The 57,671-nt window shown below is 67.0% G+C and carries 46 protein-coding genes (2 of these 46 only partly in view); 21 read left to right on the top strand and 25 right to left on the bottom strand.

Annotated elements, in window-relative coordinates:
• Nucleotides 1–196 carry the final stretch of a hypothetical protein gene (locus ATO4_RS28090; RefSeq protein ID WP_210191074.1) on the top strand. It extends 1,862 nt beyond the left edge of the window, so the window shows 196 of its 2,058 coding nt (coding positions 1,863–2,058); its start codon lies beyond the left edge, outside the window; its stop codon occupies nt 194–196.
• Nucleotides 197–275: 79 nt separating this feature from the next.
• Here the strand turns inward: ATO4_RS28090 and ATO4_RS13730 are convergent, their stop codons facing one another.
• Nucleotides 276–1,169 (bottom strand): hypothetical protein, encoded by an 894-nt coding sequence (locus ATO4_RS13730; RefSeq protein WP_083592087.1) that lies wholly within the window; start codon nt 1,167–1,169, stop codon nt 276–278.
• Between the two features lie 205 nt (nt 1,170–1,374).
• Complete coding sequence (locus ATO4_RS13725; RefSeq protein WP_139802433.1) at nt 1,375–2,163, bottom strand: hypothetical protein; 789 nt, start codon at nt 2,161–2,163, stop codon at nt 1,375–1,377.
• A 299-nt stretch (nt 2,164–2,462) separates the two neighbouring features.
• Here ATO4_RS13725 and rpsU point away from each other — a divergent pair, with 299 nt between their 5' ends.
• Nucleotides 2,463–2,690 (top strand): 30S ribosomal protein S21, encoded by a 228-nt coding sequence (gene rpsU / locus ATO4_RS13720; protein ID WP_083592085.1) that lies wholly within the window; start codon nt 2,463–2,465, stop codon nt 2,688–2,690.
• 182 nt (nt 2,691–2,872) lie between these two features.
• On the opposite strand, the gene ATO4_RS27125 is transcribed toward rpsU, so the two are convergent.
• The gene (locus tag ATO4_RS27125; RefSeq protein WP_245308744.1) at nt 2,873–3,349 is read right to left on the bottom strand and encodes a hypothetical protein; all 477 of its coding nucleotides are present in this window, start codon (nt 3,347–3,349) and stop codon (nt 2,873–2,875) included.
• On the opposite strand from ATO4_RS27125, the gene ATO4_RS13715 reads away from it, so the two are divergent.
• Complete coding sequence (locus ATO4_RS13715; protein ID WP_245308743.1) at nt 3,234–4,085, top strand: tetratricopeptide repeat protein; 852 nt, start codon at nt 3,234–3,236, stop codon at nt 4,083–4,085. The genes ATO4_RS27125 and ATO4_RS13715 overlap by 116 nt on opposite strands.
• Nucleotides 4,086–4,294: 209 nt before the next feature.
• On the opposite strand, the gene ATO4_RS13710 is transcribed toward ATO4_RS13715, so the two are convergent.
• The 4 genes from ATO4_RS13710 to ATO4_RS13695 form a co-directional block, all read right to left on the bottom strand.
• Nucleotides 4,295–4,966 (bottom strand): GNAT family protein, encoded by a 672-nt coding sequence (locus ATO4_RS13710; protein ID WP_139802442.1) that lies wholly within the window; start codon nt 4,964–4,966, stop codon nt 4,295–4,297.
• Between the two features lie 268 nt (nt 4,967–5,234).
• Nucleotides 5,235–6,842: a phosphoglycerate dehydrogenase gene (gene serA, locus ATO4_RS13705; protein WP_083592083.1), complete on the bottom strand. Its 1,608-nt coding sequence runs from the start codon at nt 6,840–6,842 to the stop codon at nt 5,235–5,237.
• 339 nt (nt 6,843–7,181) lie between these two features.
• Entirely contained in the window at nt 7,182–8,357 is a 1,176-nt protein-coding gene (locus tag ATO4_RS13700) for a phosphoserine transaminase (RefSeq protein WP_083592082.1), read from the bottom strand.
• 133 nt (nt 8,358–8,490) lie between these two features.
• Nucleotides 8,491–9,285: an FkbM family methyltransferase gene (locus ATO4_RS13695; protein ID WP_176222982.1), complete on the bottom strand. Its 795-nt coding sequence runs from the start codon at nt 9,283–9,285 to the stop codon at nt 8,491–8,493.
• Nucleotides 9,286–9,918: 633 nt separating this feature from the next.
• Here ATO4_RS13695 and ATO4_RS13690 point away from each other — a divergent pair.
• The 5 genes from ATO4_RS13690 (at nt 9,919) to ATO4_RS13670 (ending at nt 15,677) form a co-directional block, all read left to right on the top strand.
• Nucleotides 9,919–10,290 carry a septal ring lytic transglycosylase RlpA family protein gene (locus ATO4_RS13690; RefSeq protein ID WP_139802441.1) on the top strand — a complete coding sequence of 124 codons (372 nt, stop codon included), beginning with the start codon at nt 9,919–9,921 and terminating at the stop codon, nt 10,288–10,290.
• A gap of 401 nt (nt 10,291–10,691) precedes the next feature.
• Entirely contained in the window at nt 10,692–12,632 is a 1,941-nt protein-coding gene (locus ATO4_RS13685; RefSeq protein WP_083592079.1) for an alpha/beta hydrolase domain-containing protein, read from the top strand.
• Between the two features lie 173 nt (nt 12,633–12,805).
• Nucleotides 12,806–13,087, top strand: a complete 282-nt coding sequence (locus ATO4_RS13680; RefSeq protein WP_210191073.1) for a hypothetical protein — start codon at nt 12,806–12,808, stop codon at nt 13,085–13,087.
• 275 nt (nt 13,088–13,362) lie between these two features.
• A complete protein-coding gene (locus tag ATO4_RS13675; protein WP_083592077.1) occupies nt 13,363–15,189 on the top strand; it encodes an NAD(P)/FAD-dependent oxidoreductase in 1,827 nt (608 codons plus the stop codon).
• A 323-nt stretch (nt 15,190–15,512) separates the two neighbouring features.
• A complete protein-coding gene (locus ATO4_RS13670; RefSeq protein ID WP_083592076.1) occupies nt 15,513–15,677 on the top strand; it encodes a DUF1328 domain-containing protein in 165 nt (54 codons plus the stop codon).
• Nucleotides 15,678–15,808: 131 nt separating this feature from the next.
• Here ATO4_RS13670 and zapE read toward each other — a convergent pair whose 3' ends face one another.
• From zapE to ATO4_RS13645, 5 genes are all read right to left on the bottom strand, one after another.
• A complete protein-coding gene (zapE, locus tag ATO4_RS13665) occupies nt 15,809–16,987 on the bottom strand; it encodes a cell division protein ZapE (protein WP_083592075.1) in 1,179 nt (392 codons plus the stop codon).
• Between the two features lie 319 nt (nt 16,988–17,306).
• Nucleotides 17,307–17,882, bottom strand: a complete 576-nt coding sequence (locus tag ATO4_RS13660) for a protease inhibitor Inh/omp19 family protein (protein ID WP_083592074.1) — start codon at nt 17,880–17,882, stop codon at nt 17,307–17,309.
• Nucleotides 17,883–18,104: 222 nt separating this feature from the next.
• Nucleotides 18,105–18,752 (bottom strand): carbonic anhydrase, encoded by a 648-nt coding sequence (locus ATO4_RS13655; RefSeq protein ID WP_083592073.1) that lies wholly within the window; start codon nt 18,750–18,752, stop codon nt 18,105–18,107.
• A 145-nt stretch (nt 18,753–18,897) separates the two neighbouring features.
• Entirely contained in the window at nt 18,898–19,788 is an 891-nt protein-coding gene (pdxY, locus tag ATO4_RS13650) for a pyridoxal kinase PdxY (RefSeq protein ID WP_083592072.1), read from the bottom strand.
• A 10-nt stretch (nt 19,789–19,798) separates the two neighbouring features.
• Entirely contained in the window at nt 19,799–20,053 is a 255-nt protein-coding gene (locus ATO4_RS13645) for a hypothetical protein (protein ID WP_083592071.1), read from the bottom strand.
• Between the two features lie 989 nt (nt 20,054–21,042).
• Here ATO4_RS13645 and ATO4_RS13640 point away from each other — a divergent pair.
• The 3 genes from ATO4_RS13640 (at nt 21,043) to ATO4_RS13630 (ending at nt 29,868) form a co-directional block, all read left to right on the top strand.
• Nucleotides 21,043–24,210, top strand: a complete 3,168-nt coding sequence (locus ATO4_RS13640; protein WP_083592070.1) for a type ISP restriction/modification enzyme — start codon at nt 21,043–21,045, stop codon at nt 24,208–24,210.
• Nucleotides 24,211–24,365: 155 nt separating this feature from the next.
• A complete protein-coding gene (locus tag ATO4_RS13635; protein WP_083592069.1) occupies nt 24,366–24,590 on the top strand; it encodes a hypothetical protein in 225 nt (74 codons plus the stop codon).
• Nucleotides 24,591–24,930: 340 nt separating this feature from the next.
• A complete protein-coding gene (locus ATO4_RS13630; protein ID WP_083592068.1) occupies nt 24,931–29,868 on the top strand; it encodes an NAD-glutamate dehydrogenase in 4,938 nt (1,645 codons plus the stop codon).
• A gap of 146 nt (nt 29,869–30,014) precedes the next feature.
• Here the strand turns inward: ATO4_RS13630 and ATO4_RS28695 are convergent, their stop codons facing one another.
• Nucleotides 30,015–30,146: a hypothetical protein gene (locus ATO4_RS28695; RefSeq protein WP_280940495.1), complete on the bottom strand. Its 132-nt coding sequence runs from the start codon at nt 30,144–30,146 to the stop codon at nt 30,015–30,017.
• A 449-nt stretch (nt 30,147–30,595) separates the two neighbouring features.
• Here ATO4_RS28695 and ATO4_RS28085 point away from each other — a divergent pair, with 449 nt between their 5' ends.
• From ATO4_RS28085 to ATO4_RS13610, 4 genes are all read left to right on the top strand, one after another.
• Nucleotides 30,596–31,573 (top strand): hypothetical protein, encoded by a 978-nt coding sequence (locus ATO4_RS28085; protein WP_210191072.1) that lies wholly within the window; start codon nt 30,596–30,598, stop codon nt 31,571–31,573.
• A gap of 62 nt (nt 31,574–31,635) precedes the next feature.
• A complete protein-coding gene (locus tag ATO4_RS13620; protein ID WP_245308741.1) occupies nt 31,636–31,857 on the top strand; it encodes a hypothetical protein in 222 nt (73 codons plus the stop codon).
• Nucleotides 31,858–31,907: 50 nt separating this feature from the next.
• Complete coding sequence (locus ATO4_RS13615; RefSeq protein WP_139802430.1) at nt 31,908–32,681, top strand: hypothetical protein; 774 nt, start codon at nt 31,908–31,910, stop codon at nt 32,679–32,681.
• 291 nt (nt 32,682–32,972) lie between these two features.
• The gene (locus ATO4_RS13610) at nt 32,973–34,400 is read left to right on the top strand and encodes an MFS transporter (RefSeq protein ID WP_348626466.1); all 1,428 of its coding nucleotides are present in this window, start codon (nt 32,973–32,975) and stop codon (nt 34,398–34,400) included.
• A 449-nt stretch (nt 34,401–34,849) separates the two neighbouring features.
• Here the strand turns inward: ATO4_RS13610 and ATO4_RS13605 are convergent, their stop codons facing one another.
• From ATO4_RS13605 to ATO4_RS13585, 5 genes are all read right to left on the bottom strand, one after another.
• The gene (locus tag ATO4_RS13605; RefSeq protein ID WP_083592066.1) at nt 34,850–35,731 is read right to left on the bottom strand and encodes a patatin-like phospholipase family protein; all 882 of its coding nucleotides are present in this window, start codon (nt 35,729–35,731) and stop codon (nt 34,850–34,852) included.
• Between the two features lie 10 nt (nt 35,732–35,741).
• Nucleotides 35,742–37,073 carry a pitrilysin family protein gene (locus tag ATO4_RS13600; RefSeq protein WP_083592104.1) on the bottom strand — a complete coding sequence of 444 codons (1,332 nt, stop codon included), beginning with the start codon at nt 37,071–37,073 and terminating at the stop codon, nt 35,742–35,744.
• 19 nt (nt 37,074–37,092) lie between these two features.
• Nucleotides 37,093–38,625: a pitrilysin family protein gene (locus ATO4_RS13595; RefSeq protein ID WP_083592065.1), complete on the bottom strand. Its 1,533-nt coding sequence runs from the start codon at nt 38,623–38,625 to the stop codon at nt 37,093–37,095.
• 147 nt (nt 38,626–38,772) lie between these two features.
• On the bottom strand, nt 38,773–39,333 hold the full coding sequence (rsmD, locus tag ATO4_RS13590; RefSeq protein ID WP_083592064.1) for a 16S rRNA (guanine(966)-N(2))-methyltransferase RsmD: 561 nt from the start codon (nt 39,331–39,333) through the stop codon (nt 38,773–38,775).
• A gap of 3 nt (nt 39,334–39,336) precedes the next feature.
• Complete coding sequence (locus tag ATO4_RS13585; protein WP_083592103.1) at nt 39,337–41,640, bottom strand: pseudouridine synthase; 2,304 nt, start codon at nt 41,638–41,640, stop codon at nt 39,337–39,339.
• Between the two features lie 227 nt (nt 41,641–41,867).
• Between ATO4_RS13585 and ATO4_RS13580 the strand changes: the two genes are divergently transcribed.
• Complete coding sequence (locus tag ATO4_RS13580) at nt 41,868–42,314, top strand: nucleoside deaminase (protein WP_245308740.1); 447 nt, start codon at nt 41,868–41,870, stop codon at nt 42,312–42,314.
• A 58-nt stretch (nt 42,315–42,372) separates the two neighbouring features.
• Here ATO4_RS13580 and ATO4_RS13575 read toward each other — a convergent pair whose 3' ends face one another.
• Nucleotides 42,373–43,056, bottom strand: a complete 684-nt coding sequence (locus ATO4_RS13575; RefSeq protein ID WP_083592063.1) for a hypothetical protein — start codon at nt 43,054–43,056, stop codon at nt 42,373–42,375.
• 375 nt (nt 43,057–43,431) lie between these two features.
• Nucleotides 43,432–46,482, bottom strand: coding sequence for an isoleucine--tRNA ligase (gene ileS / locus ATO4_RS13570; protein WP_083592101.1), 3,051 nt, complete (start codon nt 46,480–46,482; stop codon nt 43,432–43,434).
• Nucleotides 46,483–46,827: 345 nt separating this feature from the next.
• Between ileS and ATO4_RS13565 the strand changes: the two genes are divergently transcribed.
• Entirely contained in the window at nt 46,828–47,115 is a 288-nt protein-coding gene (locus ATO4_RS13565) for a hypothetical protein (protein WP_083592062.1), read from the top strand.
• Here ATO4_RS13565 and ATO4_RS13560 read toward each other — a convergent pair.
• Complete coding sequence (locus ATO4_RS13560; RefSeq protein ID WP_083592061.1) at nt 47,069–48,055, bottom strand: bifunctional riboflavin kinase/FAD synthetase; 987 nt, start codon at nt 48,053–48,055, stop codon at nt 47,069–47,071. The genes ATO4_RS13565 and ATO4_RS13560 overlap by 47 nt on opposite strands.
• Nucleotides 48,052–48,909 (bottom strand): TIGR01459 family HAD-type hydrolase, encoded by an 858-nt coding sequence (locus ATO4_RS13555; RefSeq protein ID WP_083592060.1) that lies wholly within the window; start codon nt 48,907–48,909, stop codon nt 48,052–48,054. Before ATO4_RS13555 ends, ATO4_RS13560 begins: the two co-directional genes overlap by 4 nt.
• 369 nt (nt 48,910–49,278) lie before the next feature.
• On the opposite strand from ATO4_RS13555, the gene groES reads away from it, so the two are divergent.
• From groES to ATO4_RS13540, 3 genes are all read left to right on the top strand, one after another.
• On the top strand, nt 49,279–49,578 hold the full coding sequence (groES, locus tag ATO4_RS13550) for a co-chaperone GroES (protein ID WP_083592059.1): 300 nt from the start codon (nt 49,279–49,281) through the stop codon (nt 49,576–49,578).
• 92 nt (nt 49,579–49,670) lie between these two features.
• Nucleotides 49,671–51,323 (top strand): chaperonin GroEL, encoded by a 1,653-nt coding sequence (groL, locus tag ATO4_RS13545; protein ID WP_083592058.1) that lies wholly within the window; start codon nt 49,671–49,673, stop codon nt 51,321–51,323.
• 379 nt (nt 51,324–51,702) lie between these two features.
• Nucleotides 51,703–52,743 carry an acyltransferase gene (locus ATO4_RS13540; RefSeq protein ID WP_083592057.1) on the top strand — a complete coding sequence of 347 codons (1,041 nt, stop codon included), beginning with the start codon at nt 51,703–51,705 and terminating at the stop codon, nt 52,741–52,743.
• 55 nt (nt 52,744–52,798) lie between these two features.
• On the opposite strand, the gene ATO4_RS13535 is transcribed toward ATO4_RS13540, so the two are convergent.
• Nucleotides 52,799–53,311, bottom strand: coding sequence for an RNA pyrophosphohydrolase (locus ATO4_RS13535; RefSeq protein WP_139802429.1), 513 nt, complete (start codon nt 53,309–53,311; stop codon nt 52,799–52,801).
• A gap of 395 nt (nt 53,312–53,706) precedes the next feature.
• Between ATO4_RS13535 and cysG the strand changes: the two genes are divergently transcribed.
• Nucleotides 53,707–55,206, top strand: coding sequence for a siroheme synthase CysG (gene cysG / locus ATO4_RS13530; protein ID WP_083592055.1), 1,500 nt, complete (start codon nt 53,707–53,709; stop codon nt 55,204–55,206).
• Nucleotides 55,207–56,241: 1,035 nt separating this feature from the next.
• Here cysG and ATO4_RS13525 read toward each other — a convergent pair.
• Complete coding sequence (locus ATO4_RS13525; protein ID WP_083592100.1) at nt 56,242–57,066, bottom strand: phosphatidylcholine/phosphatidylserine synthase; 825 nt, start codon at nt 57,064–57,066, stop codon at nt 56,242–56,244.
• A 5-nt stretch (nt 57,067–57,071) separates the two neighbouring features.
• A protein-coding gene (locus tag ATO4_RS13520; protein WP_280940496.1) for a phosphatidylserine decarboxylase crosses the window boundary here: on the bottom strand, nt 57,072–57,671 show its 3' portion. Its footprint extends 204 nt past the window's final position; only the last 600 of its 804 coding nucleotides appear in the window; the start codon falls outside the window, past its right edge; it ends in the stop codon at nt 57,072–57,074.

The raw sequence follows: 57,671 nt of genomic DNA, 5'->3' as shown, positions 1-57,671 counted from the left end.
CCTCACCCTGACCGGCCCGCCGGTGGAGACGGCGCAGCTCCTCATCGCGCTGGCGCTGCCCGATGCGCTGATCCACGCCGACGATGGCGAAGGCGCACCGGCGGGCGCCTTCTTCGCCGCCCTCACCGAGGCCCTGATGGCGAGAGGACTGACGGGCGCATTCGCCGTCGCCCATGTCGTCGTCGGCGCGCGGTGATCCTCGGGCGGTGACCGATGGGGCAGCGAGCGGCGGGGCAGCGAGCGGCGGGCGGGAGCGAGGAAGCTTCGATCCCGCGTCAGTGCCGGGAGGGGCGTTCGCTCGCCACCCGCCCGGGCCGGCCGAGCATGCCGCCGAGCCCGCCGACCACCATGCCGAGCAGCATGGCGACGAAGGCCGCCAGGGCCGCCCGCGCCAGCGACGAGGCGGCCGCGCGACGCCCGGCTTCGGCCTCGGCCCGCGCTTCGCCGGCCCGTTGCTCGAGCGCCTGGAAGCGGCGTTCCGCCTCGGCCCGACCGACGCCGGCCGTGCGGACGATCGCGTCGATGGCGGCGCTTCGTTCGCCCTCGCCGGCATCCTCGGCCAATGCCGCGCTCAACTCGCCGAAGCTCGCCTGACCGGCCGCTGCGGAGGCCACGCCCACCGGCGGCGCCGCGGCGTCGGGGTCCGCGGCTGCCTCGCCGTCCGTGTCGGCGGGTCGATCGCTGGGCGGTGCGAACAAGGTCCCGGCGTTCTCCCTCAGGAGGGCCGTCGCCGTGGAGGAACCCGGCGCCAGCGCTTCCGCCGCGCTCGTCAGATCGTCGATCGACTGGCCGAGGACGCCGAAGGCGCCGCCGACGAGGCCGGCCGCGCCACTGGAGAGAAGATAGAGGGCGAAGAGGCCGGTCACCGCCCAGGTCACCACCCCATGCAGCATGCCGTCGATCCGCGACGGGATGCCGGCGAAGCGGGCGGCCGCATAGGCGCCGACGAAGACGCCGACGAGGACGACGACGATGGCCCAGAGGCCGGCGAGCGAGAACAGCCCGCCGGAGCTCCCGCCGGCCGAGGTCAGGCCGATGGCGAGGCCCAGAAGGCCGAGCATGAACTGGATCATCAACGCCAGGATCGCCCCGGCGAGGATGCCGCCCCAGGAGATCCTCCGCAGCGCCACCGCCGGCCCGGCGGGCCGTTCCGTCCGCAGGTCCGTCATGCGTGTGTCCCCGTAACGCTTCTCGCGTGAGATGCCCGACAGATCAGCGATATCCGCCTCCCCTCGTTGGATTGCGCCTGGACGATGCCCGCACGCCAGGCCGGATGATGGCACGCAGACAGATGCCGCCGCAGCGCGGGCGACCGCAATCTGTCGTCGGCACCGGCACGCGTCCTGCGTTCTGTGGATGCTCTTCTCCTTAGCGTCATGCCACGCCGATCTCCAGCGCCGAATCGTCGACCCGGCCGAGCATGCCGCCGAAGACCGCGGCGGCCATGGCGGCCAGCAGCGCCGCGAAGGCGGCAAGGCAGGCACCCGCCACTTCGCCCGAAATCCGGGCCGTCGCCCGGCGTTCGCCGCGAACCGCCCGATCGTTGGCGATCTGCCACTGCGTCAGGAGCCGCTCGGCCACGGACCGAATGACGCCGGAGGCCGCGACGATCGCCTCGACGGCCCGGGCCTCGGCCTCGCCATCCGCCATCTCCGAAACCCCCGCAAGGACCGTCGCGGCGGCCGCCGCCGCGGTGGCATCCGCCTCGCCCTCCGGCGCATTTGCGGCCGCTCCGCCCGCCAGAAACCCGCGGATCTCGGCGCGAAGCGCGGCAAGCGGCTCACCCGACCCTTGTTCCATGCCGTCGGTCGTCCGCGATCCGAGGGCCGTGACGGCGCTTCCCACCGGGCCGACCCCATGCGCCACGAGAGCCGGAGGGTCCTGCGTCATCACCACGACCGCGACGACGAGTGCGGTGGAAAAGGTCAGGAGCCCGCAGAACGAGGCTTCCCGGAGTCGCCGCGCGCCGGCGAGGCGGGCCGCGGTGAAACCGCCGGCCGCCAGCGCCAGCACGGCACCGACGACGGAGGCGATCCCGGCGGGCGAGAACAGCTGCGCCGAGCCGACGTCGAAGCGGGCATCGAAGGCGCCGGCGAGGATGCCGAACCCGGCCAGCCAGGCCATGAACCCGGCGACCAGCGCGACCAGCACGCCTGCCGCCACCGCCTCCCATGCCACGTCTGGCCGGGGATGCGCGACTGCCTCCCGGCTGACTCTTCGCCTCAATGCCAAAGCAACCCCGCGATGCGTCACAACTCTTGCCGTTGCCTAGCCGACCCCCGGCGCCGGCGCCAGTGGGGGACGCGTTGCCGGCATAACGTCTTGCAGGCTGACCGTTACTTTCCATCTCGACAAGAACGACCTCATCTGATAACGGAACCCATCTTGCGTGGGCGGGGGCTCCGCGAGACTTACACTGCTTTTGGAACCCCTTCTACCAAGCGCAATCAACGGAAAACCCGGTGCAGGTACTCGTCCGCGACAACAACGTCGACCAGGCGCTTCGCGCGCTGAAGAAGAAGATGCAGCGCGAAGGCATCTTCCGCGAAATGAAGATGCGCAACTTCTACGAAAAGCCTTCGGAGAAGCGCGCCCGCGAGAAGGCCGAGGCGGTGCGCCGGGCTCGCAAGCTCGCCCGCAAGCGTGCCCAGCGCGAGGGCCTGGCCAGCGGCGGCAGAGCCCCGGCCTAAATCCTCTCCGCGGCCGTCTCGCCTTGCTTCGGACGAGACCGTTCCTCGGCCGAGGCAAGACAGGACGGCCGCGAGCCGGACGAGCAGCATCCCGGCGGTCGAGCCGCGAGCGGAGCGCCGGGAGCGCATCGTTGCGGCTCTTTGCACGGCGCGTCTCTCCTCGGCGCGTCTCTCCCCATCCGTCATTCCTCGGCCCGCACCATCGCCGCCGCCTCCCGTTGTCCGGGCAGCCAATCGACACGCCCGCGCGTCGACAGGCCTCGCCGGCGGCTGCCGCGTCCGTCCCGCATGGATTTCGCGTCAAGCTTCGGCGTTGCTGCGACGATCTCGCGGCGGCGGCCGCAAAGTTTGCGCGCGCCTCCCCTTGCCGGCGGCAGTGCTGGTTGCCCGGAAGATCCGGTCGCAGCTGTCGTTTCCACTTGTCTCGGCTGCAGCGATTTCAAAATTCGGCCGCTTGTGCGAGATAGGGACAAGATCTCCTTCGCAACAGCCGGACACATCATCACCGACATGCCGATCACCGATCGTTCCTCGACTGCCGCCCTGCGGCCGCTCGCCTCGCAAGCTCCCGCAAGGAAAGGCGCCGGCGCGATCGCCGCGCTGCTCTGCGGAATGGTGGTGATCGCCGGTTGCCAGACCGGGCAGGACATCGCCGCCATCCAGGCCATCTCCCTCGATAAGAATCAGGGCCTGGAACAGAATATCGGCTCGCTGACGGCGACGGTGAACGCCAATCCGTCCGACCCCGAAGGCTACAACGTCCGCGGCACCGCCTATGGGCGGTCCGGCGAGTACCAGAACGCCCTGGCGGATTTCAACCGGGCGATCCAGCTCGATCCCAACTTCTACCAGGCCTATGCCAACCGGGCGCTGATCTATCGCCAGATCAACGACCCCGGCAAGGCCGCCGCCGACTACAACAGGGCGATCCAGATCAACCCCAGCTACGCCTCGGCCTATATCGGCCTCGGCAACGTCTACCGCGTCGCCGGACGCAACCGCGAGGCGCTGGGCTACTTCCAGAAGGCGATCGACCTCGGCACGTCGGATCCGCGCGCCTATCACAATCGCGGCCTGCTCTATCAGATCGACGGCCAGCACAAGCTGGCGATCGAGGATTTCTCCCGCGCGATCTCCCTGCAGCCGAACGCCGCCGAGCCCTATTCGGCGAGGGGCGTCTCCTATCTCGCCACCGGCGACGACGACAACGCCTTCGAGGACATCAACACGGCGCTGCGGCTGGACGACACCAAGGCCGAATACTGGACCAACCAGGCGCTGGCCTACGAGCGCAAGGGCGATCGCAGCAAGGCCTTCCGCTCCTATGCCCGGGCCGCGCAGCTGAACCCGGACTACCGCCCCGCCAAGGACGGCATGGCAAGGACGCGGGTCTAGCGAAAGCAGACGGGCCGGCGCGCGCCCCCTTTATCCTCATGGTGAGCCTGTCGAACCACGAGGGCGAAGGGGCTGCAGCTTACGCCAGCGGACGCGGCAGCTTCTTCGCCCGGCAGGGTTAGTGCCAAGCGCCCCTCGCCCTTCGACAGGCTCAGGATGAGGGGCTACTGCTTCGCTTCCGAAGGTCGAAACCCCGCCCCGGTCTATTCTCACGCAAACCGCAGCTTCATCCGCTGCCGTCCGTCCCCGTCGAAGTTGGCCGGGTCGAGCCAGGCCTCGTATCCCGCCTTCAGCCGCGGCCAGTCGCTGTCGATCATCGCGAACCAGGCCGTGTCGCGGTTTTCGCCCTTCACCACCATGTGCTGGCGGAAGACGCCCTCGAAGACGAAGCCGAAGCGCTCGGCCGCGCGCCTCGATGGCGCGTTGAGGTCGTTGCACTTCCACTCGAAGCGGCGGTAGCCGAGCGTGTCGAAGACGTAGGCGGCGGTGAGAAACAGGGCTTCCGTGGCGAGGCGCGTGCCGGCGACGCCCTCGCCCCACAGGATGTTGCCGATTTCGATCACGCCGTGCTCGGGCACGATCCGCATCAGGGACTGCCGGCCGCCGGCGCGCCCGCTCGCCGTGTCGACGACGGCGAAGAACAGCGGGTCCTGCGACATGGCGGCGCCCTCGGCCCAGTCCCGCATGGCCCCGAGATCGCCCGGCGCATGATCGAACAGCCAGCGATGGCGCCGCGGCGCGTCCGGGGCGATGGCGGCGAAGAGATCGGCGGAATGCCTTGCGGGATCGAGCGGCTCGAGGCGGGTGTAGCGCCCCGCGAGGACGAGACGCTCGGGCGCTCCGGCGGGAACGCGGATCGCCGGCTCTTCGCAGTCGTGCATGTGGGGGGACTGGCTCATGCGGGACATCCTGCTCGTCGGGCCGGAACGCCGCGACATGGCCGGGGCGCTCTCGTCCTCGGTAGCAGGCCTCCTGCGGGCCGCCCATACGCAAAAATGTGCCGGCGACACGAAGGCCACCGGCACATCCGGTCCTTGGGAGGACATCGCGCACCGGGCGGCACAGAAGATGCCGCCCGGCTCATGTCGCGGGTTCGAGTGCCGGACGCTGCCATGCGCTTTTGCGCCGGCAGCGTCCGCCCTCTTCCGATCAGGCCGTGGCTTCGGCCACGTCGAAGGTCAGGGGCTTGGCGCTGGCGATCGCCTGGTGGGCGCGCACGGCGTCGAGCACGTCTTCCGGCACGGGCGAATCGACATAGAGCAGCGCGATCGCATCGCCGCCCGGCCGGTTGCGGCCGAGCTGGAAGTTGGCGATGTTGACGCCGGCATTGCCGAAGGTCGTGCCGAGCAGGCCGATGATGCCCGGCGCGTCGTTGTTGGTCGTATAGACCATGTAGCGGCCGATCTCGGCGTCGAGATTGATCCCTTTGATCTGGATGAAGCGGGGCTTGCCGTCGGAAAAGACGGTGCCGGCGACGTCCCGGGTCTGCTTCTCGGTGGTGATCGAGAGCTTGATGTAGGTCTCGAAGACGCCCGACTGGTCGCGGCGCGACTCGGTCACCTGGATCCCGCGCTCCTTCGCCATGATCGGCGCCGAGACCATGTTGACGTCCGGCGTCTGGCTCTTCATCACGCCGGCGAGCGCCGCCGAGGTGAGTGCCTTGGTGTTCATGGTCGCGACCGTGCCGTCATAGACGATCTCGACGCTCTTGATCGGCTCCTCCGTCACCTGCCCGACAAAGGCGCCGAGGCATTCGGCGAGCTTGACGAAGGGCGTCAGGATCGGCGCTTCCTCGGCGGTGATGGACGGCATGTTGATGGCGTTCGAGACGGCGCCGCGCAGGAGATAATCGGACATCTGCTCGGCGACCTGCAGGGCGACGTTCTCCTGGGCTTCCGAGGTGGAAGCGCCAAGATGCGGCGTGCAGACGACGCCCGGAAGGCCGAAGAGCACGCTCTCGGTCGCCGGCTCGGTCTCGAAGACGTCGACGCCGGCGCCCGCCACCTTGCCGGACTTCAGCGCCGCCGCGAGATCGGCCTCGACGACGAGGCCGCCCCGGGCGCAGTTGATGATGCGCACGCCGTCCTTCATCTTGGCGATGGCGGCCGCGTTGATGATGCCCTTGGTCTTGTCGGTCATCGGCGTGTGGAGGGTGATGAAGTCGGCCCGCTTCAACAGCTCGTCGAGCTCGACCTTCTCGATGCCGAGCTGCGCGGCCCGCTCGGCCGAGAGGAACGGATCGAAGGCGACGACGCGCATCTTCAGCCCGACGCCCCGCGATGCGACGATCGAGCCGATGTTGCCGCAGCCGATGACGCCGAGGGTCTTGCCGGTGATCTCGACGCCCATGAAGCGGTTCTTCTCCCACTTGCCGGCCTGGGTCGAGGCGTCGGCGGCGGGAAGCTCACGAGCGAGCGCGAACATCAGCGCGACGGCGTGCTCAGCCGTGGTGATGGAGTTGCCGAAGGGCGTGTTCATCACGATGATGCCCTTGCGGCTGGCAGCCGGGATGTCGACATTGTCGACGCCGATGCCGGCCCGGCCGATGACTTTCAGATGGGTCGCCGCCTCGATGATCTTCTCGGTGACCTTGGTCGCCGAGCGGATGGCGAGGCCGTCGTAATTGCCGATGATCTCGAGGAGCTTGTCCTTGTCCTTGCCGAGCTGCGGCTGGAAGTCGACCTCGATGCCGCGGTCCTTGAAGATCTGGACGGCGGTTTCGGACAGGGCGTCGGAGACGAGAACGCGAGGTGCCATGGTGTGTGGTCCTTCGAAGAATGGGTGAACGCGGCCGCGGCCGCGACGATCTGTGCAGCATTCCCGCCTCGTCATCCCGGGCTTGACCCGGGATCCGTTCCAAACCGATCGACGATCTGGATCATCGTCGTCACCGGTTTGGCGGCGGGAAAGACTTGGCATGGATCCCGGGTCGAGCCCGGGATGACGAAGCGTTGGAGCTGAATGCGGGAACTGCCGCCACAAAGCCCCTCATCCTGAGCTTGTCGAAGGACGAGGGGCGGTGCCGATTTTGCGTCAGTGCGTCATCCCTCGCCCTTCGCCAGGCTCAGGATGAGGGATGAAGCCGAAGTCGCTGCTTCAGGCCGCCTTGTTCAGCTCGGCCTTCTGCTGATCGTGGGCCCAGGCGAGCCAGGGCATCAGCGCCTCGAGGTCGGAAGCCTCGACGGTGGCGCCGCACCAGATGCGAAGCCCGGCAGGCGCGTCGCGATAGGCGCCGATGTCGAGGGCGACGCCCTCTTTTTCCAGAAGCGTCGCGACGCCCTTGGCGAAGGCGTTCTGCGCGTCTTCGGACTCAGCGACGAGGTCGGGATCGGTGAAGGTCAGGCAGACCGAGGTGTTGGAGCGGATCTCCGGGCGCCTGGCGAGGAAGCCGATCCAGTCGTTGGCGGCAACGAAGTCCTCGATGACCTTGAGATTGGCGTCGGCGCGGGCCTTGAGCGCTTCGAGGCCGCCGATCTCCTTGCCCCAGGCGAGCGCATCGAGATAGTCCTCGACGCAGAGCATCGAGGGCGTGTTGATGGTCTCGCCCTTGAAGATGCCCTCGATCAGCTTGCCGCCGGAGGTCAGGCGGAAGATCTTCGGCAGCGGCCAGGCCGGCTTGTAGGTGAGCAGCCGCTCGACGGCTCTGGGGCTGAGGATCAGCATGCCATGGGCCGCCTCGCCGCCCATCACCTTCTGCCAGGAGAAGGTGACGACGTCGAGCTTGTCCCACGGCAGATCCTGGGCGAAGGCCGCCGAGGTCGCGTCGCAGATCGTCAGGCCCTGGCGGTTCGCCGGGATCGCGTCGCCGTTCGGCAGCTTCACGCCCGAGGTCGTGCCGTTCCAGGTGAAGACGACGTCGCGGTCGAAATCGACCTTCGTCAGGTCGACGATCTCGCCATAAGGCGCGTCGAAGGTGCGGACGTCGTCGAGCTTCAGCTGCTTGACCGCATCGGTGACCCAGCCGGCGCCGAAGCTTTCCCAGGCCAGCACGTCGGTGCCACGGGCGCCCAGCAGCGACCACATGGCCATCTCGACGGCGCCGGTGTCGGACGCCGGCACGATGCCGATGCGATAGTCGGCGGGGACGCCGAGGATCTCGCGGGTGTCGTCGATTGCCTGCTGGAGCTTGGTCTTGCCGACCTTGGCGCGATGCGAGCGTCCGAGCGCGGCATCGTTCAGCGCCTCCAGCGACCAACCGGGTCGCTTGGCACAAGGTCCAGACGAAAAGCGGGGATTGGCCGGACGCATGTCCGGCTTGGAGATGTTCGCCATCTGATAGCTACCCTCACAGATAGTTGCCTCTCGTTGGGGAGAGGTGTCCCACCTGCCGAAATACAGAAATCCCCGATCGCTGGCAAGGGCGGCCGGGGCTTTTTCAGCGCGGAGCCGAACCGATGGCGGGCGGTCAGTTCACCCGGCCGACGACCCGCGGCCCGACATAGGCGGGGCTCGGTTCCTTCCGCGTCGCCAGCAGCATGAACATCTCGGGTTGGTCTTCGGTGACCTCGAGCGCCGGCGAGTAGTGGGAGATCAGGTTCAGCCCATAGTAGTTCTTGCTGATCATCTGCTTGTAGATTTTGAAGCCGTGGCCGGACAACAGCTCGTAGAACTGCTTCAACGTCTGCCCCTGGACGGTCTGATAGATGCCGAACTCGAACAGGATGTTGTCGACCTTGCCGGCGCCCAGAGCTTTCCCGAGCCCCTGCAGGACGCTCCATTCATAACCTTCGACGTCGATCTTGATGAGGTCGACGCGGTTCCATCCCCATTTGTCGATCATGTCGTCGAGGCTAACCTGCGGGACTTTGCGGCTGCGATCGTTGTTGACCACGGTCGCGCGATATTTCATGCGCTTCATGACGACGGAAGCCGTGGTCGTCATCTCGGCGTGAAAGTTGATCTCGGCCTCGCCCTGCTCTGCGCCGACGCAGACCGCATGCAGATTGGCCTTGCCGGCATAGTGCGGCCGCGACGAGAACCTCGCGACGTTTGCCGGCATCGGCTCGAACGCCTCATAGCGGGCGATCCATTCCCCGAAGACGTTAAAGAACGCAGCAGCCCAAAGCCCCGTATTCGCGCCGACGTCGATGACGTTCAGCGGCGGCGTGCTCGCGTCCTTGCCGATCAGGAAGGGCGTCAGCGGGTAGACCTCATGCAGCGTGAGCTTCGGGATGTGGTAGTTGCGGTCCGCGTCGATCACGGCGACGTCCTTCTCTTGCTTCTTTTGGTGGCAGGCACCCGGAGAGCGATCACGGCTCATCGCTCAGGTAAAGGGATACTCCCCCAGGTGCAGGTGCAATCCACCGCCCGGTACAAGGCGCCCCGCGGGCAGAGGCGTGCGGTGCATAGGGTTTCCGGCGTCGGGGACGATTGGTGGATGACGGAGGAGCCGAGGCTGTTCCCTCGATGCCACTTCGGACCACCCGGCACGCATCGGAACTCCCGGGCGCTACCGTTGCAGCGCGGCGTCCCGCCGTTCGACCCGGCGCCGCCGCCCGCCAGGGACCGGGCGTCCCAGGACCGCCCCCCGAAGACCGGGCATCAGTCACTGCCGCCACCGCTGCCCGATCCGCATCGGCAGGTCGGGCGGTGGCTGTTCAGGCCGCGCCACACTTCGCCGATTTGCGACACAGTTGTCGTATTCCGGCCTTACGGCGATCGAAATTTCTCGTGGTTTTTCAAAAACTCGCGCAAAACTGGAAAAGGTTCCCGTTGCCCAGAAAAAATCTTGCTCTCGCCGATTTCTGATCACGCTTTGGTCAAAGGAGTTGCCGAAAGAGCCATCAGCCGAAACGAAACGCAGCAAAGGACACCCATGAACGTTGCACGATCGATGGCTCTGGCAATCGCCCTCCTGACGGCCCCGGCACTGACGCAGGTGCCGTTCGTCTCCGCCGAGGCCGTTGCCGGCGCCAGCAAGGCACGGGCCGGCAATGCATCCTACTACGGCACGAGGTTCCACGGCCGCCGCACCGCCAATGGCGAGCGGTTCAACATGAATGCCATGACCGCCGCCCACAAGTCGCTGCCCTTCGGCACGAAGGTCCGCGTCACCAACCGGCGCAACGGCAAGTCCGTCGTCGTGCGCATCAACGACCGCGGCCCCTATGCCCACGGCCGGGTGATCGACCTGTCGAAGGCCGCGGCCTCGCGGATCGGGATGATCCATTCGGGCACCGCGCCGGTGCAGATCGACATCCTCTAAGGGGTTCGGTCCACGGGATCGAAAACGGGGGCAGGACGACGGGGGTCGTCTTCAGTCACACGAGAGGGGGATGGGTGAGCCAGGCGCTTTCCCACCCGAATTTTTCAGACATTTTCCGCATTCCAGCCGCTTCGACGCTCCGCCGCGCGAAGCGCCGCCCGAGCCCGGCTCGGTGCGACGGCTCGTCGCCCACACTCCGACACGCTTCCCACCGAATTTCCGCCGGCCCTTGCACGGCCCGAAACGCCCTTCAACGCCTTGAGCTGCCACCCGGAAAAGGCTGCCGGCCTTATGATTGTTCGCATACCGCCGGGCATGTATTGTATACGATATACTTGACATCGTGATGTCACCGGCATCCACTTGCCCCCGGACGCATCAGGAGCGGACCGGGAGGAACCATGAAAACCAATCACTGGCTGCTGGGAGCAGCCGCCGTCGGCCTCGTCGCGGCGAGCGCCCAGACGAGCGACGCACGTGTCGTCTCCTTCGACATCGCAAGCCAAGGCCCCGCCTATGAGGGCAAAACGTTCGGCGAGGCCGGAACCTATCGGCGCATCGACGCCGTCGCCCGTCTCGCCATCGACCCGAAGTCCGAGCGGGGCCGGCGCATCGCCCTCCTCGACAAGGCGCCGGTCAACGAGCAAGGCGAGGTCGAGTTCTCGACGAAGGTGACGATCCTCGCGCCCACGGACGCCGCCAAGGGCTCGGGCACGCTGTTCTACGAGGTACCGAACCGCGGCCGGAACCTCGCCTTCCCGCTGCTCAACCTGACAAGTGCCCCGGCCAGCGTGTTCTCCGTCGACGACCCCGGCGACGGCTTTCTGATGTCGCGCGGCACCACGATCGTCTGGAGCGGCTGGCAGGCCGGCATCGGCGCCGACCTCATGGAGATGGACGTTCCGGTCGCGGCGGGCGTGACGGGCCAGTCGCGCGAGGAGTTCATCTTCGACAAGGCAGGCAAGACGCAAAGCGTCGCCCTCACCTACCCCGCCGCCGAGACGGATCCCGCAAAGGCCATTCTCACGGTTCGCGCCAAGCCCGGGGACGAGCGTCAGACGCCCGAGGGCCTGTCCTTCCGCTATGTCGACGACCGGACGATCGAGATCACCCGGCCGGACGGCATGGATGACGGCGCGATCTACGAATTCGTCTATCCGGCGAAGGATGCCGTGCCGGCGGGCCTTGCCTTCGTTGCCACCGCCGACGTCGTCTCGTTCCTGCGCGGCAATCAGCCGGGCGAGGTGGAAAGCCCGGTGAGCGGCATCGAGCACACCATCGGCATGGGCATCTCCCAGTCCGGGCGGTTCCTGCGGGACTTCATCTATCAGGGCTTCAACGCCGACGAGGGCGGCAAACGCGTCTTCGACGGCGCGATGCCGCACATCGCCGGATCCCGCAAGACCTTCACCAACTATCCCTTCGCCCAGCCGGGGCGCTATTCGCGCCAGCATGAGGACCACGACTATCCGGGCGACCAGTTCCCCTTCTCCTATGCCGAGACGAGCGATCCGGTGTCGGGCGAGAGCGGCAGCATCCTGGCCCTGTGCGGTGAAACCGGCACCTGTCCGAAGGTGATCCACACCGACACCTCGACCGAGTTCTGGCAGGGCCGGGCGAGCCTGGTGTCCACCGCCCCGTCGGGCGAGCCGCTGACCATGCCGGACGACGTCCGGCTGTTCTTCCTCGCCGGCGCGCCGCACTACAATGGCTGGGGCGGCGATCCGAAGCAGACCGACGTCTGCGTCTATCCGTCGAACCCGGTCAGCGCCGGGCCGACCATGCGGGCGCTCGTCGCCGCCATGGACGGGTGGATCGCCGACGGCGACACGCCGCCGGAGAGCGCCTTCCCGGGCCTTCAGGCGGACCAGCTCGTCGATCCCGCGGCGCTCGACCTGCCGACGATCGAGGGCAGCGAACCGGCGCCGATGCCGAACCCGCTGGCGGTGATGGACCACTCGGCAACGCCGCCGAAGGCCGGCAAGGCCTATGACGTGATGGTGCCGAAGACCGATGCCGACGGCCTGCCGCAGGGCGGCGTCCAGGAGCCCGTCATCGCGGCGCCGGCTGGCACCTACTGGGGCTGGAACCTGCGCGCGAAGGGCTATGCCGAAGGCGATCTCTGCAGCCTGACCGGCAGCTTCGTCGCCTTCCCGAAGAAAGCCGGCGGCAATTCCGACAGCCGTGAGCCGCTCGCCGCCCGCTACGCCGACGCGGCGGCCTATCGAGCCGCGGCGAAACAGGCGGCGGACGATCTGGTCGCCAAGCGCCTGATGCTCGAAGGCGACGTCGAGCGCGTGGTCGAGGACGCCGTCAGGCGCTACGACGCCGCCGCGCAATGAGGTTCCGGCCGGCCCGTCTCGTACGGGCCGGCCGACCCCACACCGCCGGCATCTGCCATCCCATCAAGATCTCGCCGCATTTTTCCCGGGTCAGGCGGAACCCGATCCGGCACACGCGCCTTTATGCTCCAAGTCGAACGCATGAGATCTGAGGATCTTCGAGGAGCAGCATGATGATTGCCAGGACCGTTAAGATTGTCTCTTTCGCATTGATACTTGGTGCTGCGCCCTCGACGACCATGGCTCAAGAGAACAATTCGCAGGAAAGCTTCGAGGTCTCCAGCCTTCGACTGTCGAGCCTCCCAATCCCGACATCGCGGGCAACGGCGCTCGATACCCTCGACGATGCCTCGCAGGATGCCTCGCAGGATGCCGCCCCTGCAGCGGAAATCCGCCGGACCGCCAGCGGAATCCGGATCGTCGGCCCGGTGTATTTTCCTGACGAGCGCGGCTAGGAAACGACTGCCGCGGCACTTTGCCGGCAAGACGTCGCGGCCAGCCTGCCGCATGCCGTTTCGTCAGCCGCGCCTCATCTCTCTCAGTTGAAACCGACCCGCTTGCGCCTTCAGGCGCCTCGGCGCAAACTCGTCCCACGAAGACTTTCGGCCGGGAGGCGCCGGACCTTTGAAAACCGCCAGCGATAGGCGGAGGTCCGGCGATGGGCAGAGGGGTTCCGGCCGATGATCGGCGCGTCCACCCGCGCGCCAGCATCAGTCCTGTGGGAGGAAACATGAGCGAGACACTGGAACGACCGTCGACGGCGGCGGCAAATCCCGCGCGCGCCAAGGCCGAGGCCTGGCTGACCGATTTCGAAGCTGCGCTGAAAGCCGGCGACGCCTCGCGCGCCGCCTCGATGTTCGCCGCGACGAGCTTCTGGCGCGATCTCGTCGCCTTCACTTGGAACATCCGGACCGTCGAAAACCCCGACGGCGTCGCGGACATGCTCTCCGCCGTCCTGTCCGGCGTCGAGCCGCACAACTTTGCGCTCGCCGAGGAACCGGGCGAGGATGGCGGCATCGTCACCGCCTTCTTCACCTTCGAGACGAAGGTCGCGCGCGGCGAAGGCGTCTTGCGCCTGAAGGACGGCAAGGCCTGGACCTTCCTCACGGCGATGACCGAGCTGAAGGGCTTCGAGGAGCCGATGAGCGAGCGCCGGCCGATGGGCGCCGAGCACGGCTCGGACGCCAATCGCAAGAGCTGGCTGGAAAAGCGCGAGGACGAGGCGCGCGATCTCGGCTACGGCACCCAGCCCTTCACCGTGATCATCGGCGGCGGCCAGGGCGGCATCGCGCTCGGCGCCCGGCTGCGCCAGCTGGGGGTGCCGACGATCATCGTCGAGAAGAACGACAGGCCCGGCGATTCCTGGCGCAAGCGCTACAAGTCGCTCTGCCTGCACGATCCGGTCTGGTACGACCACCTCCCCTACCTCCAGTTCCCGAAGAACTGGCCGGTCTTCGCGCCGAAGGACAAGATCGGCGACTGGCTGGAAATGTATGCCCGGATCATGGAGCTGAACTACTGGTCGAAGACGACGGCCAGGAGCGCTCGTTACGACGAAGCCAAGGGCGAATGGGAAGTCGTCGTCGACCGTGACGGCGAGGAAGTGACGCTCCGGCCGAAGGAACTCGTCTTCGCCACCGGCATGTCCGGCAAGGCGAACATGCCGAAGTTCCCGGGCATGGACCGGTTCAAGGGCGAACAGCAGCACTCGTCCCAGCATCCGGGCCCGGACGCGTACCGGGGCAAGAAGGTGGTGGTCGTCGGCTCGAACAATTCGGCCCATGACATCTGCGCCGCGCTCTACGAAGGCGGCGCCGACGTCACCATGGTGCAGCGCTCGACCACGCACATCGTCAGGTCCGATCCGCTCATGGAATACGGCCTCGGCGATCTCTATTCGGAGCGGGCGCTGAAGTCCGGAATCGACACTCACAAGGCGGACATGATCTTCGCCTCGATCCCCTACCGGATCCTGCACGAGTTCCAGATCCCGATCTACGACAAGATCCGCGAGGTCGACAAGGACTTCTACGCCGCCCTCGAGAAGGCCGGATTCCAGCTCGATTTCGGTGCCGACGACTCCGGCCTGTTCATGAAATATCTGCGGCGCGGCTCCGGCTACTACATCGACGTCGGCGCCTCGCAGCTGATCATCGACGGCAAGATCAAGCTGAAGGCCGGCCAGCTCGAGGAGATCACCGAGACCGGCATCCGGCTTGCCGACGGCACCGAGCTGCCGGCGGACCTCATCGTCTATGCGACAGGCTATGGCTCGATGAATGGCTGGGTCGCCGATCTCGTCGGCCAGGATGCCGCCGACAGGGTCGGCAAGGTGTGGGGCCTCGGCTCGGATACGCCGAAGGATCCGGGACCCTGGGAGGGCGAGCAGCGCAACATGTGGAAGCCGACGCAGGTCGAGCATCTGTGGTTCCACGGCGGCAACCTGCACCAGTCCCGGCACTATTCCCTGTATCTCGCCCTGCAGCTGAAGGCGCGCCAGGAAGGCATCCCGACGCCGGTCTGGGGCCTGCAGGAGACCCACCACCTCGGGCGCTGAGGCCATGCCGGCCACCGTCTCTCGGCGGTGAAACGACGGAAGACATCATCAGGGGGGCGGACCGACGGTCCGTCCCCCGTTTCGTTCGAGCCGTAATCGGGCGGCGCTGCGAAGGCTGTAGAATCACAGCTTCGTTGCACTGAGAGCGCGGTGGGCTGCGGGTTCCTCCCGCGCTCGGGGCAGGCAGAGACACGCCGGTCGTGCCCCTTGCGCACCAGAAGAGCGGGCGGCCACACCAAAAGAATCGCAGCATCTTCTGCAACTTTCCCGTAGCCACGCCGTTTTACTGGCAACTAAAATCTTTGTGAAAAGGAGTGCCAGCCATGATCGGTTGGGCAATTACGTTTCTCGTCATCGCGCTGATCGCAGCGGTTCTCGGCTTTGGCGGCATCGCCGGTACCGCCGTCGGCATCGCCAAGATCATCTTCTTCGTGGCGATCGTGCTGTTCGTGCTGTCACTGATCTTCGGTCGCCGCCGCGCACTCTGACTTCACGCGCCTGCCATGCCCGCGAAAGCCGCCTCGTCTTCGGACGGGGCGGCTTTTTTCATGGGGCCGTCTGATCATGTTTCGTCGCGCGCCAATGGCTTGAACAGGCAACCCGCGCAGGTTCCAGGGCGCTACCCGTCTCCCGCCTGCGCCTCGCCGGCCTTTTCCAGATAGGCCTTGGACCGCATTTCGAAGAGGCGGGACGTCGTCCGGTCGAATTCGAAGGCTTCGGTCCCGCTGCGGCCCTGGTAGAGTTCGCCCACCGGCGCTGCGGCGGAGACCACGAGCCGGCGGCCGCTGTCATAGAGCGCGTCGACGAGGGTGATGAAGCGCTTGGCCTCGTTGCGCTCGGCCTCGGCCATCACCGGCACGTCCTCGACGAGGATCGTGTGGAAGCGCCGGGCCAGCGCCAGATAGTCCTGCGCGCCGAGCGGCCGCTTCAACAGGTCGTCGAAGGAGAACCGCGCCGCGCCGTTGCCCGCCCGCGGCACCGGGATCGTGCGCCCCTTCACCGAGAGCGACGCCGTCGTCTCTTTCGAACCGTCGAGAAGCCGGCGCCAGGCGGCGTCGATCCGCTGGCCTGCAGCCGGGTCGGTGGTCTCGACATAGATGTCCTCCTCGCTGAGGAAGGCCAGCCGGTAGTCCTCCTCGCCGGCAAGCTCGAAAATCTCGGCATGCTCCTTCAGCACCTTGACGAAGGGCATGAAGAGCGGTCGGTTCAGCCCGTTCGGATAGAGGTCGTCCGGAGCGACGTTGGACGTCGCGACGAGGATGAGGCCGTTGGCAAACAGCGCCTTGAACAGCCGCGACAGGATCATCGCGTCGGCAATGTCGGTGACGGCGAACTCGTCGAAGCACAGGAGCTTCGATTTCGCGGCGATCGCCGCCGCGACCGGTGGGATCGGATCGTCGCCCTTGGCCTCACCATTCTTGTGGGCCCGTCGATGCTCGCCGATCCGCTCGTGCACCTCGCCCATGAAGGCATGGAAATGCACCCGCCGCTTCGCCGCGATCGAACTCTGCCGGAAGAACATGTCCATCAGCATGGTCTTGCCGCGGCCGACATCGCCATAGACATAGAGGCCCTTGACGGGCGCCTCGTCGCGCTTCTTGCCGAACAGCCAGCCGAGCGCGCTCTTCTTGGATGCGCCGATCTCGGCCGACAGGCGTCGGTCCAGCGCGTCGAGCTGGTCGGCCAGCCGCCGCTGCAGCGGGTCGGCCTCGATCTCGCCGGACGAGATCAGCCGCTCGAGGGCGGAGCGGACGGGGCCCGACCGCGGCTTGGGCTCGACGGTAGCGCTGGAGGCCATCGGGACGCTCGTTCCTTTCTCGGTTCCGGCGAGCGGCAAGAGCAGGGGATGCCCGTCTCGCCAGCCGCGCCATCTCTGCCGCTGCAAAACTCCGGCCGCTGCCCAATTTCAGCTGCTGCCCAGTTTCGGCTGCTGCAATGCAGCATCTATCGCCCTGCCGGAGCCTCGACAACCGGCATGGCTGCGAAGGACGGTTTCCCGATCACCTTGCACCGGCGTGACGCCGTCGGCAAAAAGCCGCCGGCGGTGCCGGCGGCTTTCGGGTCATGCGGGGATACGGGGCCGTGCGGCCCGGACGCCTTCAAGGCGTCTCCACGCCTCAGCGATAGAGGGTGATGCTCTGGCCACCGGTGGTCTGGCCCTGGTAGCGGGCATTGCCGGAGGAATTGAGGTTGGCAACGTTCGAGCCGGCGGAATCCTTCAGGATCACCTGGCTGCCGGAGACGTCCCAGGCCGAGACATCCGCAACCTTGCCGGGGCAGCCGCGCGAGGCGGCGCGGTAGCCGCCGGACCACTTGGTCAGGGACAGGATGATCTGGCAGTTGCCGCCGTCCGTGGTGACCTTGTAGGCGCCGAGGACGGAATTGCGCGACAGCGCCGGCTGGTTGACGCTGGCGACCTGGGTGTTGCCGGAGCCGTTGCCGGACGGCAGGTCGCCCTGGCTGTTGCCGTCGGTCAACTCGGCATCGCTGTTCAGAGCGGCATTGTTCATGCTGTCGCCGGGCGGCGGCGGCGGGGGCGGCGGCGGCAGCTGGTTGGCGGCGACCTGGCCGGTCGGCACCGGAGCCAGCGGCGGCGGGCCGCTGTTGTCGGCATAAGGCGACACCGAGCGCGAGCAGCCGGCGACCAGGAGGAGCGCCGCAGCCGCCACGCCGATCCGGAATTGTTGTTTCATCCAATAGTCCCCCAAGCGATCGTCCCCGGCACCGCCGGGTCCGATAATCCTCTTCTGTTCCCCATAAAGCGGAGGCAGGACCGGCAACGCAAGGCGTCAATGTCTCAAAACGCGACAGAACCGGCCCCACCCAAAGAAAATCCCGGGGGATCGTCGCCATTGGGTCACCATCGGCGTCGGGGCGGCCGGTGTCCCGACCTGCCCCGAGCCGGGCCGCGCAGCCTATTCGTCGATGGTCTTGGCGAAGTCGCCGGTGTCGGGGTCCATGGCCCAGAGCTCGCCGGAGGAGATGTCCACCCAGGCGCCGTGCAGCGACAGCCGGCCCTCGGCTTCGAGGGCCGCGATGGAGGGGAAGCTGCGCAGATTGGCGAGGGAATAGCGGATGGCGATGCGCTCCAGCGCCGACTGCCGCTCGCGCCCGGTCATCAGCTCGTTGGCGCCGACGGCCCTGGCGGCGGGATCGAGGAGGCTCATCCACTTGCCGATGAAGTCGCCGGGCGACAGCGGCTGGGCGGACGGCGACAGCGCCGCGTGGATGCCGCCGCAATTGCCGTGACCGAGGATGACGATGTGCTTGACCTCGAGCACATGGACGGCGAATTCCAGCGCCGCCGAGGTCGAGTGGTACTCGCCGTCCGGCTCGTAGGGCGGAACGAGATTGGCGACGTTGCGCACGACGAAGATGTCGCCGGGGCCGCAGTCGAAGAGGGTTTCGGGCGCCGTGCGCGAATCGCAGCAGGCGATGACCATCGTCTTGGGATGCTGGCCCTGCTCGGCCAGCTCGCGGAAGCGCTGCTTCTCGCCGGGCAGGCGCTTGTCGATGAAGGCCTTGTAGCCTTCCATCAGATGCTCGGGAAGAAGTTGCGTCATAAGAACCCTCCAACGGCCTGCTGCGCTGCACGCTGGATCTGCCTGCTGACACAGTCGCGGCGAAATGAAAAGACCGGCCGCAGCTTTTCCCGCCCCAGCAGCGGCGCCGCCGGACGCCGATCATGCCCGAAAAAGGGCACCCAAGTCACGCCGGCTGCTTGGGCACCGAGCGGCCGAGCCGGCGCATCTGCACCATGGCCATCGGATGCTTGAGGCTGTCGAGGTCGGTCTCGATGGTCAGTTCGTCGGCGCCGCGCTTGGTGGTGCGGGCCAGAAGCTCGAACACCGTCGCCGTCGTCGACTGCAGGGCCTTTTCCAGCGTCGCGCCGGACAGGATGCGGGCGAGGAACACCGCCGCGGTGAGGTCCCCCAGCCCCTTCGGCGCGTTCTCGATCAGCCGGTGCTCGGCGAGCATGGTCTCGCGGTCGTCGACGAGAAGATTGCCGGTGCCGCCGCGCAGCATCGGAAAGGCCGAGGTGACGACCACCGTGCGGGGCCCCAGCGCGCTCGCCGCCTCGATCAGCTCGCGGTTGTCGGTGAGGTCGAGACCGGTGAGGAATTCCAGCTCGAAGCGGTTGGGCGTCGCGATGTCGGCGAGCGGCAACAGGCGCTCGGCGATGGCGTCGAGAAGTTTTCGCGGCTGGTAGAGCCGGCCGCCGTCGCCGGTCGCCGGATCGCAGAGGACGACGGCCTTGGGGTTTTTCGCCCGCACCGCCTCGATGAGCCGCGCCACCGGCTCGATCTGCGCGGTCTCGCCGAAATAGCCGATCAGCACCGCCCCCACCTCGCCGAGCCAGCGCGAGCCGGCGAGCTCGTCGACCATGGCGGCGAATTCTTCCGCCGGCGGCACGATCCGGGTGCCCGGGCCGTGGCCGGGATGCCAGGGCAGCGTCACCGTCGGCACCGACCAGACCGGAAAGCCCAGGGATTCCAGCGCGAAGGCGGCGGCGCGATTGCCGACGCTGCCGCGCACCACATGGCTGGCGATGGAGATCACCGCCGGCCGGTCGCCGACCGCATTTGCCTCTTTCGTCATCGCCTCGGCCTCAGAGGAGTTGATGGGCGAGAAGCAGCGCCAGGACGAGGAAGCCGCCGATGCCGGCGATGCGCCCGATCCGGCTGCCGATCACCTCGATCCGGTCGCCCTGGTCGACGTCCCGCGCCATGAAGTGATCGCCGGTCCGCGTCACGATCGCCTCGGTGTGGCCGCCGATCTGCGGGTCGGTCTCCTGGCGCACCCTTCGAAGGATGGCCTTCGCCTCCCGCTGGCGCTCGTCGTCGTCGCGTTGCGTGCCGCTCATGGCATGTCTTGTGTCCGAAATTTCGGCGATGGGCAACAGCCAATGGTCGGCCGACGCCCGACCGATCCTCCCCCCGAGCGCGCCGCATCGCCGGCCGGGCGGCCGGAGCGGGGAATAGCGGCACCAGCCGGACATGCCGAAGCGCCCGGCGGCGCCGCGCGCCCCGGGGGATCCACCCGGCGCGGCGGCCCCGAAGGGCCGAAGCGCCGTCTTCATGGCCGCCCGCCCGCGAAAACGGAAGGGACAGCGGAACGCCGGAGGCCAGCCCTCCGATTGTTTCAGTCTAACGGCTCGCCTCCGGCGTTCCGCGCGGTGTCTTTTCGGGCCCTTATGGCTTGCCACATCCTGCCCGGCACAAGCAGCTTTCGCCGCAAGGCCGCACCGAATGCGCTCACCGGCTGCCGGCGCTTCACGGGAGCCCCCTTTTCAGGGCCTCCCGTTGTAGCGGCCCGATCCGCACCCGCGCCGTAGTACGCGAGGGGCCGGCGGAGCCTTTGACCCGTCCGAGCCGCGAACCCCTCCGGAAGGGGCCACGCCGCGGACACCGCCCGTCTTCCCGAACGATCCCGGCGATCATTCGTGTCCCTCGGGGAGACGGCGAGAGGATTGTGGGGGTGGTGGTTGGGGGTGGGGATATCTTTTTTTGACGGGGGGCCGATGCGGGAGGGTGCGGGGCCTTGTCTCTGCGCGGTCGCCTCGCGTGGCGAGGCAAAGGCCGAGGCGGCGCGCCCGGTCAGTTATGCCACAGTGCGAATGCGGCAGATCGCTCGGTGTCGCCACTGATGCGACGTAGGGCTCTACGGCAGCATCGTACCTAGGCGGGTTGTTCGGATTAGTGTGTCTGCTGCTTGAAAGCAGGAATTTTTTCGCACATGGTGCGTAAAGAGCCACTAAGGAATGATAAACGCTGATATAATTGCTTGCCCTAACATCCGATCCGGATCGCCACCGCCCGTCACAAATAATCGATTTATAAGCAGGATAATATTGTGAATATATCAGAGTTTATTTATGAAATAGACAGTATTTATCACACGGGCGCAGCGACAGAACACTCCTACAGGGCATCACTGCAAAAACTATTGTCTTCGATTGAGGACAACGTGATCGCCCTAAACGAACCAAAGCGCGTCAAGTGCGGTGCACCTGACTTCCTTGTATCCAAGGGTGATATCGTCATCGGTCACGTCGAGGCAAAAGATGTTCCGATTAATATTCGTAGTATGAAAGATGCCAATAAGGCGCAACAGGAGCGCTATCGCAAAGCCCTGCCGAACCTGATCTACACCAACGGTCTCGACTGGGACTTCTATCGCGACGGTAAACTGACTGCATCAGCATCCATCGCCGACTTTTCGCTCGGTATTCAGCCTAAACCAGACGAGTTCACCGCCCTCGCAAACCTGCTCAAAAATTTCACAGAGCAACGCCCACAAACGATCACGAGCCCGCGCGAGCTGGCCGAACGCATGGCCGGTAAGGCCAATCTTATCAAAGACGTTCTAAGCCGTACATTGAGCGAGGATGAAGGGAACTGTTCCGAGCTTTTTGTACAGTACGCGGCATTTAAAGAAAATCTGATCCACGATATTACAATTGACGAATTCGCTGACATCTATGCTGAGACAATTGCCTACGGCATGTTCGCCGCTCGCCTTCATGACACCACTTTGGACACGTTTAGTCGGCAGGAAGCTCTGGAGCTTCTGCCTAAGTCTAACCCGTTTCTGCGTTCGTTATTCACATACATCGCCGGTTACGACCTCGATGAACGGATCTCTTGGATCATTGACGATCTGGCGCGAGTGTTTCGCGCCTGCGACGTTTCCAAGCTTATGGAGGGCTTCGGCAAGCTGACCGGCCGCAACGATCCCTTTCTGCATTTCTATGAGACGTTCCTAGCCGCTTACAATCCGAAGAAGCGAAAGGCACGAGGAGTGTGGTACACGCCCGAACCGGTAGTGAACTTCATAGTCCGTGCGGTTGATGAAGTGCTGCAAACCGAGTTTGGACTCGCCGACGGCCTGGCCGACACGTCAAAGGTGACAATCGATTGGGACACCGGGCAGAAGGCTATCACCAAAAAGGGTCGCATCAGGAAGGACGGCAAAAACACGATCGAAAAACGCGAGGTACATCGGGTCCAAATTCTCGATCCTGCCACCGGCACCGGCACGTTTCTCGCGGAAGTTATCAAGCAAATTGCGCCAAAGGTGCAAGGTGTCGCGCCGGGTATGTGGTCTCAGTACATCGAACAGGACCTTATCCCCCGACTGCATGGGTTCGAGCTACTGATGGCGTCCTACGCCATGTGCCACATGAAGCTCGACATGATCCTAACCGAGCTCGGCTACAAACCAACGTCAAAGCCACCACGCTTATCGGTCTATCTAACCAATAGCCTCGAAGAAGGTGAACCGGCCAACCAGACGCTGCCCTTCACGCAATGGCTTTCGCGCGAAGCCAAGGGCGCGAACATGATTAAACGGGACATGCCCATCATGTGTGTGATCGGGAACCCTCCTTACTTGGGGGAAGGCGGCGTGTCCGAAGGTTGGATAGGCAACCTGATGGATGACTACAAGAAAGAACCGGGCGGCAAGGTCAAACTTAAAGAACGTAATTCCAAGTGGCTCAATGATCTCTATGTGAAGTTCATCCGGTTCTCGTCGCATCTGATTGAAAAGAATGGCGAGGGCATTCTCGGCTTCATCACCAATCACGGCTATCTCGACAATCCGACGTTTCGAGGGATGCGATGGCATCTTCGGAAAACGTTCGACCGCGTCTGGGTTCTCGACTTGCACGGGAACGTAAAAAAGAGGGAGGTTACGCCGGAAGGCCATCCAGACAAGAACGTCTTTGATATTCAACAGGGCGTCTCAATCATCATCGGAATAAAGAAAAAAGATGGTGGCGACGGTTTGGCAGAAGTGATGCACGGCGATTTATGGGGCACACGAAATGCCAAGTACGAATCCCTAAGCACAATAAAGAGTCTAAATTCCGCTACAGCAACTCTACTGTCTCCTCACACGCATTATCAAATGTTTTATCCAGTCGATGCGGCGTTATTAGACGCGTACGACGCAGGTTTCTCCGTTCGTTCTTTTTTCACAGTCGGCGTACTCGGGTTTCAAACTCACCGCGACAAATTCGCTGTCGCAGACACGCGGAGTAGTATTGAAGCTCGCATCACAGACATGAGAAATCAGGAGTTATCTGATGTTGATTTTCACAAAAAATATTCCACGCGCGACAATCGAGACTGGAAACTTCACAAACAACGTCGGATATTGAGGCAAAAAGAAAATGATTCTTCTTCGATTACTAAGTGTCTTTATCGTCCATTTGATATAAAATGGTGCGATCTTTCTTATACAACAATGGATTACCCACGAAACGAGATAATCAAACATGTATTAAATCAGGATAACATTTGCTTGCTATCGTCACGTCAGCTCGCAACGGAAGGCTACTTCCACGTTCTCGCCACGAACCTGCCAGCTGAAAGTTGCGCCATCTCACTTAAAACGAAAGAGCAGAATCAAGTTCTACCTCTATACCTTTTCCCTGACGATCAAGACCTCGACCAAACCCGCCGTATTAATTTCGACGCTAAACTCTACAGTACTCTTCGGAAAAAAGCCGAGCACCCGAAATATGGTACCCCCGACGAGGTGCAAGTTTTCGACTATATCTATGGTGTCCTGCATTGCCCTGATTATCGCAGGGCCTATGCCGAATTTCTGAAAATCGATTTCCCCCGTATCCCTTGGCCGTCCTCACCCCAGGAGTTCTGGGACGTCGCACAGAAGGGCAAGGAGCTTCGCAAGCTGCATCTAATGGAGCCCGCCGCGATCGGTGAGACACACTACCCGTTTACGGGTGATAGCCACAACGTGGTCGAGACGCCCATCTACAATGATGGAGCGATCTGGATCAACAAGTCTCAGCATTTCCGTGACGTGCCTCATGTCTCGTGGGACTTCTATATCGGTGGCTATCAGCCTGCACAGAAGTGGCTGATGGATCGCAAAGGCCGTGTACTCTCGTTCGATGACGTGAAGCACTATCAGCGCATTCTCAAAATCCTCGCAGAGACCGACCGGATCATGCGTACGATCGAGATGAAGCTGCCAAGCGGAGTGTCTTAAAAGCGACGGGTTGGCACCCCCCAATCTGAGACAGAATTGCTAGTTCCTTCCCATCTGGCCCCAGCTGGTATGGCCACCTGCAAGCCGAAAATTTCTTCTCCCTTGTTGTGCGAAGGCCAACAATCCATTTCTAAATAGCAAAGGGAGATTGTGAAATGGACAGCGGCTTTGACGACAAGCTACGAAGGATCGAAAGCTCGTGGAAACCGGCGCTAGCGAAGGTTTTTCAGACTTACATCGACCTCGACCGCGAGCCGTCGGATGAAGAGCTTGAAGCGTTTGGATCGATTTTGGGATCGAGCCATAACGAGGTGCGGCGCGCAATCGGCAGGCAGGCCAAGGCGCAGGGAAAGAGCCTGCTGCAAAATTACGTGCCTTAGCGATCAGAACGCGAGAATCTGAAACAGATGCGGGAATTGTGTTTCAAAATTCAACGTCCGCTCTGCACGATCAGCGTCTGAGAAGGGGCGGGAACCGAAGGGCAGGTTCCAGCGTGCTAGCCTTCAAAATTGGCCGGTCTGCTTCCGGCCTCAATCGCCGCCGCTCAAATTCACCTCGACCACTACGGTCTGCACAAGCCCCGTCAAACCTGAAGCACACCGCGCATCTGCCGCCTTCGCCCCCTCCCCCATCCATCCGCCATGCGAACTTTGCTCGCAGTTCCGGGGCGCTCCCCTATGATGCATCGGACGAGACCGGGGCGCATGAGGAGGGACTGACGTGACCAAGAGCGAGACCAAAAGCAAGGACGCCGTCCTCGGGGCCGTGGCCGAGCGGCTGGGGCCGGACAGCGACGGGGCGAAGCTGGCGCCGCTGCTGTTTGCCCGCCCGCCGGTGGAGGATCTGGAGGCCTTCGACGCGGCGGCGCTGGCGGCCGCCGCGAAGGCCGGGGCCGAGGCGCTGGCCGCCCACCGGCCGGGGCGGCCTTTGGTCTGGATCGACCGGCCGGACGAGTTCCGCCATGCCGGCGAGCCGCAGGAGCTGGTCACCGTCGTCTGCGACGACATGGCCTTCCTGTTCGATTCGCTCACCGCCGAGATCGCCGAGCGGGCGAACGAGATCCATTACATCTCCCATCCGATCCTCGACGTGACCCGCAGCGCCGACGGGGCGCTGGCGGACTTCGCCGCCTCGCGGGTGGACGAGGAGACGCGGGCGGGCACGACGCGCACCAGCCTCATCCAGTTCGCCGTCGATCCGATGGCGGGGGGCGATCCGGGCTCGGGGCTGGCCGAGGCGCTGGAGAAGATCCTCGCCCAGGTCACCGACGCCAACCGCGACTTTGCCGCCATGCGCGAGCGCGTCAGCCGCGCCATCGCGGCGCTGGAGACGCGGGCCGGCGCCCTGCCCGAGGACGAGCAGGCGAGCGCCATGGAGGCGGCGCGGCTTCTGGAATGGCTGCGCGACGACAACTTCATCTTCCTCGGCAGCTGCGACTACGACTATCGCGGCGCGCGCGACGGCGAGATCCTGGAGCGGCGCCAGAGCGACGCGCTCGGCATCCTTTCCGATCCCGAGGTGCGCATCCTCGGCCGGGCCGGCCGGCCGATGGTGACGACGCCGGAGATCCGCGCCTTCCTCGAGGCCGCCAGCCCGCTGATCGTCACCAAGGCCAACGCCAAGTCGCTGGTCCACCGACGGGCCTACATGGATTACGTCGGCGTCAAGCAATATGACGGCGAGGGCCGGCTGACGGGCGAGTTGCGCATCGTCGGCCTGTTCACCTCCTCGGCCTATACCCGCTCGATTCTGACCATCCCGCATGTGCGGCTGAAGGCCGAGACGGTGATCGCGCGCTCGGGCTTCCGGCCGGGCTCCCATTCGGCCAAGGCGCTGCTCAACGCGCTGGAATCCTATCCGCGCGACGAGGTGTTCCAGATCGACGCGCAGCTTCTGGAACGCTACGCGGCGACGGTGGTGGAGCTCGGCGAGCGGCCGCGGGTGCGGGTGCTGCCGCGGGTCGACCGCTTCGACCGCTTCGCCTCGATCATCGTCTATGTGCCGCGCGACCGCTACGATTCGCGGCTGCGCGAGCGGATCGGCCATCTCCTCGCCGAGGCCTATGACGGCCACGTCTCGGCCTATTATCCGGCCTTTCCGGAGGGGCTGCTCGCCCGCGTCCACATCATCGTCGGGCGGGCCGGCGATCCGACGCCGGAGGTCGACGTCGCCCGGCTGGAGGCGCGCATCGCCGAGATGGCGCGCAACTGGGAGGACGAGTTCGTCGCGGCGCTGTCGCGGGCGCAGGCGCCGAGCCACCACCAGCGCTTCGCCAGCGGCCTGGCCGGCAGCTACCGCGACAGCGTCGCGCCGGCCGAAGCGGTGCGCGACGTCGCCGTCATCGAGAAGCTCGACGACGAGGAGCCGCTGTTCGTCGACTTCTACCGCCGCGACGGCGACGGGGCCGACACGGTGCGGCTGAAGATCTACCATCTCGGCCGGGCGGTGGCGCTGTCGACGCGGGTGCCGATCCTGGAAAACATGGGCTTCTCGGTGGTCTCCGAGCGCACCTTCCGGCTCGCCCGGCCGGATGGCGACGCGGTGCATCTGCACGACATGGACCTGGTGCGCGCCGCCGGCGGCCAGCAGATCCGGCTCGACGACGGCGGCAAGGCGCTGGAGGACACCTTCGGCGCGGTCTGGCGCGGGCGCATCGAGAACGACGGCTTCAACGCCCTCGTGCTCGAGGCCGGCCTCGACTTCCGCAAGGCGAACGTCCTGCGCGCCTATGCCCGCTACCTGCGCCAGGGGGGCCTTGCCTATTCGCCGGACTATCTGGCGGCGGCGCTGGTGCGCCATCCGGGCATTGCGGGAGCCCTGTGGCGGCTGTTCGAGACGTCGCTCGATCCGGACCGGGCGAAGACAGGGGATGCCAGCGAAAACGGCGAGGCGGAGGCTGCCGCCGGCGACGAGCCGGAGAGCCGGCAGGCGCGGCGGGCCGCGGCGCGGGGCGCCGGCGCCATCCACGGCGAGATCGTCGAGGCGCTGGACGCGGTGGATTCGGCCGACGACGACCGCATCGTCCGGCGCTTCCTCAATGCGGTGCTGGCGACGCTGCGCACCAACTACTTCGCCGTCGACGGGATTTCGGCGGAGGCCGATTCCGAGCCCGGCCGGGTGCAGCCGGCGCTGGCCTTCAAGTTCGATTCCGCCGCGGTGGAGGGCCTGCCGGCGCCGGTGCCGTTCCGCGAGATCTTCGTCTTCGACGCCCGCGTGGAGGGCGTGCATCTCAGGTTCGGCTCGGTCGCCCGGGGCGGCCTCAGATGGTCGGACCGGGCCCAGGACTACCGGACGGAAGTGCTCGGCCTCGTCAAGGCGCAGCAGGTGAAGAACGCCGTCATCGTGCCGGTGGGCGCCAAGGGCGGCTTCTACCCCAAACGCCTGCCGGACGCCTCGCAGCGCGACCAGTGGTTCGCCGCGGGCCGCTCGGCCTATGTCGTCTTCGTCGCCTCGCTCCTGTCGGTGACGGACAATCTGTCCGGCGACACGGTCGTCACGCCGGAGAGGGTGCGCCGCCACGACGGCAACGATCCGTATTTCGTCGTCGCCGCCGACAAGGGCACCGCGACCTTCTCCGACACCGCCAACGCCATCGCCCAGTCGGAGGCGTTCTGGCTCGACGACGCCTTCGCCTCGGGGGGCTCGGCCGGCTACGACCACAAGGCCATGGGCATCACCGCGCGCGGCGCCTGGGAGGCGGTGAAGCGGCATTTCCGCGAGGTCGAGCGGGACGGAGCCGAGGCGGGGGGCGCCGCCTGGGACATCCAGGCCGAGCCCTTCACGGCGGTCGGCTGCGGCGACATGTCGGGCGACGTCTTCGGCAACGGCATGCTGCTGTCGCGCCAGACCCGGCTCCTCGCCGCCTTCGACCACCGCGACATCTTCATCGACCCGAACCCCGATCCGGCCGTCTCCTTCGAGGAGCGCCAGCGGCTCTTCGCCCTCCCCCGCTCGTCCTGGCGGGACTATGACGGGGCGAAGATCTCCCATGGCGGCGGCGTCTTCTCGCGCCGGGACAAGCTGATCCACCTGTCGGGCGAGGCGGCGGCCGCCATCGGCTTCGATCGCCGCGAGGCAACCCCCGCCGAGATCATCACCGCGATCCTGAAGGCCCCCGTCGACCTCCTCTGGTTCGGCGGCATCGGCACCTATGTGCGCGCCTCCAGCGAAAGCAACCTCGACGTCGGCGACCGGGCGAACGACGCGGTGCGCATCACCGGCCTCGACATCCGGGCGAAGGTCGTCGGCGAGGGCGCCAATCTCGGCGTCACCCAGAAGGGCCGCATCGAGTTCGCCCGGCGCGGCGGCCGGATCAACTCCGACGCCATCGACAATTCGGCCGGCGTCAACACCTCCGACGTCGAGGTGAACATCAAGATCGCGCTGAAGGGGGCGATGAGCGACGGGCGGCTGTCGCGCGAGGACCGCAACCGGCTGCTCGCCTCGATGACCGGCGAGGTGGCCGAGCTTGTGCTCGCCAACAATTACGAGCAGTCGCTGGCGATCTCGCTGGAACAATGCGACGGCGTCTCGGCGCTGGCCCTGCAGTCGCGCTTCATGAGCGTCCTCGAGGCGGCGGGCCATCTGAACCGGACGGTGGAGACGCTGCCCTCCGAAGGCGCCATCGCGGACCTGCGCAGCACCGGCCAGGGGCTGACGCGGCCGGAGATCGGCGTCCTCCTCGCCTATGCCAAGATCACCCTCTTCGACGCCATCGTCGCCAGCGACCTGCCGGACGATCCGTATCTCGAAGACCGCCTGCACGACTATTTCCCGGTGCCGATGCGCCGCGACTTCTCGCGGGACATCAAGGGCCACCGGCTCGCCCGCGAGATCATCGCGACGGTGCTCGCCAACGAGATCGTCAACCGCACCGGGCCGACCTTCGTCACCACCATGGAGGAGGCGACCGGCGCCGCGCCGGCGGCGGTCGTCCGGGCCTTCGTCGCGGCCAAGGACGGCTTCGACATCCGCGCCCTCTACGAGCGGATCGACGCCCTCGACGCGAAGCTTTCGGGAAGCCTGCAGAACGGCCTCTACCGGCAGGTGGGCTGGTTCCTGCGGCGGCTGACCAACTGGTATGTGATGAACGAAGGCTTCGGCTCGGGGCTGACCAGCGTCGCCATCGAGAGCCGCGACGCCCTCGGCCAGCTGCGGGGACGGCTCGCCGAGATCGCTTCCGAGGCCGCCCGCAACGAGGCCGAGCAGCGCATCGCCGACTGGACCCGCCGGGGCGTGCCGGAGGACCTCGCCGAGGAGGTGGCTCTGCTGCCGCTGATCGCCCTCATCCCGGACATCGCCTCGGTCTCGCGGGAGACCGGCCGGCCGCTGGAAGAGACGGTGGAGAGCTATTTCGAGATCACCCGGCTGTTCGAGATCGGCCGGCTCGAGGCGGCGCTGTTCCGGCTGGATACCAGCGACTATTTCGAGACGCTGGCCCTGCAGCGGGCGGAAAGCCAGATCGCGCGGGCGCGGCGCCAGCTGACGGCGGCGACGCTGAAGAGCGGCGAGGACGCGGAAGCCTGGGCAAAGCAGCGCCAGGGCACCGTCGAGCGGATCCGCGGCCAATTGGTGGCGCTCGCCGGAAGCGGCGAGACCTCGGTCGCCCGGCTCACCGTCGCGGCGGGGCTCTTGTCGGACCTCGCCTTGCAGGTCTGACGTGCGGGATCAGAAAAGCCGGCGCCGTGTGAGGGCGCCGGCCATGGCACTCGTGCGATGTCCGGTCCGTCCCCTCGCCGTTCCGGAGGGAACATCTGCCTGCCGCAGATCGAGCCGGTCCAGGATCCGGCTCGATCGAACCGGTCTCACTTCTTCTTGTCGCTCGACTGGGGCGCGGCGAACTTGCCGGGCACCGTCATCGGGACCGCATCCTTGGCCTTCTTGTCGGCCTTCGGCTTGCGGGTTTCCTTGTTGCTGCGCATCTGACCCTTGGCCATGGCTTTCATCCTTCACGGGTTGCGATGGCGAGCGTTACCACGCGGCGAAACGGAAGACGCGAGAAATTCTCGTGAGCGGCGGCGAAGGGGCGGTGTCGGGAACGACGGCCGACATGCCGGATCGGGAAGCGCGGGGTGAGTCAATCGCAGCTTTCGATCCTTCAACGACGTCCAGCAGGTCCGCGACTATTTGAGATCTGGACCTTCGTGGCTGACCTTCATCTTTTTCGTCAGGTAGCGCGAACTGCCGGGAGGGCGGGACACGGGTGGTCCACGCGCGCATCGCTCAGTTGGCGGTCCACTCGTCGGGTACCATTGGGCCATTCCTCATCGCGACTTGGCAGGGGAGCGCGCGCGAAGCACCGTCCTTGATAATGCGGAATGCAATCATTTTGCATTCATCACTTGCCAGGCGCTGAAAAGTCCTCCATATGCGATGTGCACTCACATTGCATGAGGACAACATGGCAACAATCAGAGAGATCCGCAGTGAAGAAGCTGCGAATGCATACAACAGCAATCCTCCTCACGATCTGCACGAGCTCATCGAGCGCACGGGCGAATGGCTTGAGGCGCTGACGGGGGAGCCGCATGCGGCAAACGCGGCAATGGTGCACCTTCTCGATGCCCTCCACGACGGACCAGACGGGGCACCTGCCAGCGATCGCGACTGGCGCGCCGAGTGGGCCGACGACATCGAGAACAGCGCAGATCTCATGCGACGAGGTCAGGACATGACCGAGCTTATGGCCTTCTCGGGCTTCGGCATCCAGCCGGATCTCGCCGGCACGCCGGCCGACAGGCGGCAGGCTATCGAGGAGAAGGTCGCGGCCTTTCGCGCCTTCGTCGACAGCATTCCGCCGGGCTGGGGCGAGCTGAAGGAGGTGCGCCAGGTGGCTCTAGCGGCCGAGGCCCGCATCCTTCTTGATACGGGCGAGTCTGTGTCGATCGAGCAGCTCGCCGCCCTTTCGGGGCTCGGCTTCCGCAGCCTGCAGAACCTCCTTGCCAAGAAGGGCGGCACCCTGCGCGCCGATGCCGACGGACGGGTCGCGGCGGACGCAGCACTCGAGTGGCTGCGCGCGCGCCCCGACTTCAAGGAATCGGTCTGGATGGATCCCGACCGCGAGGTCAACGAAGCGGAGGACAGTCCCCGCGATGGTGAGGTTCTCGGCGAGTTCCTGTTCGTCCCGGTCGCGGCAGACGGAACTGCCTTCGTGCCGGATTACCGACGCGGCGGGAGATACACGGTCGGCCTGAAGGGCGAAGAGTGCCAGTTCGAGGACTACCGCGAGGCCTTGGAATACATCGCTTCGATGACCCGCCCCGCTTGGCGGCGTCCGAACGACAAGGGCAACTGGGGCATCGTGCGCGCCGATCGTTGGGAGCGGCGCTCCGTCGCCTCGCTCGGCCTTGAGGCCCGGTCGTGACTGACATCGCCGGCTTGACCGTGCATGCACGCAGACGCCTCCAGCAACGCGCGATTCCGCCCATGATGCTCGACTATCTCGACCGCTTCGGGACTGCCGAGCGATGCGGGGGATCCGAGCGGATCTTCTTCGACAAGGCCAGTCGTCGTCGGCTGGCGAAGCACATGGGCGGCGATGCCGCCCTGAGGTCTGTCGAGCGCTGGCTCGGCATCTACGCGGTCGTCGGAGACAACGGCAACATCGTCACCGTCGGCCACCGCACAAGGCGCCATCGGCTTTCCTGAGCCGCAACGCCCTCACTCAATAGTTTGATCACCCAATGGAGCAGCCAACCATGGCCTTCGAACGCTACCGCTCGGCCCTTCTTTCCGCCCAAGACATCCACGACCCGGCCCTTCTCATCGGTGAAGAAGGCTCGCTCGCCGTGCGCTACGCCCCCTTCGAATACGTAAACCCCGCCGCCAAAGTCATTATCCTCGGCATCACGCCCGGAGAAGTCCAGGCCAACGAGGCCCTGCGCACCGCACGGGCCGCCCTCCAGCGCGGCTTGCACGATGCCGAGGCAATGCGCCTCGCAAAGGCGGCGGCGAGCTTCGCCGGACCGATGCGTGCGAACCTGATTGCCATGCTTGACTACATCAGCGTCGCTGGGGCGCTTGGCATCCCGACGACAGCGTCGCTCTGGAGCAAGGACCTCCGCTTGGTCCAGTTCGCGTCGGCGCTCCGGTACCCGGTGTTCAGAGCCGGCAAGAATTACACGGGAAGCAATCCGGGCATGACGTCCTCGCGTCTCCTCAGAGAGCAACTTCTCGCGCACACAGGGGCTGAGCTGGCGTCGCTGCCCGACGCGCTGGTCGTGCCACTCGGCCCTGCCGTCGTTGAGGCGTGCCGCTGGCTGGCGGCGGAAGGATGCGTCTCTCGGGACCGCCTGATCGAAGGCATGCCTCATCCGTCGGGCGCGAACGGCGAGCGGATTTCCTACTTCCTCGGCCGGAAGGAACGCGCAGCCCTGTCGTTGAAGACAGATCCGGCGAAGCTCGACGCCGGGCGGCAGAACGCCATGGATACGGTGCGGGGTTGGACTGAAGGCAACCGTGTGTTCACCTGAAGTTGAGTAGGTGTACACGACCCGATCAAAGGCGCCAGTTCGTCTTGGCGCCGTCCTGCCAATTTCCTTTGGCGGCATGGCAGCATTGCCGCGTGCGTTGGCATGTCATCTGAGCATACGACAACCTTCAGATCGGACTGCCGACGTCCGCCACATCAATGACGATCCGCCAGATGCAGGCGGATATGTCTCTCAGCCCCACTCGCATGACCGGTCCCTTACAGCTTGCCCCCGCTCCGAAATCGTTGCACCTAGCTCGCATCGCTGCGGCGCGGGACGGGGGCTCTCCAGGTGACATCGGATGATCTGACGCGCGACCCGCGCCCTGCCCTCAGGCGGCCGGGCGTCTGGGGCTGGATGGCCTTCGACTTTGCCGCCCAGCCGTTCTTCACCGTCGTCATCACCTTCGTCTTCGGGCCGTATTTCGTCTCGCAGCTGGCGAGCGATCCGGCGACGGGGCAGGAATGGTGGGCCTGGTCGGCGGCGATCGCCGGCTTCCTCGTCGCCCTCGGCTCGCCGTTTCTCGGCTCCGTCGCCGACCGGGCGGGGCCGCGCAAGCCGTGGATCGGGGTGTTCGCCGTCCTGAAGATATCGGCGCTCTGCCTGTTGTGGTTCGCGAGCCCGGGCTCGTCGCTGTTCGTCGCCTCGCTGCTCGTCGTCCTCGCCTCGATCGGGGCGGAATTCTCGATCGTCTTCAATGATGCGATGATCCCGCGGCTGTTGAGGAACGAGGAGATCGGGCGGGTGTCCAACGTCGCCTGGGGGCTCGGCTATGCCGGAGGCATCGTCTTCCTCATCGTCGCGCTGGCCTTCCTCGCCGGCTCGAAGGAGACCGGGCTGACGCTGCTCGGCCTTGCGCCGGCCTTCGGGCTCGATCCGGCGGCGGGGGAAGGGGCGCGGGCGACGGCGCCGCTGGCGGCGCTGTGGTATCTGGTCTTCATCCTGCCGATGTTTGTCCTGACGCCGGACCGGCCTCGGGGCGAAAAGGTCTCGGCGGCGGTGCGACAGGGGCTCGGCGATCTCCTCGACACCTTCCGGGAGATCCGCGACCGGAAGCCGCTGTTCCAGTTCTTGATCGCCCGGATGATCTATCAGGACGGGGTCAATGCGCTGATCGTTCTCGGCGGCGCGTTTGCGGCCGGCATGTTTGGCTGGACGCTGACCGAGAGCGGCCTCTTCGGCATCATCCTCAACGTCGTCGCCATCCCCAGCTGCTTTGCCGCCGGGCTGATCGACCAGCGCTTCGGATCGAAGGCGGTGGTGGTGATCGCGATCCTCTGCCTGACGCTGGCGACCCTCGGCATCATCTCGACGAGCCCGGAGGCGACGCTGTTCGGCCTCCTGAGCTTTGCGCCCACCGCGCCCGGCGGCGGCGTCTTCGCCAGCGGCGCGGAGAAGAGCTACATCGTCTTCGGCCTGCTCATCGGCCTCGCCTTCGGGCCGATCCAGGCCTCGTCGCGCTCCTGGATGGCGAAATCGGTCAGCCCTGAGGAGGCCGGCCGCTATTTCGGCTTCTACGCCTTCATCGGCCGGGCGACGTCCTTCCTCGCCCCGGCTGCGGTGGCCCTGACCACTGGATTGGCAGCTGCAAGCGCGTTCGACCCGATCACCGCCTCGCGGATCGGCATGGCGAGCCTGATCGCGTTCTTCGCGGTGGGGCTGGTGCTGGTCCTGCGGACGCAGGGGCCGCCGGAGACGAGCGTGGCACGGGCCGGGTGAGCGGGGTGAGGCGCGGGCTCGGCTCTCCAGGGGGCGGATCTCGGTCTGATACCGTCGGCCCCGGTCTCGTTCGGCGCCAAGGGCCTACCGTTCAAGCGCCGCGAGGGCTCGATACGACGACAATCACTGACGCTCGGCCGACGCGTCGTCATCCCGGGTCAAGCCCGGGATCCATTCCAAATCGGCGAAGATGTTAGGATTGGCAGAAACTCGCGCGGGAATCATCGACGATTTGGAATGGATCCCGGCTCGGGGGCCGGGATGACGAAGCCGCGATGATGGTGCCCGCCTGGCGGGGAGGACAGTCTTCGGCGGTTTGGAATGGGTCCCGGGTCAAGCCCGGGATGACGAGGCGGACGTGATGGTGGTCATGTCCTGGACGGTGGTGGCCTGGACGATGGTGTGCCGGAGGATGCTCCCCTCGGCGGCGGGCGTCGCTGCCGGACCGGTCACCCGAGCGCCGCCTCGACCCCCTCGGTCCGCCATTCGGGATGTCCCCGCCCCTTCAGCCGGCCCTCCAGGTGGTGCTCGATCGCCCGCTTGGCCTCGTCGCGGATCGACTCGGTCGCGGTCAGGATCTCGCGGGAGCGCATGAAGTCGAGGACGCCGTAGGGCGAGACCGCCGGGCGGAAGAGGAGATCGGGCGGCGAGATCATCAGCTTGGTGTCGATGATCGACTGCATGGTCAGCTGGGAGGCGCCGATCATCGCCTGGATCGGGGTCGGCATGCGGCTGCCGTCGCCATCGGGGCCGCCATTGACGTCGACGGCGACGATGACGTCGGCGATGCCCTTCAGGCGGTCGAAGGGGAGCGGGTTGTAGATGCCGCCGTCGACCAGCACCCGGCCGTCGCGGCGCACCGGGCGGAACACCGCGGGGATCGCGGCGGAGGCGGCGATGGCGCTGCGCAGGTCGCCGGTGTCGAGCTCGCATTCGGCGCGGGCGAAATAGTCCGTCGCCATGACGCCGAGGGGGATGTGCAGCTCCTCGAAGGTGATCGGCACGTCCGGCGGCATGAAGGCCATGATCACCCGGCGGGCGTTGAGCTGGCCGATGCGGAAGCCGCCGTCGCTGAGGAACTCCTGCAGCGACACCGGCCGGGTCTGCCAGAGCCGGCCGATGACGATGCGCGGGGAGACGAAGCAGTCGAGGAGATAGGCGCGGATGTCGCGCGCCGGCATGCCGGCCGCGTAGCCGGCGCCGATGACGGCGCCGATCGACGAGCCGGTGATGCGCACCGGCTTCAGGCCGAGGTCGTCGAGCGCCTCGAGGACGTGGATGTGCGCGAGCCCGCGGGCGCCGCCGCCCCCGAGGGCCAGACCGAGACGCATGCCGCCGGCCTCAGGCGCCGGCGGGGCCGACCGTCACCACGGTCGGCGCGGTGTCGAGCAGCCGCTTCGCGGCGGCCTTGACGTCGTCGAGGCTCACCGCGTCGATCAGCGCCTGGCGCTCGTCGATATAGCCGATGCCGAGGTCGTCGAGCTGGATGCCGACGAGGGTCTGGGCGACGGCGAGGGAGGAGTCGAGATTGCGCACCGCGTAGGAGCCCTTCACATAGGCCTTGGCCTTGTCGAGTTCCTCCTGGGTCGGCCCGGCGGTCGCCATGCGCTCGATCTCCTTGCGGATGATGTCGACGGTCTGCGGGGCGGCGTCGGCCCTCGTCGCCGTGCCGATGCCGAGAACCGCGCCGTGATCGTAGCTGGCGAGGTAGGAATAGGCGCCATAGGCAAGGCCCCGCTTCTCGCGGATCTCCTCGTAGAGCCAGGAGGTGAAGGAGCCGCCGCCGAGGATGTGGTTCATCAGATAGGCGGCGAAGAACTGGTCGTCGTCGCGCATGATGCCCGGCATGGCGGCGCGGATGCTGGTCTGCGGCACGGCGAGGTCGACATGGACGTCCTTGCCCATGACAGGCTCGGCCATCGGGATGGTCTTCAGCTCGGCCTTTTCCGACAGGCCGCCGAAGACCTGGTCGAGGCGCTTGCCGAGAGCCTCGGGGGTGATGTCGCCGACGACGCCGACGACGAGGTTGTCCCTGGCGAAGACCTTCGAGCGGAAGGCCTTGAGATCCTCGGCGGTGACCGAGGCCAGCGCCTCCGGCGTTCCCTCCGTCGGGCGGGAATAGGGGTGGCCGGCGAACACCGTCTCGCGGAACGCCTTGGAGGTGACTTCCTCGGGATCGTTGCGACCGGCGAGGATGCCGGTGACGATCTGGCCGCGGATGCGGTTCACCGGCTCGGCGTCGAAGCGCGGCTCGCTCAAGGCGAGGTGGAGGAGGTCGAAGGCGTCGTCCTCGAAGTCGGTGATGGTGCGGAACGAGCCGGTGAAGTTGTCGAGGCTCGCCTCGAAGCTCATCGACACGCCGAGTTCGTCGAGCTTCGACTGGAAGTCGGCGCTCTCGATGTCGCCGGCGCCCTCGTCGAGAAGGCCGGTGAGGAGGTTGGCAAGGCCCTCCTTGCCGTCCGGATCCTGGGTCGAGCCGCCGCCCTCGAAGGCGAAGTTGACGGCGATCAGCGGGTTGGAGTGGTCCTCGACGAGATAGGCCTTGATGCCGCCGGGGCTCGTCACTTCCTGGATGTCGACGGCGAGGGCCGGCGCGGCGGTGAAGGCGAGGAAGCCGAAGGTCGCGATGGACAGGAGGCCCTTGAGGCCGCGGGTCGTGGCGTTCGTGGTCATGGCTGTCTTTCGGAAAGAATCAGGAGCGCGAAGGGGCGGCGGCAGGCGTTGCGGCATCCGCGCCGCCATCCTCGGCAGCGTCGCCGGCGGCATCCGGCGCGGCCGACGCGGCGGCCGGCGCCTTCGGCGTCAGATAGCCGGTGACCGAGCGCTGCGGCTCGAGATACTTGCGCGCCGCGGCGTTGACCGCCTCGACGGTGACCGCCTCGATCCGGTCCGGCCAGGTCTCGACGTCCTTGAGCGTGCGGCCGGTGGACAGCGCCGCGCCGACGCGCCTTGCCATCGCGGTCTGGCTGTCGCGCAGATAGATCATGTTCTTGCGCACCCGGTTCTTGGCGCGCTCGAGCTCGGCCTCGGTGACGCCGGTCTCGCGGATCTTCGCGATCTCGGCGTCGATGGCGGCCTCGATGTCGGCGAGCGTCGCATCGCCGCGCGGCATGCCGTAGACGCCGAACTGCCCCTCCTTCAGCGCGGTGCCGCCGTAATAGGCGCCGGTGCCGGCGGCGATCGCCTTGTCGACGACGAGGGAGCGATAGAGCCGGCTCGTCGTGCCGCCGCCGAGAATGTCGGAGAGGACGTCGAGCGCCTCGGCCTCGCCGGGCTCGGCGGTGGTCTCGGAGGGAACCAGATAGACCCGCTGCATGGAGGGCTGGGTCACCTTGGGGTCGCTGAGCGTCACCGTGCGGGCGGCCAGCGGCTCGGGCTCTAGGGCCCGCTCCCGGTCGCCGGGATCGGCCCGGCGCTCGACCTTGCCGTAGGTCTCCTCGGCGAGCCTGCGCACCTCGTCGACCGTCACGTCGCCGGCGACCAGCAGCGTCGCATTGTTGGGCGTGTAATACTTGTCATAGAAGGCGATGGCGTCGTCGCGCGACAGCTGCTCCATCTCGCCGCGCCAGCCGATGACGGGGATGCCGTAGGGGCTGTTCTGGAACAGGGCGGCGCCGACCGCCTCCTGCAGCTGCGCGCCGGGATCGTTGTCGACGCGCATGCGTCGCTCCTCGAGGATGACGTCGCGCTCGGGCGCCACGACCTCGTCGGTCAGGACGAGATTGGCCATCCGGTCGGCCTCGAAGCTCATCACCATCTCCAGCTCCGACGCCGGAACCTGCTGGTAGTAGCCGGTGTAGTCGTCGGTGGTGAAGGCGTTCTCCTGGCCGCCGATGTCGGCGACGGCCTTGGAGAAGGCGCCCTCGGGATTGGCCTTGGTGCCCTTGAACATCAGGTGTTCGAGGAAGTGGGCGATGCCGCTCTCGCCCGGCGCCTCGTCCGCCGCGCCGACATGGTAGTAGACCATCTGGGTGACCACCGGGGCCCGGTGATCCGGCAGCACGACGACCTGCAGGCCATTGTCGAGGGTGAACTCGGTGATACGCTCCTCGACCGGCTTGTCGTCGGCGGGCGTGCCGGCGACGGCGTCGGACTGCGACGCGGCTTCGGCGGCCGTCTTCGCCTCGGGTTGGGTGGTCGTCTCGGCGGCCGCGGTCCAGACCGGGCCGAAGGCGAGAGCGCCCGCGAGGGCTGTGGCCGAAACGGCCCGCATCACCTGCATCATGTCGGTCAGATTTCCTCGTTATCGTGGCAAGTTACCGGCGACTATGGAGCAAGGCGGCCGCTCCGGCCACTTAAGCTTTCGTTAGGTCGCGGCGCGCCCGGATCACCGGTGCTCTCGCCGCAGACATAACGCAGGAGCATGGCGAGTTCATGGGCGCGCCAGCCGCAGGAAGCGCAGGATCGTCGCACCCATGGGGCGTTCCTCGGTGAGCTCGAAGCCGTCCGGCAGCTCGAAGCGCGCGGTCTCGGCCTCCTCCAGCACCGCCAGCGCCCCCGGCTTCAGCCAGCCGCCCTCGCGGGCAGAGGCGAGCGCCCGCTCGCCGAGCCCCTTGCCGTAGGGCGGATCGGCGAAGACCATGTCGAAGGGCTCCATCGTGCCGGGCACGCCGAGCTTGACCGCGTCGCGGCGGAAGATCTTCGCCCGGCCGTTCAGCCCGAAGGCTTCCATGTTGGAGCGGATGATGCCGCGGGCCTCGACGTCCTCCTCGACGAAGAGGCAGAACTTCGCGCCCCGCGACAGGGCCTCGAAGCCGAGCGCCCCGGTGCCGGAGAACAGGTCGAGGATGCGGGCGCCGACGAGATCCGCCGCCGCGCCATGGGCGAGGATGTTGAACAGCGTCTCGCGGTTGCGGTCGGTGGTCGGGCGGATGCGGTCGCTCTTCGGCTCGGCGAGCCTGCGGCCGCGAAACTCGCCGGCGACGATGCGCATCGCCTAGCCCTTCTTCGGCCGGCGCGGGCCGCCGGCGCCGCCGGCACCGCTGCTCGGCCGGGGGCCGCCGGCGCCTCTGGTCGGCCGCGGACCCGAGGCACCGCCGGCCGGCTTTGCGCCCGCCCGCTTCTTGCCCATGCGCTGGGTCGGATCGACGGCGCGGGGCTTGTCGACGCGCTCGGCCATGGCTTCCTGACTGGCGGCCTTCTTCGGGCCCATCGGCCGGCCGCCGGGGGCGATCCAGACATTGGTCAGGCGGCGGGTGCCGAGCGGCGGACGCACCGGGCGATCGGCCGGCGCGTCGCCGCGCTTGCCGTCACCGAAGCTCTTGTCGCCGAACTTCTTGTCGCCGGATTTTCGATCGCCGGGCTTGCCCTCGCCGAACTTCCTGTCGCCGAAGCCGCCGCGGGCCGGGCGGTCGGCGGAGAAGCGCTTGGGGCCGCGGCCCTCGTCGCGGTCACCGGATCCGAAGCGCTGCTCGCCGTCACGGGCACTGCTACGGGCGCGCTGCGGCTTGTCGTCGAAGGACCTGCCGGCGTGATCGGCGCGCGGCGGACGGCCGGTGCCCCCGGGACCCTCGGACCGGGCCGGACGCGCCGGACGACCGCCGCCATCCGCGCGGTCGGGACGCCCTGCCCCGGCAGCACGGGCGGGGCGCTCGGCAGGCTTGCCGCGAGCCGGGCGGTCGGAGCGGGTATCGAGACGGCCGAGGGCGTCCTCGCGGTCGTCCTCGCGCTGGCGCTTGCGGTTCGGCGCGGTCTCGGCGCGGCTCTTCCTCGCTTCGCCATCCTTGGCGCGGGGCGCCCGCTCGGGCGCGACCGGCTTGTTGGAGAATTCGTTGATGATCGGCGCGTCGAAATCGGCACCGGCCTCCTCGATCAGCCGGGGGCCGAGCTGGTCGCGCAGCGTCTTGCCGTGGATCTCGCGCACCGCGCCTTCCTTGAGATCGGCCAGCTGGAACGGCCCGTAGGACAGGCGGATCAGCCGGTTGACGTCGAGGCCGAGATGGCCGAGCACGCGCTTGACCTCGCGGTTCTTGCCCTCGCGCAGGCCGAGGGTCAGCCAGACGTTCGAACCCTGCTCGCGGTCGAGGGTCGCCTCGATGGCGCCGTAGAAGACGCCGTCGATGGCGATTCCCTCGCGCAGTTCGTCGAGCTTGGCCTGATTGATCGAGCCGTGGGCGCGCACCCGGTAGCGACGCAGCCAGCCGGTCGCGGGAAGCTCCAGCACCCGGGCGAGGCCGCCGTCATTGGTCAGGAGCAGCAGGCCCTCGGTGGTGATGTCGAGCCGCCCGATGGTGAGGACGCGCGGCATCTCCGCCGGCAGCTTCTCGAAGACGGTCGGCCGGCCTTCCGGGTCCTTGTTGGTGGTGACGAGGCCGGAGGGCTTGTGGAACAGCCACAGCCGGGTCCGCTCGATCGCCGGAAGCGCGTCGCCGTCGATGGTGATGCGATCCTTCGGGCCGACGTCGAGGGCCGGCGTTTCCAGCACCTTGCCGTTCACCGACACGCGGCCTTCGGCGATCATCGCCTCGGCGTCCCGGCGCGAGGCGACACCGGCCCGGGCGAGCCGGCGGGCGATGCGCATGGTGAGCGCCGCCTCGTTGGACACATCGCCCGCGGAAGCCGGGGCGTCGCCGCCCTCGCGCGGCCGCCTGTCGACGCGCTCGGCCCGCGCGGCGCCGGAGGGCTTGTCGCCGCGGGCCGGCCGCTCCTTGCGGAAGCCGCCCTTCGCGCCATCGCCGCCGCGTCGGTCCGCCGCATCGCGGCGCTCGCCGGTCATCGGGCGGGGCTTGCGCTCGCCGCCCCTTGCTTCACCGCCCGGCGCCTCGCCGCCGGAGGCTGCGTCATGGCTGCGGCTGCCGTAGCTCCGCGGCTTGGCCGGGCGGCCATCCTCGGCCTTCGCCCCGCCATGGGAGAACATGCCGCGGCTCTTCGGGGTGAAGGGCTTGGCCCCCTCGCCCCGCGGCGCGCGGAACGGCCGGCCCTCGCCGCCCCTGGCCGCGTCGCCACCGGCATCGTCGCGCTTGCCGGCATAGGACTTGCCGCCGGAAGGCTTGCCGGCGAAGGGCTTGCGCGGCTTGTCGGCGAAGGAGCGCTTGGCCCCCTCGCCCGCGGCGGCCGGCCGGGCGCCCTGGCGCGGCTTGTCGCCTCTCGGACCGTCACCTCTCGGCCCGCCCCGCGCACCAGCCTTCGCGCCGGTCTTCGCACCACCGCCGGTCGACGGGCCGCGGCCCTTGCCGCCGGTGCGGCCGCCACCCTTGCCCGGGCCGCCCGTGCCGCCGCCTGTCCTGTCGTCGTCGCTCATCGCCATGCTTTCAATGTCTCGCGCCGTCGACGGGCCGTGGCCCGGAGGTTCGCGCAATTCCTGATCCGAATTCTTCGGCGACCATCGCCGCGCGACCGGGTGCCGCGCGACCGGGGAACGGAAGCGATCGGCCCTTGCCGCGAACGGCCAAGCCGCCCTTGCGGCTTCCGTCATCGTTTGCGAGTGCTATAGCAAGGCTTTGACGCGCGAGCGAGACCGATCTGCCGATGAACCGCCGCAATTTCATGGATCTCGCCCTGAAACAGGCCGAACGCGCGGCGGACCGCGGCGAGGTTCCGGTCGGTGCGGTGATCACGATGGAGGACCGGGTGATCGCCGCGGCGGGCAACGAGACGCTGCTGCGCTCCGATCCGACCGCCCATGCCGAGATCGTGGCGATCCGCCTCGCCTGCGCGGCGCTGGGATCGCAGCGCCTGACCGGCTGCGACCTGCATGTGACCCTGGAGCCCTGCGCCATGTGCGCGGCGGCGATCTCCTTCGCCCGCATCCGCCGGCTGTATTTCGGCGCCGGAGACGAAAAAGGCGGCGCCGTCGAACACGGGCCGCGCTTTTATTCGCAGGCGATCTGCCATCACGCGCCGGAGGTCTATTCCGGCATCGCCGAGACGGCGAGCGCGGCGCTGCTCAGGCGCTTCTTCGGCGAGCGGCGCTGACCGCCCCACCGAAGCGGCGTTCGGCGTCAGGCCAGGCCCGGGCCGGCCGGAGACGCGGTCAGAACGGCAGCAGTTCGCCGATCTTGTCGAGGACGCCGGGGCCGTTGCCGCGCAGGCGCCGCGCCTTGGTCTCCTCGTCCTCGCCGGGATCGCCGACCGGCGCGCTGGCGGCCGGCTCGCGATAGGTCAGCGGCGGTTCGGAGAGGTAGCGGCGCTGGGTCGGGCTGCCCTGGTTGCGCTCCTTCAGCCGTGCCTGGAGCAGTTCCGAGCGGCTCTTCAGCTCGGCGGGCGAGAGGACGCCGGCTTCGTCGGAATTCTTGTTGAACGCATAGCCGCTGCCGCTGGTGCGATCGAGATAGCCCTGCGTGACGCCTTCCTTGCTACTGGTGGCGAACTCCGCCGGCAGCGGTCCGTCGCCCTGATAGGCGGCAGCCTGGATGCGCTTGGAGCGCTCCTCGGGCGATTCCGGCCAGTTGGGATCGCCCGTCGTGTTGCGGGCGACCTGGGGCGCCGGCAGCACCGAGGTGTTCTCCGGCTTCACCAGTTCCTGGCGCGGCGTGTAGGCGATGCCCTTCTTCTCCTCGCTATCGCCGAGCGAGACGAAGTTGTTCATGTCGTCGAAGAGCGTCTCGCCCTGCGACTTGCCGGTTCCGTAGGTCGGGCCGAGGCAGCCGCCGAGCGACAGACATCCCATGACCAGTACGGCGGCGATGACCACCTTGCGGGCGGTGTTCGGCATCATGGCGATACGTCCCCCTCATGCGGGCAGCGGGGCCGAAACCGACCGTGCCGCCCCGAGCCCCTCGAGATAACAGGCGGAGATCGCCCCGGCTTGCCAACCGATCGTCTCCGCGCGGGTCCGGCGCGGCGACGATCATTCGTCGCCTCGGCCGGGCGGCCGGATCGCTCCCCTCAGAACGGACCGGCCCCATGTCGCATAGGCGGAACGCGGCCAAAGGCCAAGTCCGTTTCTGCAACATCGACCTGACTGGCACGGGAATCCGGCGAATTCCGGGCGTACCGTAGCGGAACGGAACGAATTTCGCCGAAACATCGCTCTAAGCGCCGGCCCGGCGCATTGCGGGCAGGCGCGCACCGGGCGGAGCCCGGCGCCGGCTCAGGCCGGAAGACGGCCCGCAGCCTTCAGCTCCCTGAGCGCCGCGGCATCGCGCGCCGAGACGTCGGGATAGTCCGGATCGGAGCCGACATCCCCGGTGATCTTCCAGGAGCGGGCGCATTTCAGCCCCTCCGCCCTGGCGAAGACGACGGCGACGCCCGGCGTGTCGGACAGAGCGAAGGCGCCGTCCGGCGCCGCATCGCCGGAGATCTCGATGCCGGAGGTGATGCAGATCTCGGCGAAGTCGGAGCCGGCGACCAGCGTCCGCGTCGCTTCATCGGCGACGTGCACCGTCGGCCAGGCTTCCAGCGACGAGCCGATCACCTTGTCGCGGCGCTTCTCCTCGAGCGCCCCCATGACGACGCGGCGGACCCGGCGGATCGCCTGCCAGCGGGCCGCCAGCGCCTCGTCGCGCCACACCGGGTCGACAATGCGGAACTGTTCGAGATGCACCGACACGGCCTCCGGATGACGCTGCAGCCACGCCTCCTCCATGGTGAAGGGCAGCATCGGCGCGAGCCATGTGACGAGGTGGTCGAAGAGAGTCCGGACCACCTGCAGCGACGCCTTGCGCTTCACCGACGAGAGCGGATCGCAATAGAGCGCGTCCTTGCGCACGTCGAAATAGAAGGCGGAGAGCTCGACGACGACGAAGTCGGTGAGCGCGCGGGCGATGCGCTTGAAGTCGAAGGCGTCGTAGCCCTTGCGCACGACGTCGTCCAACTCGGCGATCCGGTGCAGCATCAGCCGTTCGAGCTCGGGCATCTCGGCGTAAGGCACCGTTTCGCCCTCGTCATGGGCGAGGGTGCCGAGCATCCAGCGGATGGTGTTGCGCAGCTTGCGATACGAGTCGACATTGGTCTGCAGGATCGTCTTGCCGAGGCGCAGATCCTCCGAATAGTCGGAACTGACCACCCAGAGGCGGAGAATGTCGGCGCCGGACTGCTTGATCACCTCCTGGGGGGTGACGACGTTGCCGAGCGACTTCGACATCTTGCGCCCCTCCTCGTCCATGACGAAGCCATGGGTGAGGACGGCGTCGTAGGGCGCCCGGCCGCGCGTGCCGCAGCTTTCCAGAAGCGAGGAATGGAACCAGCCGCGATGCTGGTCGGAGCCCTCGAGATAGAGATCCGCCGGCCATTTCAGGTCCGGGCGCTTCTCCAGGCAGAAGGCGTGGGTCGAGCCGGAATCGAACCAGACGTCGAGAATGTCGCGGACCATGGTCCACTTTTCCCCGTCGTGCTCGTTGCCGAGGAAGCGCTCCCTGGCGCCGGCCGCGAACCAGGCGTCGGCGCCCTCCTCGCGGAAAGCTCCAAGGATGCGCTCGTTGACCGCCTCGTCCTTGAGGACGTTGCCGTCTTCGTCGACGAAGACGCAGATCGGCACGCCCCAGGCGCGCTGGCGGGACAAGACCCAGTCGGGGCGATCGGCGATCATGCCGCGCAGCCGGTTCTGGCCGGAGGCGGGAACGAAGCGGGTGTCGTCGATCGCCTGGAGGGCGCGGGAGCGGAGGGTGTCTTCGGCCGGCGGCTGCGAGCCGCCCTCCAGCCCATACCCGCCCAGATCCCGGTCCATATGGACGAACCACTGGGGCGTGTTGCGGAAGATCACCGGCTTCTTGGAGCGCCAGGAGTGGGGATAGGAGTGCTTCAGCCGGCCGCGGGCCAGCAGGTTCCCGGCGGCGATGAGCGCGGCGATGACACGGGCGTTGGCGTCGCCCTTCTTGCCCTTGTCGTCGATGACCCGGGCCGGCCCCTCGGGCGCATCAGGCCCGAAGCCCGGCGCGTCCTTCGTATAGAAGCCGTCGTCGTCGACGGTGAAGGGGATGGCGGTATCGATGCGGCGCGCTTCGAGATCGCGGCGCATCTCCATCCAGGCATCGAAATCCTCGCGGCCGTGGCCGGGGGCGGTGTGGACGAAGCCGGTGCCGGCATCGTCGGTGACGTGGTCGCCGGCGATGAGGGGGACGGGGAAGGTGTAGCCGAGATGTTTGAGCGGGTGGTCGGCGAGGAGTCCGTGGAGATCGGCAGCCGAGACGTCGGCAACCTTGCGCCATCCGCCTTCCGGCACGCGCGCCTTGGCGAAGACGTCCGCCGCCAGGGCATCGGCAAGAACGAGCTTGTCGCCCGGCTTGGCCCAGCGGGGGTTTTCGGCGTCTTCCGGCGCCGTCACTTCATAAAGGCCGTAGGCGATGCGGTCGGAAAACGCCACGGCCCGGTTGCCCGGCATCGTCCAGGGGGTGGTCGTCCAGATGACGATGGAAGCGTTGCTGAGTTTGGCTTGGGCTTCGCTGCGCCCCCTCGTCGGACCGCCATTCGGACCGCTTGATGTCAGCGACGACGCCGTCTGAACCGGAAACTTCACCCAGACCGTATCCGACTCGTAGTCGTGATATTCGACCTCCGCCTCCGCCAGCGCCGTCTTCTCGACCACCGACCACATGATCGGCTTGGAGCCGCGATAGAGCTGGCCGGACATGGCGAACTTCAGGAGTTCGCCGGCGATCACCGACTCGGCGGCAAAATCCATCGTCAGATAGGGGTTCCTGAAATCGCCCTCGACGCCGAGGCGGCGGAACTCCTCGGTCTGGACGCCCACCCAGTGAGCGGCGAACTCGCGGCATTCCTGGCGGAACTCGTTGACCTCGATCTCGTCCTTGTTCTTGCCCTTGGCGCGGTAGGCCTCCTCGATCTTCCATTCGATCGGCAGGCCGTGGCAGTCCCAGCCGGGCACGTAGTTGGCGTCGTAGCCGCGCATCTGGAAGGAGCGGTTGATGACGTCCTTGAGGATCTTGTTCAGCGCATGGCCGATGTGGAGATTGCCGTTGGCATAAGGCGGGCCGTCGTGGAGGACGTATTTCGGCCGGCCTTGCGACGCCTGGCGCAGCTTGCCGTAGAGATCCATCCGGTCCCACTTCGCCAGCCATTCCGGCTCGGCCTTGGGCAGGCCGGCGCGCATCGGGAACTCGGTCTGCGGCAGGAACAGCGTCCTGGCGTAGTCGGTGCCCTCACCGGTCGCAGGAGCCTCGGTCGTCTTCGTCTCGTCGGTCATGATGTGGGTCAACCCTTGGGCGGCCGCGAAGGATCGAGCGGCGGCGGGAGGAAATTCGGCGGTGACAAGCGACGCTTCCCGGTCCCTCCGCGAGCCGGTCAGGCTGGCCGGAAGGCCGGGCGGCTAATTCGAGAGCCGATCGGGAATGCGCGCCGTGCAAACATGTGGCCGGCTTTAGCAACTTCGGGCGGCGATGAAAAGAATAGGGTCGGGCCAAACGAATCTGCCGATCCTGGCCCTCGGAGGGGACGATCCTTCCCCTAGCTTGATCAGCAACCCTTGTTCGGCGCCTGGAGAATGGGAAAACCACCATCTTCCTGCGCCGCCTGCCGGAGGCGGAAGACCATGCCGGCCCTGTTTCGATTTCTCGTTCGTCACGCCATCATCGGCTTTTCGGGGGCTGCCTTTCTCGTCGCCGCGCTGATCGCGACGGATACGGCCGGTTTCGGCCGGGTGATCAGGCAGTCCGACAGCGGACTTCTCGCCGCCTGCCTCGTCGTCTATTTCCTTGGCCTGACCTTTGCCAGCGTCCAGATCGGCATCGCGCTGATGACGGGCCAGGCGACCCCCGACGACGACAGACCGTTCAGAACGCGATCGCCCGGTCGAGATCGCCGAGGCTGGTGGCGGTAGCCAGCATCGCCCGGGCGTCGTCCGAATCCCGGTCCATCTGGGCGATCAGCGCCTCGGCGCCGTCGAACTTTTCCTCGCCGCGCAGGAAGCCGAAGATCGAGATGGCGATCGTCTCGCCATAGAGATCGCCGGAAAAGTCGAAGAGGAAGGTCTCGAACAGCGCCGCGCCGTTGTCGAAGGTGGGGCGGCGGCCGAAGCTCGCGACGCCGTCGTGCAGCGTGCCGTCGGCGCGGCGCAGGCGGACGGCGTAGATGCCGAATTTCAGCATCGTCTCGGGCATCAGGAGGATGTTCGCCGTCGGATAGCCGAGCGTGCGGCCGAGGCGCTGGCCCTCCTGCACCGAGCCGCCGATGGTCCAGCGATAGCCGAGGAGTTCGGCCGCGCGGGCCGCCTTTCCGGCTTCCAGAAGCGCGCGGATGCGGCTCGAGGAGATCGTCTCCCCGGCCGCGTCCTGCAGCGCCGGCACGAGGGTCGCGCCGAAACCGTGGCGCTCGCCGGCCGCAATCAGGGTCTGCGGCGTGCCGGCGCGCCGCGCGCCGTAGTGGAAGTCGAAGCCGGCGACGACATGGGCCGCCTTCAGCCGCTCGACGAGAATGGTCCTGACGAAGGCTTCCGGCTCGATCCCGGCGAAGTCCTTGTCGAAGCCCTGCTCGACCACGGCGTCGAAGCCGAGGGCGCCGAGCAGCTTCGCGCGGATCGGCGCCGACGTCAGCCGCGGCACCGGCCGTTCGGGATGAAAGACGGTGCGCGGATGCGGCTCGAAGGTCAGGCAGATCAGCGGCCGGCCCTCGGCCCGGGCGATCTCGCGGGCGGTGCCGAGCACCGCCTGGTGGCCGCGATGGACGCCGTCGAAATTGCCGATCGCGACGACACCGCCGCGGATCGCTTCCGGCGGCGCCTCGCCGCCGGACAGCCTGGCGATGGCGGCAGGCGCTGTCATCCGAGCGCCGCCATGAAGCCGTTCGCCGACAGGCCCTTCTCGGCGAGAACCCGGCCGACCGCGGCAGGATCTTCCGGGCGGTCGCCGAAATCCTTGCCGTGGATGCCGCCGGTGATCAGCAGGACGTCGAGGCCGGCGTCGTTGGCGCCGCGAATGTCGGTGGCAAGGCCGTCGCCGATGCCGAGGATGCGCGAGGCGGCGGTGGTTCCGGCGAGGCGATGGGCCTCGGCATAGATCGGCGGATAGGGCTTGCCGGCCATCGAGACCGTGCCGCCGGCCTCCTCATAGGCCCTGGCGACGGCGCCGGCGCAATAGACCAGCTTCTCGCCGCGATGGACGACGATGTCGGGATTGGCGCAGATCATCGGCAGGTCGTTCCGCCGGAAGGCGGCGATGAGGTCGCGGTAGTCTTCCGGCGTCTCGGTCTCGTCGTCGAAGAGCCCGGTGGCGATGACGGCGCGGGCGCTTCCCGCATCCTGCGTCCGTTCGACCGACAGCCCCTCGAAGAGATCGACGTCGCGCTCCGGCCCGATGTGGAAGACCGGCCCTTCGGCCCTGGCGATCAGCGCGCGGGTGACGTCGCCGGAGGTGACCACATGGTCGTAGGCCTCGCGGGCGATGCCGAAGCTGTCGAGCATCGCGATGACGCCGGCCGCCTTGCGCGGGGCGTTGGTGATGAGGACCACCGTCGCCCCGGCCCGGCGCGCCGCGGCGAGCGCCTGCTCGGCCGCCGGATGCTTGGCGAGACCGTCGTGAACCACGCCCCAGATGTCGCAGAAGATCGCGTCGTAGCCATCCGACACCTCGGCGAGGCGGTCGATCCGGCGCGGCATCGTCACGGAGGGATCCTGCATCAACTGTTCCCGGCGAATTGGCGTTTCGGGCTTGAAACTCTGTGCGTGGCGATAGAGATGGGGGCGCATGCGGTCAAGTTTGCTCGAGGCGCCAAGCGGCTCCGGGCGCATTTTTCCGCCCCGCAAGCGGCGCTCCCGGCCCTGCCGGGCCGGGCGTCGGGCCGGCGCCACCGCGGCCGGCCGCGCCAGCCACCCAGGCCAGCCCCCATGACGGGTGACGAAAAATTTCACCCGCCGGTTCTTGACTAGCCTCCCCCGAAATCACTATCTCACGACTGTTAGCACTCTCCATCGGCGAGTGCTAGAATTGCTCAAGCCGGGTGCCCGGGAGGTGTCCGGCGTTTCGTCCAACGAAGGGTTCAAACGAACATGGCAGCTGTGAACTTCCGTCCCCTGCACGACCGCGTCGTGGTTCGCCGGGTGGAGTCCGAAGCCAAGACCGCTGGCGGCATCATCATCCCCGACACCGCGAAGGAAAAGCCGCAGGAAGGCGAGATCGTCGCCGTCGGCTCCGGCGCGCGTGACGAGTCCGGCAAGGTCGTTCCGCTCGACGTCAAGGCCGGCGACCGCGTCCTCTTCGGCAAGTGGTCCGGCACCGAGGTCAAGCTCAACGGCGAAGACCTCCTGATCATGAAAGAGTCCGACATCATGGGCGTCGTCGCCGCCTAAAGGCGAGACGATCCTTCGGTCTCTTCGATCCACGATACGATGAAACTTCAAACGGCGCCGGCCCTCAAGGGCGCGCCCGGGAGAAAATCAACATGGCAGCTAAAGACGTAAAATTCGGCCGCGACGCTCGTGAGCGGATGCTGCGCGGCGTCGACATCCTCGCCGACGCGGTGAAGGTCACCCTCGGCCCCAAGGGCCGTAACGTCGTCATCGACAAGTCCTTCGGCGCCCCGCGCATCACCAAGGACGGCGTCACCGTCGCCAAGGAAATCGAGCTCGAGGACAAGTTCGAGAACATGGGCGCCCAGATGGTGCGCGAAGTGGCCTCGAAGACCAACGACAAGGCCGGTGACGGCACCACCACCGCGACCGTTCTCGCCCAGGCGATCGTCCGCGAGGGCGCCAAGGCGGTTGCCGCCGGCATGAACCCGATGGACGTCAAGCGCGGCATCGACGCCGCCGTCGCCAAGGTCGTCGAGGCGCTCGGCCAGGCCGCCCGCTCGATCGACACGTCGGACGAAGTCGCCCAGGTCGGCACCATCTCGGCCAATGGCGAGAAGGAAATCGGCGAGATGATCGCCGCCGCCATGCAGAAGGTCGGCAACGAGGGTGTCATCACCGTCGAGGAAGCCAAGACCGCCGAGACCGAGCTCGAAGTCGTCGAAGGCATGCAGTTCGACCGCGGCTACCTGTCGCCCTACTTCGTGACCAACGCCGAGAAGATGGTCGCCGAGCTCGAGGACTGCTACATCCTCCTGCACGAGAAGAAGCTCTCCAACCTCCAGGCGCTGCTGCCGGTTCTCGAGGCTGTCGTCCAGTCGTCGAAGCCGCTGGTCATCATCGCCGAGGACGTCGAGGGCGAGGCTCTCGCCACGCTCGTCGTCAACAAGCTGCGCGGCGGCCTGAAGATCGCTGCCGTCAAGGCGCCGGGCTTCGGCGATCGCCGCAAGGCCATGCTCGAGGACATCGCCATCCTCACCGGTGGTACGGTCATCTCCGAGGACGTCGGCATCAAGCTCGAGAACGTCACCCTCGACATGCTCGGCCGCTCCAAGAAGGTCTCGATCACCAAGGAAAACACCACCATCGTCGATGGCGCCGGTGAGTCCGAGCAGATCAAGGCCCGCGTCGGTCAGATCAAGGCGCAGATCGAGGAGACCACCTCGGACTACGACCGCGAGAAGCTCCAGGAGCGTCTGGCCAAGCTCGCCGGCGGCGTCGCGGTCATCCGCGTCGGCGGTGCGACCGAAGTCGAAGTGAAGGAAAAGAAGGACCGCGTCGACGACGCCCTCAACGCGACCCGTGCGGCCGTCGAAGAAGGCATCGTCCCGGGCGGCGGCGTCGCTCTCCTGCGCGCTTCCAACGCGGTGACCCTCAAGGGCCTCAACTCCGACCAGGACGCCGGCATCGCCATCGTCCGCAAGGCGCTTCAGGCTCCGATCCGTCAGATCGTCCAGAACGCCGGTGCCGAGGGCTCGATCATCGTCGGCAAGATCCTCGAGAACGAGTCCCTGTCGTTCGGCTACAACGCCGCGACGGGCGAGTATGGCGACATGATCCAGATGGGCATCGTCGATCCGGTCAAGGTCGTTCGTTCGGCCCTGCAGGACGCGGCTTCGGTCGCCGGTCTCCTCGTCACCACCGAGGCGATGATCTCGGAAGCGCCAAAGAAGGACTCGGCCGGCGGCGGCATGCCGGGCGGCATGGGCGGCGGCATGGGCGGCATGGGCGGCATGGACTTCTAAGAAGTCCATCGAAGCCGCCCATCCCTTGAGGATGCTGAAACCGGGCAAGCCCGGTTTCAGAGGGCGGCATGGACTTCTAAGTCCAAGCGGCACTCGTCTAAGAAGCAGTCGATCAGGGGCGGTCCTTCGGGGCCGCCCTTTTTGTTGTTCGGGCGTCGGCGGTCATCGCCGCATCGGCGGCCGGCACGCCAACGGCTTCCGCTTCCCTTGCAGCCGCGGCCGGGCAAGGACCGGCCCGCATCGCGCCGATGCCGCGCAAGGCTCGCCGCAAGGCCATGTTAACGGTGTTTGCAGAAATTTCCGGAAAGGACGGGCGACCCCTTGCCCGCTCATGTATAATTCCGGGAATACTTGACTAAAACTTTCACCGGTCGAAGCGATGATCTGGAATCTGCAATATCTGCGTGGCCTGGCGGCGATGATGGTCGTCGTCTTCCACGTGACGGATTCCTCCGGCCGGCTCGGCGAGGCGCTCGTCCTGCCGAATTTCGCCATCGGCCAGGCCGGCGTCGACGTCTTCTTCGTCATCAGCGGCTTCATCATGTGGGTGACGACCGCCACGCGCCCGCAATCGCCCTCCGACTTCTTCTTCAACCGGCTGGAGCGGATCGGGCCGCTCTACTGGATCCTGACCCTCGCATTGACCGCCGCGGCGATCCTGGCGCCGTCGATCCTGCGCTCGACCCAGTTCGACTACGGCCATTTCGCCGGCTCGATGCTGTTCTTCCCGGTGATGCATCCGACCCTCGGCAACTACAATCCGGTGCTGTTCGTCGGCTGGACGCTGAACTACGAGATGAGCTTCTATGTCCTGTTCGCCCTCGCGCTGTTCCTGCCGGAGCGCATGCGCCTGCCGGCGCTGATCGGCGCCATGGTCCTTGCCGTCGTCGCCGGATACCTCTTCGGGGCGACCGGCGTCGCCGGTTTCTACACGCAGCCGATCATCCTGGAATTCGCGCTCGGCATCGTTGCCGGCGTGGTCTATCTGTCCGCGACGACGATCTCGCGCGGCATCGCGCTGACCGTCCTCGCCAGCGGCACGGCGTTTCTGTTCCTCCTGGGAAAGGGGGAACACTCGCTGCTCTTTGCCGGCATTCCGGCCGCCATGGTGGTGTTCGGCGCCGCCATGGCCGAGAAGCAGCGCGCGCCGCTCTTGCGCTCGCAACCGCTCCTGCTGCTCGGAAACGCCTCCTACTCGATCTATCTGAGCCACATCCTGGTCATCCCGATCTGCCAGATCGCGTGGAAGATCATCGGGCTGCCGGTCACCGGCGGCTGGGTGGCAATCTATGTGGTGGGCATGACAAGCGCTTGTGCCATTGCCGGCATCATCACCTATTACGGCCTCGAGAAGCCGCTGCTGGCGCTGATGAAATCCGGGCTGATCCGGCCGGTCAAACCGGCCGCCACGGCCGGCTGAACGCAGCCGCGCCGTCGCCTCGCCGGTTCCGGCCTTCAGAAGAGCTGCGGCCGGATCAGCGGCCGAGATGCCGGAAGGCGGCGACGACCTGCTCGTAGACGCCGCGCTTGAACGGCACGATCTCATCGAGCAGCGCGTCGAACGTCTTCCAGCCCCAGCGGTCGAATTCCGCCGCGTGGCCGCCCGGCGGCGGGTCGATGGCGATCTCGCTCTCCTCGCCCTCGAAGCGGAAGGCGAACCAGCGCTGCTTCTGGCCCCGGTAGCGCCCCTTGAAGGCGACGCCGACGAGATCCGCCGGCAGGTCGTAGGTGATCCAGCCGTCGGTTTCGGCGAGATAGGAGACGGTCTTCATGCCGGTCTCCTCGTAGAGCTCGCGCCGCGCCGCCTGGAGGGCGTCCTCGCCCTCGTCGATGCCGCCCTGGGGCATCTGCCAGAGCTTCTCGGCCCCGCTCATCTCGCCGGCATCCTCGACGAGGCGGCGACCGGCCCAGACGAGGCCCTCGCCATTGATCACCATGATGCCGACGCAGGGCCGGTAGGGCAGCGTTGCGGGGTCGGTTGCGGCCATGGCGTGCTTGCCTCGATGTTTCATAGGATGTCCAATCCCCCCTTCGGGATGTCGGGGAACCCGGTTCAGGCGCCGCGCAGGCTTTTGCGCGCTCCGGTCCCCACGACCGGACGGCGGATCGCCTGTCGCGGCGGCTCCGGCGGAAGCACTAGCCCCGGCGCGCCGACCGGCGCAAGACGTGAGCGATCCCCTGCCTGCGGCAGGGCAGAAATCGGCCATGAGCAAAAACTTGCCAACTCCTTCGCAATTGCGAAATAATCGGTCTCGTCATCAGGGCCGCGCTCGCCTTATCTTGATGGTGACCGAGGAAGATGGAAGCTGCCATGTCTCTGACACCCACGTCTCTGGCGCCGATCCCGCCGCGGAAGGACCCGACGCCGACGCGCCCGAAGCGAATGGGCGCGTTGTCCGTGCTGCCGGTGTTCTTTTCGCTGAAGGGGCGGCCGGTGCTGATGGCCGGTTCGTCTGCGGCAGCGGCGTGGAAGGCCGAGATGCTGGCGGCGGCCGGCGCGGCCGTCGAACTCTACGCGCCCGCCGAGGCGCTCGATCCCGAGATGACGGCGCTGCTCGCCGAGATCGGCACAAGAGGCGCGCCAAGCGCCGGGCAGATCCGGCACCACGACCGCCCCTGGGCGCTCGACCTGTTCGCGGCCGGCGGCGAGCGGCGGCTCGCCCTCGCCATCCTCGACACCGAGAGCGAGGCGGAAGGCCAGGCCTTCGCCTGCGCGGCGCGGGCGGCCTCGGTGCCGGTGAACGTCGTCGACAAGCCGGCCTTCTGCGACTTCGCCTTCGGCTCGATCGTCAACCGCTCGCCGGTGGTGGTGGGGATCTCCACCTTCGGCGCCTCGCCGATCCTCGGCCAGGCGATCCGGCGGCGCATCGAGACGCTGCTGCCCCCGGCATTGTCCGACTGGGCGGGGCTGGCGACCAAGCTGCGCGCCGCGACGATGGAGAAGCTGTCGCCGGGGCTGGAGCGCCGCAGCTTCTGGGAGCGCTTCGCCGACAAGGCCTTTCTCACCCGGGCGCCCGATGCCGGCGACGAAACCGAAGCCGCCCGGCTGATCGAGGCGATCGCGGCGGCGCCGGACGGCGAGACCGCGGCCCCGAAGACCGGCAAGGTGACGCTGGTCGGCGCCGGCCCCGGGGAGGCCGAGCTTCTGACGCTGAAGGCGGTTCGCGCGCTGCAGGCGGCGGACGTGATCCTCTTCGACGACCTCGTCTCCGACGGCGTCCTCGAGCTTGCCCGCCGCGAGGCCAAGCGCATGCTGGTCGGCAAGCGCGCCTCCCGCGAGAGCTGCCGCCAGGAGGACATCAACGCCCTGATGGTCAAGTTCGCCAAGGCCGGCAAGTCGGTGGTGCGGCTGAAATCCGGCGACGTCTCGGTGTTCGGCCGGGCCGGCGAGGAACTGCGCGAGTTGCAGGCCGAGGGCATCCCCGTCTCGATCGTGCCGGGAATCACCGCGGCCTCGGCGCTCGCCGCCGCCTTCAACGTCTCGCTCACCCACCGCGACCACGCCCAGGAACTGCGCTTCGTCACCGGCCATTCGCGCAAGGGCGGCCTGCCGGAGGACATCGACTGGCCGGCGCTGGCAAGGCCCGGCGCGACGACGATCTTCTACATGGGCGGGCGGATGGCCGGACGCATCGCCGAACGGCTGATCCACGAGGGGCTGTCGCGGGCGACCCCGGTCGGCGTCGCCGCCAACCTGTCGCGCGAGGACGAGACGCGGGCCGCCGGCCGGCTGTGCGACCTCGCCGCCATCGTCGCTTCGATCGGCCTCGACCGGCCGATCCTCATCGGCGTCGGGGACGTCTTCGGCGAGGCGGCGGGCATGGCCGAGACCGGCGATGCGGGTGTCGGCGAAGAGGCCGTCGCGGCCGCCTTAGCGGGCTGAGGCGGGGACGGCGGCGGCGGCGCTGGAAGGCTGAGGCGGCGGCGCAGCCGAGGCGCTGCTCTCCTTCGCTTCGAGCTCCACAGATCTGGCGGGGCTCCGGCGGGAAGCCGACCCCCATTGGTGTTTTCGCTAACGGGTTGGCGACGAATATCGACGCATCGTTATCCTCGGGCCCCGTCCCTACAGCATTCCAACATCTCGAAAAGCTATTCCAAGCCAGCGTTTTACGATGGAAAATGAAGATGCCGGGGCGCAGAAAAAGAAGGCGCCAGTCCCAACGCTTCGTCATTCTCGAGCCCCGTCCCGAGAATCCAGAGATCGTCGGGCGCCGTTGGCTTCGGCTGCAGTAGGAGGCTTCAGCTGCAGACGGCGGAAGCGGGCGATGTTGCGGCGGGTGCCCCTGGATTCTCGGGACGGGGCCCACTGCTGTCCGGTTAAGGAACTACTTGAGCGCTCTCAAACCGTTGAATTCATTACCAGAATACTCCCGAGCTGGCAGACCCGACTCGGCACTGCTAGTCGCAACGATTTCAGTGGCTTAAGCACCTTAGCCGGATAGCAGTGGGACGGGGCCCGAGCAATGACGACGCGTTTAGGGTGTCGCCCCCGTTTCAGCGCGCGGTGCGTGATCGGGAAGCCCTTGGCGCCGGTCGAAGACCGGGGCGGTATCGTTCCCGGATTGCCTTGGGAGCCGCTCTTGTCAAAGCACTTCTTGCGCCGTGTGAGTGCGGTCGCTCCGGCAGGAGAGCGGGCCTTTGCACGTCCAGCAGCGCCGGCGGGTTGCGAGCGAGCCGGGCGTACCCGCTCCAACCCCTTTGAACCGGCCGAAACGGCTGCAGCTCGCAGTGCCGACATCTCCGTTATGGTCAATTTGCGAATCGACCATAACGCGGCAATCGCACGCCAAAGGCTGCGTTCATGGTCGGGATGCAAAGAGACAAAAGCATTGTCAGGGGGCGGAGTCAGGGGTTGCGGAGCTGGCCTTCCGCTCCGACCCAGGACCCTCCTTCGGGCGGAAGAGGCCGCCCCTCCCCCTCACCCCGGCGGCGGGCCGAATTGCCGCGCCTCGCGGTTGGAGCGCTTGGAGAATTCGCGCCAGGAGAAGGGGATCGAGACGTAATAGGCGAGGATCGTCACCGTCAGCGTCTCCCAGAAGAAGCTGACCAGCATGGCGACGTAGAGCACCATCACCATGATGATCGGAATGGCGGTGCTGCGCGGCACGCGGATGCCGGCGCCCTTGCCGGACCAGGTGGGGATGCGGCTCGCCATCAGGAGGCCGACGAGGACGAGATAGATCGAGGCGAAGCCGGCGGTGATCTGCGGCAGGTTCACGTTGACGCCGATGAAGCTGACATACATCGGCAGCATCGCCAGCGCCGCACCGGCGGGCGCCGGGACGCCGACGAAGAAGGCGGAATGCCACTTCGGCCGATTCGGATCGTCGAGCATGGTGTTGAAGCGGGCGAGCCGCAGCGCGCAGCCGGTGGTGTAGAGCAGCGCCGCCGTCCAGCCGAAGGCGCCGGCCTCGTTGAGCAGGAAGGCGTAGAGGAGCAGCCCCGGCGCGAGGCCGAAATTCACGATGTCGGCGAGCGAATCCATCTCCGCGCCGAACCGGCTCTGGCCCTTCAGCAGCCGCGCCACGCGGCCGTCGATGCCGTCGAGGACGGCGGCGCCGAGCACCATCAGGACCGCCAGCTCGAACCGCCCCTCGAAGGCGAGGCGCACCCCGGTCATCCCGGCGCAGATGGCGAGGATGGTGATGAGGTTCGGCACGATCCGGCGGAACGGAATGCGCCGCTGCGGGCGCTCCTCGTCGTCCGGGTGGCCGGGATCGAAGGGCGGGAAGAGCTTGTCCAGGGACATCAGTCGCGCCTCGACGGCCAGGTCGGCAGATGGTCGCCATATTCGGCGATGATGGTCTCGCCGGCAAAGGCCGTCTGGCCTTCGGCGACCCGCGGCCGGACGCTGCCCGGCAGATAGATGTCGAGGCGCGAGCCGAAGCGGATGAGGCCGAAGCGCTCGCCCGCCTCGATGCGGTCCTCCACCTGCGACCAGCAGATGATCCGCCGGGCGATCAGGCCGGCGATCTGGACGACGCCGATCTCGCCCTGCGCCGTCTCGATCACCATGGCGTTGCGCTCGTTGACCTCGCTCGCCTTGTCGAGCTCGGCATTCTTGAACTCGCCCTCGCGGTAGAGGATGCGGGCGATGCGGCCGCGCATCGGGGCGCGGTTCACGTGGCAGTCGAACACCGTCATGAACACCGAGATGCGCAGCATCGGCTCCGTCCCGAGGCCGAGCTCCACCGGCGGTGCGACATGGCCGACGAGGGAGACCCGGCCGTCGGCGGGGCTGACGACGAGATGGTCGGCGACGGGGGTGATGCGCTCGGGATCGCGGAAGAAATAGGCGCACCACAGGGTCAGGATCAGGCCGATCCAGAACAGCGGCTGCCACAGGAA

This window comes from Aurantimonas sp. 22II-16-19i (assembly GCF_002088275.1).
Classification (GTDB): domain Bacteria; phylum Pseudomonadota; class Alphaproteobacteria; order Rhizobiales; family Rhizobiaceae; genus Jiella.
The sequence above is the reverse complement of the archived record's forward strand: the minus strand, read 5'-3'. Positions and strand labels throughout refer to the sequence as shown.

Coding starts and splice junctions, on each gene's coding strand:
- ATO4_RS13595 (WP_083592065.1), bottom strand. CDS start 38,625: ATGATGCAGGTGATGCGGGCCGTTTCGGCCACAGCCCTCGCGGGCGCT.
- ATO4_RS13605 (WP_083592066.1), bottom strand. CDS start 35,731: ATGCGTCTCGGTCTGGCCCTCGGGGGCGGCGGCGCCCGCGGGCTCGCG.
- zapE (WP_083592075.1), bottom strand. CDS start 16,987: ATGGCCTCCAGCGCTACCGTCGAGCCCAAGCCGCGGTCGGGCCCCGTC.
- ATO4_RS13690 (WP_139802441.1), top strand. CDS start 9,919: ATGGCTCTGGCAATCGCCCTCCTGACGGCCCCGGCACTGACGCAGGTG.
- serA (WP_083592083.1), bottom strand. CDS start 6,842: ATGGCACCTCGCGTTCTCGTCTCCGACGCCCTGTCCGAAACCGCCGTC.
- ATO4_RS28695 (WP_280940495.1), bottom strand. CDS start 30,146: ATGGCCAAGGGTCAGATGCGCAGCAACAAGGAAACCCGCAAGCCGAAG.
- ATO4_RS13680 (WP_210191073.1), top strand. CDS start 12,806: ATGATTGCCAGGACCGTTAAGATTGTCTCTTTCGCATTGATACTTGGT.
- ATO4_RS13585 (WP_083592103.1), bottom strand. CDS start 41,640: ATGAGCGACGACGACAGGACAGGCGGCGGCACGGGCGGCCCGGGCAAG.
- ATO4_RS27125 (WP_245308744.1), bottom strand. CDS start 3,349: ATGGCGGCGATGTCCTGCCCGGTCTGGCAACCGGCGATCACCACCATT.
- ATO4_RS13655 (WP_083592073.1), bottom strand. CDS start 18,752: ATGACGCAACTTCTTCCCGAGCATCTGATGGAAGGCTACAAGGCCTTC.
- ATO4_RS13615 (WP_139802430.1), top strand. CDS start 31,908: ATGGCCTTCGAACGCTACCGCTCGGCCCTTCTTTCCGCCCAAGACATC.
- ATO4_RS13685 (WP_083592079.1), top strand. CDS start 10,692: ATGAAAACCAATCACTGGCTGCTGGGAGCAGCCGCCGTCGGCCTCGTC.
- ATO4_RS13540 (WP_083592057.1), top strand. CDS start 51,703: ATGATCTGGAATCTGCAATATCTGCGTGGCCTGGCGGCGATGATGGTC.
- ATO4_RS13660 (WP_083592074.1), bottom strand. CDS start 17,882: ATGAAACAACAATTCCGGATCGGCGTGGCGGCTGCGGCGCTCCTCCTG.
- ATO4_RS13670 (WP_083592076.1), top strand. CDS start 15,513: ATGATCGGTTGGGCAATTACGTTTCTCGTCATCGCGCTGATCGCAGCG.
- cysG (WP_083592055.1), top strand. CDS start 53,707: ATGGGCGCGTTGTCCGTGCTGCCGGTGTTCTTTTCGCTGAAGGGGCGG.
- ATO4_RS13560 (WP_083592061.1), bottom strand. CDS start 48,055: ATGACAGCGCCTGCCGCCATCGCCAGGCTGTCCGGCGGCGAGGCGCCG.
- groL (WP_083592058.1), top strand. CDS start 49,671: ATGGCAGCTAAAGACGTAAAATTCGGCCGCGACGCTCGTGAGCGGATG.
- ATO4_RS13600 (WP_083592104.1), bottom strand. CDS start 37,073: ATGACCACGAACGCCACGACCCGCGGCCTCAAGGGCCTCCTGTCCATC.
- groES (WP_083592059.1), top strand. CDS start 49,279: ATGGCAGCTGTGAACTTCCGTCCCCTGCACGACCGCGTCGTGGTTCGC.
- ATO4_RS13710 (WP_139802442.1), bottom strand. CDS start 4,966: ATGCACGACTGCGAAGAGCCGGCGATCCGCGTTCCCGCCGGAGCGCCC.
- pdxY (WP_083592072.1), bottom strand. CDS start 19,788: ATGACGAAAGAGGCAAATGCGGTCGGCGACCGGCCGGCGGTGATCTCC.
- rsmD (WP_083592064.1), bottom strand. CDS start 39,333: ATGCGCATCGTCGCCGGCGAGTTTCGCGGCCGCAGGCTCGCCGAGCCG.
- ATO4_RS13575 (WP_083592063.1), bottom strand. CDS start 43,056: ATGATGCCGAACACCGCCCGCAAGGTGGTCATCGCCGCCGTACTGGTC.
- ileS (WP_083592101.1), bottom strand. CDS start 46,482: ATGACCGACGAGACGAAGACGACCGAGGCTCCTGCGACCGGTGAGGGC.
- ATO4_RS13675 (WP_083592077.1), top strand. CDS start 13,363: ATGAGCGAGACACTGGAACGACCGTCGACGGCGGCGGCAAATCCCGCG.
- ATO4_RS13700 (WP_083592082.1), bottom strand. CDS start 8,357: ATGGCGAACATCTCCAAGCCGGACATGCGTCCGGCCAATCCCCGCTTT.
- ATO4_RS13535 (WP_139802429.1), bottom strand. CDS start 53,311: ATGGCCGCAACCGACCCCGCAACGCTGCCCTACCGGCCCTGCGTCGGC.
- ATO4_RS13635 (WP_083592069.1), top strand. CDS start 24,366: ATGGACAGCGGCTTTGACGACAAGCTACGAAGGATCGAAAGCTCGTGG.
- ATO4_RS13555 (WP_083592060.1), bottom strand. CDS start 48,909: ATGCAGGATCCCTCCGTGACGATGCCGCGCCGGATCGACCGCCTCGCC.
- ATO4_RS13645 (WP_083592071.1), bottom strand. CDS start 20,053: ATGAGCGGCACGCAACGCGACGACGACGAGCGCCAGCGGGAGGCGAAG.
- ATO4_RS13730 (WP_083592087.1), bottom strand. CDS start 1,169: ATGACGGACCTGCGGACGGAACGGCCCGCCGGGCCGGCGGTGGCGCTG.
- ATO4_RS13620 (WP_245308741.1), top strand. CDS start 31,636: ATGATGCTCGACTATCTCGACCGCTTCGGGACTGCCGAGCGATGCGGG.
- ATO4_RS13565 (WP_083592062.1), top strand. CDS start 46,828: ATGCCGGCCCTGTTTCGATTTCTCGTTCGTCACGCCATCATCGGCTTT.
- ATO4_RS13580 (WP_245308740.1), top strand. CDS start 41,868: ATGAACCGCCGCAATTTCATGGATCTCGCCCTGAAACAGGCCGAACGC.